This is a genomic window from Salinisphaera sp. G21_0 (assembly GCF_017744115.1).
In the GTDB taxonomy this organism is placed as follows: domain Bacteria; phylum Pseudomonadota; class Gammaproteobacteria; order Pseudomonadales; family Endozoicomonadaceae; genus Endozoicomonas.
This window is the reverse complement of sequence record NZ_JAGHQW010000038.1, coordinates 1-55,555: the sequence shown is the minus strand read 5'-3', so window position 1 is coordinate 55,555 and position 55,555 is coordinate 1. Positions and strand designations below refer to the sequence as shown.

Annotated in this window: 61 protein-coding genes and 7 pseudogenes; 19 read left to right on the top strand and 49 right to left on the bottom strand. The window is 47.2% G+C overall.

The annotated features are described in order from the left end of the window. Window positions 1–57: 57 nt before the first annotated feature. The 3 genes from J7439_RS17170 (at window position 58) to J7439_RS17160 (ending at window position 1,123) form a co-directional block, all read left to right on the top strand. Window positions 58–300 (top strand): type II toxin-antitoxin system Phd/YefM family antitoxin, encoded by a 243-nt coding sequence (locus J7439_RS17170; RefSeq protein WP_209203187.1) that lies wholly within the window; start codon window positions 58–60, stop codon window positions 298–300. Continuing rightward, on the top strand, window positions 297–560 hold the full coding sequence (locus J7439_RS17165; protein WP_209203186.1) for a Txe/YoeB family addiction module toxin: 264 nt from the start codon (window positions 297–299) through the stop codon (window positions 558–560). Before J7439_RS17170 ends, J7439_RS17165 begins: the two co-directional genes overlap by 4 nt. 347 nt (window positions 561–907) lie before the next feature. Beyond that, window positions 908–1,123, top strand: coding sequence for a hypothetical protein (locus J7439_RS17160; protein WP_209203185.1), 216 nt, complete (start codon window positions 908–910; stop codon window positions 1,121–1,123). A 147-nt stretch (window positions 1,124–1,270) separates the two neighbouring features. Here J7439_RS17160 and J7439_RS17155 read toward each other — a convergent pair whose 3' ends face one another. From J7439_RS17155 to J7439_RS17120, 9 genes and pseudogenes are all read right to left on the bottom strand, one after another. Next, the gene (locus J7439_RS17155) at window positions 1,271–1,639 is read right to left on the bottom strand and encodes a hypothetical protein (RefSeq protein ID WP_209203184.1); all 369 of its coding nucleotides are present in this window, start codon (window positions 1,637–1,639) and stop codon (window positions 1,271–1,273) included. 21 nt (window positions 1,640–1,660) lie between these two features. Continuing rightward, a pseudogene (locus tag J7439_RS17150) lies at window positions 1,661–2,793 on the bottom strand (ISAs1 family transposase). A gap of 139 nt (window positions 2,794–2,932) precedes the next feature. Beyond that, window positions 2,933–3,055: a hypothetical protein gene (locus tag J7439_RS26630; RefSeq protein ID WP_286198410.1), complete on the bottom strand. Its 123-nt coding sequence runs from the start codon at window positions 3,053–3,055 to the stop codon at window positions 2,933–2,935. A gap of 65 nt (window positions 3,056–3,120) precedes the next feature. Then, window positions 3,121–3,534 (bottom strand): hypothetical protein, encoded by a 414-nt coding sequence (locus J7439_RS17145; protein WP_209203183.1) that lies wholly within the window; start codon window positions 3,532–3,534, stop codon window positions 3,121–3,123. A gap of 53 nt (window positions 3,535–3,587) precedes the next feature. Continuing rightward, entirely contained in the window at window positions 3,588–4,247 is a 660-nt protein-coding gene (locus J7439_RS17140; RefSeq protein ID WP_209203182.1) for a DUF7986 domain-containing protein, read from the bottom strand. A 52-nt stretch (window positions 4,248–4,299) separates the two neighbouring features. Further along, complete coding sequence (gene galU / locus J7439_RS17135) at window positions 4,300–5,127, bottom strand: UTP--glucose-1-phosphate uridylyltransferase GalU (RefSeq protein WP_209203181.1); 828 nt, start codon at window positions 5,125–5,127, stop codon at window positions 4,300–4,302. Window positions 5,128–5,273: 146 nt separating this feature from the next. Then, entirely contained in the window at window positions 5,274–5,873 is a 600-nt protein-coding gene (locus J7439_RS17130) for a hypothetical protein (RefSeq protein ID WP_209203180.1), read from the bottom strand. A 153-nt stretch (window positions 5,874–6,026) separates the two neighbouring features. Next, complete coding sequence (locus J7439_RS17125; RefSeq protein WP_209203179.1) at window positions 6,027–6,407, bottom strand: CpsB/CapC family capsule biosynthesis tyrosine phosphatase; 381 nt, start codon at window positions 6,405–6,407, stop codon at window positions 6,027–6,029. A 126-nt stretch (window positions 6,408–6,533) separates the two neighbouring features. Further along, window positions 6,534–7,937, bottom strand: a complete 1,404-nt coding sequence (locus tag J7439_RS17120) for an O-antigen ligase family protein (RefSeq protein ID WP_286198409.1) — start codon at window positions 7,935–7,937, stop codon at window positions 6,534–6,536. A 79-nt stretch (window positions 7,938–8,016) separates the two neighbouring features. Between J7439_RS17120 and J7439_RS17115 the strand changes: the two genes are divergently transcribed. Beyond that, window positions 8,017–8,394, top strand: coding sequence for a GxxExxY protein (locus J7439_RS17115; RefSeq protein ID WP_209203195.1), 378 nt, complete (start codon window positions 8,017–8,019; stop codon window positions 8,392–8,394). Window positions 8,395–8,516: 122 nt separating this feature from the next. On the opposite strand, the gene J7439_RS17110 is transcribed toward J7439_RS17115, so the two are convergent. From J7439_RS17110 to J7439_RS17100, 3 genes are all read right to left on the bottom strand, one after another. Next, window positions 8,517–9,887: an undecaprenyl-phosphate glucose phosphotransferase gene (locus J7439_RS17110; RefSeq protein ID WP_209203177.1), complete on the bottom strand. Its 1,371-nt coding sequence runs from the start codon at window positions 9,885–9,887 to the stop codon at window positions 8,517–8,519. Between the two features lie 127 nt (window positions 9,888–10,014). Continuing rightward, a complete protein-coding gene (locus tag J7439_RS17105) occupies window positions 10,015–10,377 on the bottom strand; it encodes a VanZ family protein (RefSeq protein WP_209203176.1) in 363 nt (120 codons plus the stop codon). A gap of 120 nt (window positions 10,378–10,497) precedes the next feature. Next, the gene (locus J7439_RS17100) at window positions 10,498–11,880 is read right to left on the bottom strand and encodes a phosphohexomutase domain-containing protein (protein ID WP_209203175.1); all 1,383 of its coding nucleotides are present in this window, start codon (window positions 11,878–11,880) and stop codon (window positions 10,498–10,500) included. A 120-nt stretch (window positions 11,881–12,000) separates the two neighbouring features. Here J7439_RS17100 and J7439_RS26625 point away from each other — a divergent pair, with 120 nt between their 5' ends. Then, window positions 12,001–12,129, top strand: coding sequence for a type II toxin-antitoxin system RelE/ParE family toxin (locus J7439_RS26625; protein WP_286198408.1), 129 nt, complete (start codon window positions 12,001–12,003; stop codon window positions 12,127–12,129). A 36-nt stretch (window positions 12,130–12,165) separates the two neighbouring features. Beyond that, on the top strand, window positions 12,166–12,516 hold the full coding sequence (locus J7439_RS17095) for a helix-turn-helix domain-containing transcriptional regulator (RefSeq protein WP_209203174.1): 351 nt from the start codon (window positions 12,166–12,168) through the stop codon (window positions 12,514–12,516). Between the two features lie 125 nt (window positions 12,517–12,641). Here J7439_RS17095 and J7439_RS17090 read toward each other — a convergent pair whose 3' ends face one another. The 3 genes and pseudogenes from J7439_RS17090 to J7439_RS27225 all read right to left on the bottom strand — a co-directional run bounded on the left by J7439_RS17090 (window position 12,642) and on the right by J7439_RS27225 (window position 14,827). Continuing rightward, on the bottom strand, window positions 12,642–12,905 hold the full coding sequence (locus J7439_RS17090) for a DUF2442 domain-containing protein (protein WP_209203173.1): 264 nt from the start codon (window positions 12,903–12,905) through the stop codon (window positions 12,642–12,644). Further along, window positions 12,898–13,164: a DUF4160 domain-containing protein gene (locus tag J7439_RS17085; protein WP_209203172.1), complete on the bottom strand. Its 267-nt coding sequence runs from the start codon at window positions 13,162–13,164 to the stop codon at window positions 12,898–12,900. Before J7439_RS17085 ends, J7439_RS17090 begins: the two co-directional genes overlap by 8 nt. Window positions 13,165–13,344: 180 nt before the next feature. After that, window positions 13,345–14,827 (bottom strand): annotated as a pseudogene (locus J7439_RS27225) (mannose-1-phosphate guanylyltransferase/mannose-6-phosphate isomerase). A gap of 221 nt (window positions 14,828–15,048) precedes the next feature. Here J7439_RS27225 and J7439_RS17075 point away from each other — a divergent pair. From J7439_RS17075 to J7439_RS17065, 3 genes are all read left to right on the top strand, one after another. Then, window positions 15,049–15,297 carry an AbrB/MazE/SpoVT family DNA-binding domain-containing protein gene (locus J7439_RS17075; protein ID WP_209203171.1) on the top strand — a complete coding sequence of 83 codons (249 nt, stop codon included), beginning with the start codon at window positions 15,049–15,051 and terminating at the stop codon, window positions 15,295–15,297. Further along, window positions 15,294–15,710: a type II toxin-antitoxin system VapC family toxin gene (locus tag J7439_RS17070; RefSeq protein WP_209203170.1), complete on the top strand. Its 417-nt coding sequence runs from the start codon at window positions 15,294–15,296 to the stop codon at window positions 15,708–15,710. Before J7439_RS17075 ends, J7439_RS17070 begins: the two co-directional genes overlap by 4 nt. Window positions 15,711–15,774: 64 nt before the next feature. Beyond that, window positions 15,775–15,981, top strand: a complete 207-nt coding sequence (locus tag J7439_RS17065; RefSeq protein WP_209203169.1) for a hypothetical protein — start codon at window positions 15,775–15,777, stop codon at window positions 15,979–15,981. A gap of 251 nt (window positions 15,982–16,232) precedes the next feature. Here the strand turns inward: J7439_RS17065 and J7439_RS17060 are convergent, their stop codons facing one another. The 8 genes and pseudogenes from J7439_RS17060 to J7439_RS17025 form a co-directional block, all read right to left on the bottom strand. Then, window positions 16,233–16,670 (bottom strand): Panacea domain-containing protein, encoded by a 438-nt coding sequence (locus J7439_RS17060; RefSeq protein WP_209203168.1) that lies wholly within the window; start codon window positions 16,668–16,670, stop codon window positions 16,233–16,235. A 134-nt stretch (window positions 16,671–16,804) separates the two neighbouring features. Further along, window positions 16,805–17,203 carry a hypothetical protein gene (locus J7439_RS17055; RefSeq protein ID WP_209203167.1) on the bottom strand — a complete coding sequence of 133 codons (399 nt, stop codon included), beginning with the start codon at window positions 17,201–17,203 and terminating at the stop codon, window positions 16,805–16,807. A gap of 43 nt (window positions 17,204–17,246) precedes the next feature. Next, entirely contained in the window at window positions 17,247–18,065 is an 819-nt protein-coding gene (locus J7439_RS17050; RefSeq protein ID WP_209203166.1) for an MATE family efflux transporter, read from the bottom strand. Window positions 18,066–18,464: 399 nt separating this feature from the next. Continuing rightward, the gene (locus J7439_RS17045; protein ID WP_209203165.1) at window positions 18,465–19,028 is read right to left on the bottom strand and encodes a hypothetical protein; all 564 of its coding nucleotides are present in this window, start codon (window positions 19,026–19,028) and stop codon (window positions 18,465–18,467) included. Further along, window positions 19,021–19,557 (bottom strand): hypothetical protein, encoded by a 537-nt coding sequence (locus J7439_RS17040; protein ID WP_209203164.1) that lies wholly within the window; start codon window positions 19,555–19,557, stop codon window positions 19,021–19,023. Before J7439_RS17040 ends, J7439_RS17045 begins: the two co-directional genes overlap by 8 nt. 180 nt (window positions 19,558–19,737) lie before the next feature. After that, window positions 19,738–20,301 (bottom strand): MATE family efflux transporter, encoded by a 564-nt coding sequence (locus tag J7439_RS17035; RefSeq protein ID WP_209203163.1) that lies wholly within the window; start codon window positions 20,299–20,301, stop codon window positions 19,738–19,740. A gap of 9 nt (window positions 20,302–20,310) precedes the next feature. Further along, window positions 20,311–21,051, bottom strand: a complete 741-nt coding sequence (locus tag J7439_RS17030; RefSeq protein WP_209203162.1) for an oligosaccharide flippase family protein — start codon at window positions 21,049–21,051, stop codon at window positions 20,311–20,313. 93 nt (window positions 21,052–21,144) lie between these two features. Beyond that, a pseudogene (locus J7439_RS17025) lies at window positions 21,145–21,758 on the bottom strand (phosphohexomutase domain-containing protein); the annotation flags it as partial. A gap of 42 nt (window positions 21,759–21,800) precedes the next feature. Here J7439_RS17025 and J7439_RS17020 point away from each other — a divergent pair. Next, window positions 21,801–22,229 carry a putative toxin-antitoxin system toxin component, PIN family gene (locus tag J7439_RS17020; protein WP_209203161.1) on the top strand — a complete coding sequence of 143 codons (429 nt, stop codon included), beginning with the start codon at window positions 21,801–21,803 and terminating at the stop codon, window positions 22,227–22,229. Further along, complete coding sequence (locus tag J7439_RS17015) at window positions 22,226–22,441, top strand: toxin-antitoxin system HicB family antitoxin (RefSeq protein WP_209203160.1); 216 nt, start codon at window positions 22,226–22,228, stop codon at window positions 22,439–22,441. The genes J7439_RS17020 and J7439_RS17015 overlap by 4 nt, the downstream gene beginning before the upstream one ends. A gap of 112 nt (window positions 22,442–22,553) precedes the next feature. Here J7439_RS17015 and J7439_RS27220 read toward each other — a convergent pair. The 19 genes and pseudogenes from J7439_RS27220 to J7439_RS16920 form a co-directional block, all read right to left on the bottom strand. Further along, window positions 22,554–23,981, bottom strand: a pseudogene (locus J7439_RS27220) (mannose-1-phosphate guanylyltransferase/mannose-6-phosphate isomerase). A 48-nt stretch (window positions 23,982–24,029) separates the two neighbouring features. Beyond that, window positions 24,030–24,809: a 3'(2'),5'-bisphosphate nucleotidase CysQ gene (gene cysQ / locus J7439_RS17005; protein ID WP_209203159.1), complete on the bottom strand. Its 780-nt coding sequence runs from the start codon at window positions 24,807–24,809 to the stop codon at window positions 24,030–24,032. A 77-nt stretch (window positions 24,810–24,886) separates the two neighbouring features. Continuing rightward, a complete protein-coding gene (gene cysC, locus J7439_RS17000) occupies window positions 24,887–25,492 on the bottom strand; it encodes an adenylyl-sulfate kinase (RefSeq protein ID WP_209203158.1) in 606 nt (201 codons plus the stop codon). Between the two features lie 112 nt (window positions 25,493–25,604). After that, complete coding sequence (locus J7439_RS16995) at window positions 25,605–27,338, bottom strand: SLC13 family permease (RefSeq protein WP_209203157.1); 1,734 nt, start codon at window positions 27,336–27,338, stop codon at window positions 25,605–25,607. 85 nt (window positions 27,339–27,423) lie between these two features. Then, the gene (cysN, locus tag J7439_RS16990; RefSeq protein WP_209203156.1) at window positions 27,424–28,848 is read right to left on the bottom strand and encodes a sulfate adenylyltransferase subunit CysN; all 1,425 of its coding nucleotides are present in this window, start codon (window positions 28,846–28,848) and stop codon (window positions 27,424–27,426) included. Between the two features lie 135 nt (window positions 28,849–28,983). Continuing rightward, a complete protein-coding gene (locus tag J7439_RS16985) occupies window positions 28,984–29,349 on the bottom strand; it encodes a four helix bundle protein (protein ID WP_209203155.1) in 366 nt (121 codons plus the stop codon). A 145-nt stretch (window positions 29,350–29,494) separates the two neighbouring features. Then, window positions 29,495–30,406 carry a sulfate adenylyltransferase subunit CysD gene (cysD, locus tag J7439_RS16980; protein WP_209203154.1) on the bottom strand — a complete coding sequence of 304 codons (912 nt, stop codon included), beginning with the start codon at window positions 30,404–30,406 and terminating at the stop codon, window positions 29,495–29,497. 282 nt (window positions 30,407–30,688) lie between these two features. Then, window positions 30,689–31,408: an SGNH/GDSL hydrolase family protein gene (locus J7439_RS16975; protein ID WP_209203153.1), complete on the bottom strand. Its 720-nt coding sequence runs from the start codon at window positions 31,406–31,408 to the stop codon at window positions 30,689–30,691. Between the two features lie 35 nt (window positions 31,409–31,443). After that, window positions 31,444–32,766, bottom strand: a complete 1,323-nt coding sequence (locus J7439_RS16970; RefSeq protein WP_209203152.1) for an MATE family efflux transporter — start codon at window positions 32,764–32,766, stop codon at window positions 31,444–31,446. 40 nt (window positions 32,767–32,806) lie between these two features. Then, a complete protein-coding gene (locus J7439_RS16965) occupies window positions 32,807–33,760 on the bottom strand; it encodes a KpsF/GutQ family sugar-phosphate isomerase (RefSeq protein WP_209203151.1) in 954 nt (317 codons plus the stop codon). Between the two features lie 23 nt (window positions 33,761–33,783). Further along, a complete protein-coding gene (gene kdsB / locus J7439_RS16960; protein ID WP_209203150.1) occupies window positions 33,784–34,572 on the bottom strand; it encodes a 3-deoxy-manno-octulosonate cytidylyltransferase in 789 nt (262 codons plus the stop codon). Between the two features lie 54 nt (window positions 34,573–34,626). Further along, on the bottom strand, window positions 34,627–35,475 hold the full coding sequence (gene kdsA / locus J7439_RS16955) for a 3-deoxy-8-phosphooctulonate synthase (protein ID WP_209203149.1): 849 nt from the start codon (window positions 35,473–35,475) through the stop codon (window positions 34,627–34,629). 56 nt (window positions 35,476–35,531) lie between these two features. Further along, window positions 35,532–36,554 (bottom strand): NAD-dependent epimerase/dehydratase family protein, encoded by a 1,023-nt coding sequence (locus tag J7439_RS16950; RefSeq protein WP_209203148.1) that lies wholly within the window; start codon window positions 36,552–36,554, stop codon window positions 35,532–35,534. Window positions 36,555–36,570: 16 nt separating this feature from the next. Next, window positions 36,571–37,215, bottom strand: a complete 645-nt coding sequence (locus tag J7439_RS16945) for a haloacid dehalogenase-like hydrolase (protein WP_209203147.1) — start codon at window positions 37,213–37,215, stop codon at window positions 36,571–36,573. After that, a complete protein-coding gene (locus J7439_RS16940; RefSeq protein WP_209203146.1) occupies window positions 37,205–37,792 on the bottom strand; it encodes a hypothetical protein in 588 nt (195 codons plus the stop codon). Before J7439_RS16940 ends, J7439_RS16945 begins: the two co-directional genes overlap by 11 nt. After that, window positions 37,789–38,577: a glycosyltransferase gene (locus tag J7439_RS16935; RefSeq protein ID WP_209203145.1), complete on the bottom strand. Its 789-nt coding sequence runs from the start codon at window positions 38,575–38,577 to the stop codon at window positions 37,789–37,791. The genes J7439_RS16940 and J7439_RS16935 overlap by 4 nt, the downstream gene beginning before the upstream one ends. A gap of 5 nt (window positions 38,578–38,582) precedes the next feature. After that, window positions 38,583–39,755, bottom strand: coding sequence for an O-antigen polymerase (locus tag J7439_RS16930; protein WP_209203144.1), 1,173 nt, complete (start codon window positions 39,753–39,755; stop codon window positions 38,583–38,585). Further along, complete coding sequence (locus tag J7439_RS16925; protein ID WP_209203143.1) at window positions 39,748–40,893, bottom strand: capsular polysaccharide export protein, LipB/KpsS family; 1,146 nt, start codon at window positions 40,891–40,893, stop codon at window positions 39,748–39,750. The genes J7439_RS16930 and J7439_RS16925 overlap by 8 nt, the downstream gene beginning before the upstream one ends. A 13-nt stretch (window positions 40,894–40,906) precedes the next feature. Continuing rightward, entirely contained in the window at window positions 40,907–41,629 is a 723-nt protein-coding gene (locus J7439_RS16920; RefSeq protein WP_209203142.1) for a sulfotransferase family 2 domain-containing protein, read from the bottom strand. Between the two features lie 674 nt (window positions 41,630–42,303). Between J7439_RS16920 and J7439_RS16915 the strand changes: the two genes are divergently transcribed. Continuing rightward, entirely contained in the window at window positions 42,304–43,152 is an 849-nt protein-coding gene (locus tag J7439_RS16915) for a transposase (protein ID WP_209203141.1), read from the top strand. A gap of 396 nt (window positions 43,153–43,548) precedes the next feature. On the opposite strand, the gene J7439_RS16910 is transcribed toward J7439_RS16915, so the two are convergent. The 3 genes from J7439_RS16910 to J7439_RS16900 form a co-directional block, all read right to left on the bottom strand. Continuing rightward, a complete protein-coding gene (locus tag J7439_RS16910; protein ID WP_209203140.1) occupies window positions 43,549–44,601 on the bottom strand; it encodes an IS110 family RNA-guided transposase in 1,053 nt (350 codons plus the stop codon). Window positions 44,602–44,776: 175 nt separating this feature from the next. After that, window positions 44,777–45,142 carry a HepT-like ribonuclease domain-containing protein gene (locus tag J7439_RS16905; protein ID WP_209203139.1) on the bottom strand — a complete coding sequence of 122 codons (366 nt, stop codon included), beginning with the start codon at window positions 45,140–45,142 and terminating at the stop codon, window positions 44,777–44,779. Further along, complete coding sequence (locus J7439_RS16900) at window positions 45,139–45,429, bottom strand: nucleotidyltransferase family protein (RefSeq protein WP_209203138.1); 291 nt, start codon at window positions 45,427–45,429, stop codon at window positions 45,139–45,141. Before J7439_RS16900 ends, J7439_RS16905 begins: the two co-directional genes overlap by 4 nt. Window positions 45,430–45,591: 162 nt before the next feature. Here J7439_RS16900 and J7439_RS16895 point away from each other — a divergent pair. The 5 genes and pseudogenes from J7439_RS16895 to J7439_RS16875 form a co-directional block, all read left to right on the top strand. Next, a pseudogene (locus J7439_RS16895) lies at window positions 45,592–45,888 on the top strand (transposase); the annotation flags it as partial. 177 nt (window positions 45,889–46,065) lie between these two features. After that, a complete protein-coding gene (locus J7439_RS16890) occupies window positions 46,066–46,596 on the top strand; it encodes a helix-turn-helix domain-containing protein (RefSeq protein WP_209203136.1) in 531 nt (176 codons plus the stop codon). Window positions 46,597–47,254: 658 nt separating this feature from the next. Continuing rightward, window positions 47,255–47,575, top strand: a complete 321-nt coding sequence (locus tag J7439_RS16885) for a hypothetical protein (RefSeq protein WP_209203135.1) — start codon at window positions 47,255–47,257, stop codon at window positions 47,573–47,575. Window positions 47,576–47,581: 6 nt separating this feature from the next. Continuing rightward, window positions 47,582–48,016 carry a hypothetical protein gene (locus J7439_RS16880; RefSeq protein WP_209203134.1) on the top strand — a complete coding sequence of 145 codons (435 nt, stop codon included), beginning with the start codon at window positions 47,582–47,584 and terminating at the stop codon, window positions 48,014–48,016. Between the two features lie 302 nt (window positions 48,017–48,318). After that, window positions 48,319–49,191 (top strand): annotated as a pseudogene (locus J7439_RS16875) (IS982 family transposase). 114 nt (window positions 49,192–49,305) lie between these two features. Here the strand turns inward: J7439_RS16875 and J7439_RS16870 are convergent. The 3 genes from J7439_RS16870 to J7439_RS16860 all read right to left on the bottom strand — a co-directional run bounded on the left by J7439_RS16870 (window position 49,306) and on the right by J7439_RS16860 (window position 53,534). Next, entirely contained in the window at window positions 49,306–51,507 is a 2,202-nt protein-coding gene (locus J7439_RS16870; RefSeq protein ID WP_209203133.1) for a GumC family protein, read from the bottom strand. A gap of 61 nt (window positions 51,508–51,568) precedes the next feature. Then, on the bottom strand, window positions 51,569–52,135 hold the full coding sequence (locus J7439_RS16865) for a polysaccharide biosynthesis/export family protein (protein WP_209203132.1): 567 nt from the start codon (window positions 52,133–52,135) through the stop codon (window positions 51,569–51,571). 166 nt (window positions 52,136–52,301) lie between these two features. Then, on the bottom strand, window positions 52,302–53,534 hold the full coding sequence (locus J7439_RS16860; protein ID WP_209203131.1) for an outer membrane beta-barrel protein: 1,233 nt from the start codon (window positions 53,532–53,534) through the stop codon (window positions 52,302–52,304). Window positions 53,535–53,850: 316 nt separating this feature from the next. On the opposite strand from J7439_RS16860, the gene J7439_RS16855 reads away from it, so the two are divergent. Both J7439_RS16855 and uppS read left to right on the top strand, forming a co-directional pair. After that, a complete protein-coding gene (locus tag J7439_RS16855; protein WP_209203130.1) occupies window positions 53,851–54,411 on the top strand; it encodes a hypothetical protein in 561 nt (186 codons plus the stop codon). Between the two features lie 132 nt (window positions 54,412–54,543). Further along, window positions 54,544–55,260, top strand: a complete 717-nt coding sequence (uppS, locus tag J7439_RS16850) for a polyprenyl diphosphate synthase (protein WP_209203129.1) — start codon at window positions 54,544–54,546, stop codon at window positions 55,258–55,260. A gap of 187 nt (window positions 55,261–55,447) precedes the next feature. On the opposite strand, the pseudogene J7439_RS27530 reads toward uppS, so the two are convergent. Further along, window positions 55,448–55,555, bottom strand: a pseudogene (locus J7439_RS27530) (IS982 family transposase); the annotation flags it as partial.

Genomic DNA, 55,555 nt, shown 5'->3' with positions numbered 1-55,555 from the left:
AAGAATACGTACTATATTACGTACGTAAAAAATAGTAAAAGAATCAGGAGACAATCCATGAGCAGATACAGCGCCAGCGAAGCCCGTGCAAACCTGTACCGGCTGATTGATGAAACCGCTCAAAGCCACAAGCCAGTGCTTATTACTGGCAAACGCAACAATGCCGTACTGGTATCTGAAGAAGACTGGAGTGCTATTCAGGAAACACTTCACCTGCTCAATATACCGGGAATGCGGAAATCCATCCGCGACGGATTGGCCAGCGATATTTCAGATTGCAGCGAGGAGCCCGGCTGGTGAGTTGGAAACTGGTATACACCCGGCAGGCGCAAAAAGATGCAAAGAAAATCGCAGCCGCAGACCTGAAATCCAAAGCAGAAGCCCTGCTGAATATACTGGCGATTAATCCGTATCAAACACCACCACCTTACGAAAAGCTGATCGGTGACCTGAGTGGCGCATTATCACGGAGAATTAATATTCAGCACCGGCTGGTTTACCAGGTACTGAAAAAAGAGAAAACCGTTAAAATCATCAGGATGTGGACCCATTACGAATAGTTGGCATAAATAGCCACTCAATGCCCACAAACTATAGGGTACCGGGTAATCATCTTACTCACCGAGGAATAATTCAGGCCAAAATGATCAGCGATGGCTGTTCAGACTAAACTAACATTTCACTCAGCCGGTGCAAGTGAAAATAATACGAACAGCAACTAGGAGGCTGACCGAGAACAGACTGCCCTACTGCGGTGGCAGCAAATTGGTCTAAAAAGTCGGAAATTTTTAGCAAATAGAACCACTATTCACTAAAACTTTCCGACTTTTTATCCTCAATTTTCTGCCATCCTCGCTACGGGCGCTATTCTCGGTCAGCCTCCTGGCAACCTGAAAGGCACTACCCAATGAAAAACAATGAAACAGCGATACAAGAAATGCTGCAGCAGGAGATAGGGAAAATACCCAGCGAACACCTGCCAGCACTATTAAGAATCGTTCACAGCTTCAGGGAGAGTGTTTCTTTTGGTACGGCGGAAGAGTCTTTTGAAAAAGGCTGGGAAGAAACCACCAAAGGGGATTACCAGCCTGTTGAAGAACTGTGGAACGGGCTTGACCATTGAACAAGCTCTATTTCACTCCGGAATTCAAAAGAGCCCTGGGCAAATTATTAAAAATGGACAAATACCTTTCTGGTTCATAGTGGCTCAAACCTGCAGATCTAAAGCAAGGAGACAAGGCCAACTCATGAACACCGCCCAATACACACTTTATTCCTGGCGCGCAATCATCTTGCTCACCGTGGAATAATGCAGGCCAAAATAATCAGCGATGGCTTTCTGGGTGTAACCGCCGGAACCAAAAGCCGCACAAACAGCAGCCTCGATTGAATCACAACTCGCCTGGTAAAACTCAAGGGGCCGTGCAGGTTTGCGTTTCTGCTTATGAGGCACTTCCGAAAGCGCCTTACCTTTCACTGGCTTTTCAATATATTGCTGCTGATCCGAAACAAACCGGTCATCACCCAGGTAGATCTGCTGTTTGAGATGAACCCAGATATTGATACCCACCCCTGCCAGAACAAAAGCAGCAAAACGTTCACAGGCTCGTTCCCGATCTTCCGAAAACTGCAACAGCATGGCATCGGTGGCAGGGAAAAATCATGAAACCCCGCACCCTGCGAGGACTTCAGACAGATATCGAGTGCTCATGGCGGCCTTTTTCTGCTTCCGCTTCAGACCAGCTTTAAAGGTTTTGGTATTGTTCAACATATTAACTGCCATATGTCGAAAACCAGTGAGCATTTCAGCGGTATTGCCCCTTCTGATTCGACAATCATCTTCTCTCATTGCAACATCCATTTTCCAATGGAGTTTATTCTCGATTGCCCAATGCTCTCTTGCAGCATGTGCAAACTTTTCTGCAGTTAATTGCGCAGAGGAAATGTAATAACGCACACTGATGTCGTCAGCATTAAATACACCATCTTCCATTCTTGCAGACAAATAATTCCAAGAGTTTTCATTCCTTTCCAATCAAAAGAAAGATTAACAAACTCATCAAAGATATCACTAACTATGTGAAGACGTGTTTCCATTCTACCATGGCTTTTTTCTTCAGTTCTGAAAGTGTCACCCTTCCATTGATTCATTCTTTCAACAGAAAAATGATTCTCAAATGCTTCATGAAGCTTGCCCTGATTACCTTTTACCGCTAGCAAATAATCAGCACCTTTATCGACAATTTTCTTGGCAATATCCCTCTGACACCCCATGGCGTCTATGGTTACAAGGCATCCTCGAATTTCAAGGAGTTCAAGTAATTCAGGTATGGCGGTAATCTCGTTACTTTTATCATTAATCTTAATTTGGCCAAGGACCAATTCGTTTGCAGTAGCAAACGCACTCACCATGTGAATTGCACCTTTATCCTTGCCTTTGTCGTATGATCCTCTTGCTGTTTTTCCATCAATTGCAATGATCTCACCATTAGTTGCCCGGTGGCAGGCTTGCATCCACTCAATAAAGCATTTCTGGAATTGCTTTGGGTTAATAGCAGCAACTATCCTGGAAATTGTATGATGGGAAGGAATGCCGTATTCAAATTCACCATATTTTTTTAACCAGTCCAGTCGCTCATTGCCGAAGTCTTCAATTTCTTCCCAGCCTTCGCAACCTGCAATGACTGCACAAATGACTAAGAGCAGAATATCAGCAAGTTTATGATCTATTTTCCATTGCTGACGTGCGTCATAAATAACAGATAGCCTATTCATTAAATCAAATGCATTCATTTTCAGAACATCCAAATCTTTTTTATATAAGACACTGGATGTGTATTTTGCTCTATAAGGGGATGTCCTTATAGCCATTGAGCCCAATGGCTTCGCGGGCTTTCATGATTTTTCCCTAGATGATACCCTGAGTCGGGTTTCAGGCATCACCGGCCTCAAGCTGGTGCTGGTCATCATTTACCTGCCGGTTGCTGTGACCATCGTCCGCCGTGCCCGGCAATGGCGCCGGGATAATCTCCTGTGAGCTGACGTTAACGAACAATAATTTCACACCAGGGAGGACGGTGTTTCCGTGAATATTCACCGTCCTCCAGGGGGAAAGGCTCTTTAACGTATCTCCGGCACCAACCGTCCCGCCTCAGGATGCAGATACTTCTTCTCCAACACCTCCACCCCGATCATGATATGAATCACCAGCCCGACCAACAGAACCCTCTGGGGCTCAGGGCAGTTTGCCAGCCCACCGTACTCTGCCAGCACCTTCTTCAATTTTGCCCAGGTGTCTTCCGACATAAACGAGACCCGCTCAAACAGCGACTCCCGGTCCGGATGCATTTCCAGCAGGCTCATCCCACGGTCGGTATGCTCTGCGACAAAGGCCTCCAGCCGTTCACCTTCCGCATAGCGGCCTGTCAGGTTTCTCAGCTCTTCGAGTTTGTCACTGTATTGCACAAACCACTCAATATACTGCCGTTCATTGGTGATGGATGGAGCTTCAGGGATGGTATAGGTTGTGGTCATAAATTTGCCTGCTATACCTTTATCTTTTACAAACGATTCGTGGTCCTGATCTTTCAGGCCACCGTCGCTTCCTCGTCACGGGCCATATCCTTAAAGCCATGCTTGCTGTGCAGTTTATAAAAAGCAGCATAGCGTTTGGACTGAATGGAACCGGCAGGGCTCTTTTTCAGCAAACGCCAATATTCCAGCAGCACCTGTTCCCGGGAATGATTGGGAAACAGCATGGAAGCACCGGAGGTGATGTGCAGGTCGTCCCCATAGGTCAGAATCCGGGTGAACATGATAAAACTGGTGGCACCCGGGGAGGCGCTTAAATTTCGGTCAGTGATGGCAAGCTCACCACCATTTAACAGATCCTTAAGCTGAACGGTTGCGCTGTCCGTATCCCTGCTGAGAATCTGAAAAAGTGAGGTTTGAGAAGTCAGCAGAGCATCAATAATTCGTGCTTCGGTGGCGCTGATGGTTTCATGGTGCCTGCGCTTATAACGCTTGACCAGGTTCTCACCACGGCTGTCCACATAATCGTTGATGCAAAAGTCGGTGTATTGGTCAAACTGCTCATAAGAATCAAACCGCATTTTGCCTTTCTTGATCGTTTCGAGCCGACGGGCGACTATTTTATATTCGTCCTGGGTCAGCTCCTTAAAGAGTGCAGAGTTCAGGTCTTTGCCAACAGCTCGAAGCTGGTCGTAATCAGGATGGATATGGCGCATAAAATCCGGCTAATTCAGATAGATTGCTGATTGAACGGTGCCTGTTAGTTCGTCACCGGGCGTACAGCTTATCGTAGCAGTAGTTGGTCGCTTCGATAAAACCTTCAATACTGCCGCAGTCAAAGCGTCTGCCCTTGAATTTATAAGCGAGTACACAACCACGCTGAGCCTGGGTCATCAGCGCATCGGTAATCTGGATTTCGCCGCCTTTGCCGGGTTGGGTGTCGCGGATCAGGTCGAAAATATCCGGGGTCAGAATATAGCGGCCAATAATGGCCAGGTTGCTGGGGGCATCTTCCCGGGCGGGTTTTTCTACCATGTTTTCCACACGGATCAGGTCCTCGGAAATGGTTTGCCCGGCAATTACGCCGTACTTATGCACTTGATCTTCCGGCACTTCCATCACCGCCACAATAGAGCAACGAAACTGCTTGTAGAGCAGTGCCATTTGCGCCAGCACGCCAGGGCCATCAGGGTTAATGCACAGGTCATCCGCCAGCACCACACCAAAGGGTTGTTCGCCGATCAGCGGTTCACCGGAAAGAATGGCATGGCCCAGGCCTTTCATCTCCCGCTGGCGGGTGTAGGAGAAAGTACACTCATCAATCAGCTGACGTATATTGGTGAGCAGGGATTCTTTATCGGAACCGGCAATCTGGTGTTCCAGCTCGTAGTTGGCATCAAAGTGATCTTCCAGGGCTCGCTTGCCCCGGCCGGTCACCATGCAGATATCAGCCAAGCCAGCTTGCAGGGCTTCTTCTACCCCGTATTCAATGAGGGGTTTGGAAACCACCGGCATCATCTCTTTGGGCATGCTTTTGGTGGCTGGGAGAAAACGGGTGCCGTAGCCGGCTGCGGGGAATAGGCATTTCTTAAGCATGAGGTGTACTTGAGTTGTGGATAGAATTTTTTTGAACCACAAAGACACAAAGGCACAAAGGAAGACTTTTTCTTTTGTTTGCAGCGCGAAGCGCTGTCAAATCCAAAAAAAACTTTGTGTCTTTGTGCCTTTGTGGTTCCAATGCTTTAAGGCAGCGGGTATTGCCGTTCTATTTGCTTAGCCCGATGTGGATAAAGCTTCACCAACCGCTGCTGGCTATCATCGAGAATATTCTGAACCGGTTCGCTTAACCATCCGCGATAATACCTGCCGAGGATGGTGGCGTTTTCCATCACCTGCTGTTCCCAGGGGCCAAGCTGATCAGCCCGTACCAGTGCTTGTTCCAGCTGTTGATCGATTAATGAACGCTGGGAGCGAGCCTGTGCATAACTGCTCCAGCTATAAGGCCAGCCGGGTCTTTGCAGGATGGCCTGTTGCCAGGCATCCAGCTCCATCGGTTCACCTGAATCGTTAACAGCCCAACCGTTTTGTACTCCCCGGTTTAGTACCTGGGCTCGCATCATCTGCAGTTCGGGAGAGCCGGGCATATTGTCCAGGGCATTATCAGCACCGGCCAAAGTGAGTAGCCACTCTTCTTTATCCACAGTAAAGCCAGCCTCTGTTTTTGCTTCTGCTACCCAGTGGTCCAGAAAGTCCTCTGTCTGGGAACGCCAGACCTCCGACTGCACCAGATTCCATGCCGTATTAAAGGCCACTGCCAGCAGGGCAATACCTGGCAGAACCATCAACCATCTCTTGAACACCGTGCGTGATTCCCTTTAAAAGCTTTCACCACAAAGGCACAAAGACACAAAGGAAAAGCCTTTATTGGTAAGAGCTTTGCTCTTACCAGTCTTTTGCTCTTCTTTGTGCCTTTGTGTCTTTGTGGTTCAAAAAAATCAACCACCAAAAAGCGAAAAGGTCAGCAAATCCGGATTAGTCAACGTCAACTGATCCCGAACCCCTTTCCCATCCCACTTACCGATCATCGGGATACGCTTCTGCCGCAGCTGAAACATCAGCTCATCACTAAAACGCACCTCCGCTCCCATGGCCAGCTGAACACCAATACCTGCCTGTTGCACATGGCCAACCAGCACATCAAAGGCGGGCGCAATGGTGTTGATATCGTTATCGTAACGACCGGGATGCATATGGGGCGTACAGACCATCCGCTGAATATCATTGGCTTCGGCTATGCGCAGCAGCTCCAGGGATTGCTCCAGGGTATCGGGGCCATCATCAATGGCGGGAATAATATGGTTATGAATATCTATCATGTTTAAAAGCTTTTCACCACAAAGGCACAAAGACACGAAGAAGAGCAAAAGGTTGGTAAGAGCAAAGCTCTTACAAAAAATGCTTTTCCTTTGTGTCTTTGTGCCTTTGTGGTTCAAAAAAAATCTTTACTGACGCACCTTACCCGCAGGTGTTGGCATATAACGAGCCACCAGAGCCAGCGCCATCAACACCACAAAATAAGCCGCATTGGAAGGAATCTGCAGATTAAAATCCACCGATGAGTGAATCATAATGGCCAGCATGCCCATAAAGGCGGTAAAGCCCATGCCAATCATCAACCGGTTGCGCCGTTGCCTCATGGCCGCAATAGCATGCCAGCCAGCCGCCAGCACCAACAGTGCCAGAATAGCATAGGCGGGTATACCAAACTCCAGGGGAAATTGCAGAAAATCAATATGGGCCAGGTCGTAAAAGCCCCGCCAGCTACCATCATGATAAGCGGGTAACGTCGTATAGAACGAGCCGCCACCGGAGCCGGTCAAACCATAATCACCAATGGCATCCAGCGTTACTTCCGCGACATTGGGCCGGGTTTCCCGTTCCATGGAGGTTTGTTCAAGGCGTTCCACTACCTTCTCCAGGCCAAACCACTGGCTGACAATGGCCGTATCAATCACCAGCAAACTGACAAACAGCACCACCATTCCCCGGCTCAGCTGCTTACGACAGATAACGTACAAAAAGCCGGTAATCATCAGGCTGGAGAAAAACGCCGTATTGCCCATACGGGAGCGGGAGAGCACCAGAGCGATCACCATAATGGCCAGCCCGGTGCGGAGGATTACCTTATTGCTCATCAGGGTTTTCAGGGTGCGGTGCAGCCACTCCTGCCAGTTTTGGGAAGGCCGTTCATTCAGCTGGGCAATCAGCAGGCCCATGCCCGCTGCCAGGGTCATCTCCATACAACCGGCAAAACTGTTGCGGTTGACAAAGGTGCCCGTAGCCACGCCAAAATAAGAGGTCTTATCCCGGAACAACAAGGTTTCCAACCCGGAGAGCGTACTTAACGAACCAAACACCGCCTGAAAAATACCGGAAATCACCAGCACCCAGGCAAAGGCTTTCAACTTCTCAGGTCGGTCGATCAGCAGCAGGCATAAGCAAAACAGCAGATAATAGGCCAGCGCCAGCAACGCAGTCACCTGTGTAGCGAAAGGGTCAAGAGAGAGGGGGAGTAAATCCGGCATGGGCAATCCCAGTGCCAGATAAGCCTGGTAGTGAATATCCCAGGCGTGGGGGGAGAGTGCCTTTACCCACTCAGCAGGTAATGGCAGCTGTTGTATAAACAGCCAGCAGGTAACCAGAATAAACCCAAGGTGAAACCAGCGGGCCTTCTGAAAGGCAAGGGACACCGGCAACCGGTTCAGGGCAAAACCCAGCAACCAGAACAACGCCAGCCCGTAGACCAGCATCATCAAAATCCCCATAGCCCACTCGGGCTTGCTGCCTTCAGGCAAAGGCAACCAGAACATCACCGCTAACAGCGGCCAGAACAGAGCTTTTTTCATTTTTTTTGAACCACAAAGGCACAAAGACACAAAGGTTTTCTATATTTGGTCTTTCGAACTAATAAATATGAGAATTAATATGAAGGAAGAGTCTGATCAACTGTCTTCAGTGATCATTGGTGCCGCCATTGAAGTTCACCGACATTTGGGCCCCGGGTTATTGGAAAACACTTATGAGCGGGCACTTATATTTGAGCTTGAACAAAAAGGTTTGGAGCTAAAAAGTCAGGAGCCAGTTCCCGTTATTTATAAAGGGCGCAGTCTGGGAGCTGATTATAAGCTTGATCTGTTGGTGAATGACCTTGTTATCGTGGAACTGAAAGCTGTAGAAAAAGTACTACCGATCCATAAGGCACAGTTACTCACCTATCTCAAACTGAAAAAACGTTGGCTTGGATTGCTCATTAACTTCAATGAACCTGTTCTAAAACAGGGGGTGGTGCGGGTTGTGAATTAAAAGCCTTTTCACCACAAAGGCACAAAGACACAAAGGTTTTTTGGGTTTGCCAGCGCTACGCGCTGCAAACAAAAGAAAGTCTTCCTTTGTGTCTTTGTGCCTTTGTGGTTCAAAAAAGTCTTTTAATAAGCATTAGGGTTCATAAACCCTTTGAAAACGGTACCAATGATAATCTTGATATCCAGCCACAACGACCAGTTATTAATGTATTCCAGATCACACTCCACCCGCCGTTGCATCTTATCCAGCGTATCAGTCTCACCCCTGAAGCCCCGCACCTGGGCCAGTCCGGTAATGCCCGGCTTCACCTTATGGCGTTGCATATAAGATTCCACCAGGTCTTTGTAATACTCGTTATGAGCCAATGCATGGGGCCGAGGACCAACGATAGACATCCGCCCCTGCAGTACATTAATAAACTGCGGCAACTCATCGAGGCTGGTACGGCGAATAAAGGCTCCGACTCTGGTAACCCGTGGATCACCTTTAGTGGCCTGAGTCACTTTACCTTCGCCTTCCTGATGCACCTTCATACTGCGGAACTTATAAACCTTCACCTGCTGACCAGAAGCCCCATGCCGAAACTGCTTGAAAAACACCGGCCCCGGTGACGAGAGTTTCACAGCAATGGCCACCCCCACCATCACCGGAGAAATCAGCAGCAGAATCAGGCTGCCAATCACAATATCCGACACCCGTTTGATAATGGCGTTAATGCTGTCCATAGGCGAACAGCTGATATCCAGGGAATAAAAATCGCCAATTTTGGTAATGGTATGGTTCAGCAGCGGCAGATCCTGTAGCCCCGGCATATAGCGAATATTGGCGGTACTGTGGCGCAGGGCAAACATCACTGGCTGCAGAATGGAGTTCTTGTTAAAGGGTATGCAGAGCCAGCACTCATCAAAGGCTTCATTTCTGGCCAGATACTGTTTCAGCTCCGCCAGCGCCTGCTCATCATTATCGTGCTCGATAATATGCTGCAGCCGGTAGCCATAACCATTATCTTTTGAGAAGTACTCACGCATGGCCTCAAAGTTACGACCATCACCAATCACCAGTATATGGCGGGTATTGCGCCCACGGCTACGAAACCGCATCAGCATTCGATAAAGAGTGAACCGGATCACCAATACCATGGGGATGGTCAGTCCTATCCAGGTAAACAGCCAGATACGGGAATACCGCTCGGTGGTTTTGGTCATCACCATAAAAGCGATCAGCGCTGTAAACGACAATGCCCAGGCAATGGCGACCTTGGTCAATCGCTCGCTGATCCGTCGCCCACGCCAGGGGGCATACACTTCACACAAAAACGAAAACACCACCACTAGCAGCGCCTGCATAGTCATCACATTCAGATAGTGGGTAGCATGGTCACCAAAACGCACCCATTCCGATAGCTCCGCACAGCCAAAGGCAATGGCCACATCCATAATGACCAGTAAAAAAAGAGGCAGCCGCGACCGGCCCGATAACAACGAGGTAGGCATCTACATTCAAATCCAGCTTTTTTTTCACCACAAAGGCACAAAGACACAAAGGAAGACTTTTTCTTATGTTTGCTGTGCGTAGCGCAGGCAAACCCAAAAAACCTTTGTGCCTTTGTGTCTTTGTGGTTCAAACGCTTTTAACCATCCGCCACTGCGACACCATAAAAGGCAAAGCAGCCAGCAACAACCCGGCACAGGTTACGAGAAAATCCAGCGGGTTAAAATTCCGCAGTGGCAGCACCGCCTGCAAACTTTCATCCAGGGCACAGCCAATCACCAACAGCAGTAACAACCAGCCCCGGTGCCAGAACCCTGGGCTGGCCAAGTGAGCCAGTCCTGAAAGAATAAAGGCCATGACAAAATGCATCTGCAAATTGCCGCCCAGAAAACGCTCAATACTGCCCCAGGCCCAGTGACCATAACCGAGGCTTTTACTGGCCGAAAGAATCACCAGAAAGGCCAACCAGCCAACCGCTAAAATCCGTACCAATTTTTAATTTCTCTTTTTGAACCACAAAGACACGAAGACACAAAGAAAGACTTTTTTTTACTGCGCATAGCGCAGAAACCAAAAAACTTTGTGCCTTTGTGTCTTTGTGGTTCCAATAAATCACTGCCGAATCAAACTCAACAATTCAGAAGTTTTCTCATCCATCAGCGCCACATCGCCCCGACTCTCCACATTCAACCGAATCACCGGCTCTGTATTAGAAAGTCGCAGGTTAAACCGCCACTCCCCCATATCCAGTGAGATCCCATCGGTATGATCCACAGCCACCGCATCCTTTTCATAAATCGCCAGAATCCGGTCGATTGCCGCCTGTGGATTATCCAGTGTGCTGTTAATCTCACCAGAGGATGGGAACAAAGCAATGCGTTCGGCCACCAGTTCAGAAAGCTTTTTACCTTTATGGGACATTAACTCAGTTACCAGCAGCCACGGAATCATCCCGGAATCGCAGTAAGCAAAGTCACGGAAATAATGGTGGGCACTCATCTCACCGCCATAGACGGCATCCTCTTCCCGCATCCGCTCCTTGATAAAGGCATGACCGGTTTTACACAGCACCGGCACACCTCCTGCAGTCGAAACCTGGTCAATAGTATTCCAGGTCAACCGAGGGTCATGAATAATCTTTGCACCAGGATAATGAGCCAGAAACGCCTCACCCAACAGCCCGACAATATAATACCCCTCAATAAACTGCCCTTTCTCATCAAACAAAAAGCAGCGGTCAAAATCCCCATCCCAGGCAATGCCCATATCTGCATTATGTTCCAGCACCGCATCCACAGTTGCCTGCCGACAGTCGTGTAACAACGGGTTAGGAATCCCATGGGGAAAGTTCCCATCCGGCTCATGGTGAATCTTCACAAACTCCACCGGCACACCGGTCTCTTTAAACCGTGCTTCAATAGCATCAATCACATGCCCGGCAGCCCCATTACCGGCATTCACCACCAGTTTCAGCGGCTTCAACTCATCCGGTTTGATATACCCAAGAATATGATCCACATAAGCCGCAAGGTTGCTGATCTGCCGATAAGAACCAAAAGAAACCTTTGTGTCTTTGTGCCTTTGTGGTTCAACAAAAACCTCTTCAGCCAACCGCTGAATCTCCCGCAACCCGGTATCGCCAGAAATCGGCTTGCTCGACTCCCGAACCAGCTTCATCCCGTTATAGTCTTTCGGATTATGGCTGGCGGTCACCATAATGCCCCCATCCGCCTTCAGATGCGAAGTGGCAAAATAAACCTCTTCAGTGCCACACAGGCCAATATCAATCACATCCACACCACCGGCCCGCAACCCATCGCTCAGGGCTTCTTTGAGTTCAGGGGTAGACAGGCGAATATCCCCACCAATAACTATGGTTTTGGGCTGCAGGTATTCAGCCGTTGCCCGGCCAATCCGCCAGGCAATATCTTCATTCAATTCATCAGGCATGCGGCCACGGATATCGTAGGCCTTAAAACAAGAGAGTGCGGTCATTTTAAACCCCGAAAATAAAACCCCGGCAACCAGCTGACTTATTGACTAAGTTGACATCACAATAAATGCAGCCTGCCAAAAGTAACATATAAGTTACCATAAATATGAAGATGACCGTGCTTGAATACCTGCAACAAGACGGTAAAAGCCCTTACCAGCAGTGGTGATAAATCAACACAACGCAGAGATATCGCCCGGGCAAAAGAGCATTGGCCCGATTATCGGGCCAGAAAAACAAACCGGGTTTAATGCAGGTATAAGCCAAAAACCAGGAAGAACATCGTTATGCCATTGACACGGGATTTCAAACAGACCATACAGGCCAGGGCAGAACGTGACCCGGATTTTGCCTGTGCCCTGCTGGACGAAGCCGCAACCCTGTTCCTTAACGGTGAGCCCGATGCAGCCCGAATGATATTAAGGGATCTTGTAAATGCCACTGTCGGTTTCGAACAGCTGGCGAATACTACCCAAAAATCCAGCAAAAGCCTGCATCGAATGTTATCGGGCAAGGGAAACCCCAGCATGGATAATCTGGCAGGCATATTTTCAGCACTGCGTGAAAACCTGAAGGTTTCACTACAGGTTCAGATTGTGCCTGAGCCAGAAGCTCCGGGCAGGGAAATCAGACAATGAGTGGAACGCTGCCCGCCCCCCCCGCTACCCGCTCCCCGTAAAAGATAAGAGCTGTGCTTTTTCGGGCAGCGGGAAGTGGGAAGCGGCCTTTTACAGCCTGAGTAAAATGAGGCCCAGGACAAACCCTAAGCAGCAGGCTTAACCAGCTTACCGGACTCTTCCAGACTTTTATAAAGGCTACCTGCACTGAACTCCAGGCCATTAGGCCAGCAAAGCGCCCCTAGCTCGATAAAAAAACGTTGGAAAAAAGCGGCATCATCCAAAGCCCGGGTAAGGCTGGTTTTATGTGACAGTATTTCACTAAAATCCATAACACCAAAGCTGCCATCAGAAAAATGAAGCTTTATTTCCACCCCTGCCTGATAAACAGCCTGAACGATTTTAATCATTGTCAGCTCCTGCTATACGCTCAAGTGGTTGAAGGTCCATAGCCCTTTGCCAGTTGTCTGCCAGCTCAGCTTGATGCGACAAACACCAGTCGCCCACAAGCTTTGCTGCTTTTTTGGGTAAACCACCTTCCAGAATATGGCCTGTGGATATTTCTACCAGCGCCTCATGCCCCTGATACTCGGCATGAATATGCGGTGGGGCATGATCAGCGTGGTACATCCTGATATAAATCCCAAAAAAGCTTGATATGACTGGCATCACGGAATTCTTGTTGAGTGAATTATTATAAGGTCAATACCGCAGGTACAGTTTATACCATTAGTTATGGGTGAATAGTTAATGTTAAGGAACGCTGCCCGCCGCCCGCTTCCCGCTCCCCGTAAAAGATAAGAGCTGTGCTTTTTCGGGCAGCGGGAGCCGGGCAGCGGGCGGCGTCAATCACGCCCTACCGTAGGTATCCTCAAACCGGACAATATCATCCTCACCCAGATACCCGCCGCTCTGTACTTCAATCAGTTCAAGGTCGAACTTGCCCGGGTTTTCCAGCCGATGCACCACGCCAATGGGGATATAGGTGGACTGGTTTTCGGTCAGCAGAATTTCCTGATCACCATTGGTGACCAAAGCGGTACCTTTGACCACAATCCAGTGTTCGGCACGGTGATGGTGCATCTGCAAAGAGAGCTGTGCCCCCGGCTTAACGGTAATGCGCTTAACCTGGAACCGGTCGCCCATATCAATGGAGTCATAAGCCCCCCAGGGGCGGTAAACTTTCCGATGAAGTTTTGCCTCAATCTGGTTTTTTGCCTTCAGTCGGTCAACGATCTTTTTAACATCCTGCACCCGATCCTTATGGGCCACCAGAATGGCATCATCGCTTTCGGTGATGATCAGATCCTCGACACCCACGGTAGCAATCAACTTTTTTTCACTGCGCACATAGGTGTTGCGGGTCTCCTGCAACAGAACGTCACTCTGAAAAGCGTTACCGGACTCATCTTTTTCACAGATATCTGCCAACGTTGTCCAGGAGCCTACATCGGTCCAACCCGCATCAAGAGGAACGACAACGGAGTCAGTGGTTTTTTCCATCACGGCATAATCGATAGATTCATCCGGGCAAGTATGAAATGCGGCTTCATCCAATCGAACAAAATCCAGATCAGTGCTCTCAACTGCCATCGCCTTTTCACAGGCTTGCAGAATATCGGGGCGGAACTTGTTCAGCTCTTCCAGGTAGCGGGAGGCCTTAAACAGGAACATGCCGGAGTTCCAATAATAGTCACCTGAGGCCAGATAACCCTGAGCGGTTTCCAGATCGGGCTTTTCAACAAATTGCTCAACAGGCATACAAGACGATTGTTGGCCACGGAGACACGGAGTTATCTTTTAAAAGCTTTTCTTTTCTCCGTGTCTCCGTGTCTCCGTGGCTAGAAGAGGCTTTTATATAGCCGTAGCCCGTTTCCGGATGCGTAGGCACAATCCCAAACGTCACCAGCTTGCCATCTCTCGCCGCCGGTAATGCAGCTGCAACCGCTTGATGAAATGCCTGGACATTCTGAATCACATGGTCCGCAGCCAATACCAGAAGTAAGGTGTCTTTTTGTTCAGAGATGGAATGAGCTTTCAAGGCTGCCAGAGCCACCGCCGGTGCCGTGTTTTTTCCGACAGGTTCAAGAATAATGGCTGCAGCCTGCCGACCCATCTGGCGGATTTGCTCTGCCACAAGAAACCGGTGCTCTTCATTTGCAATCACCAGAGGGGCAGAAACCGAATCCAGGCCATCTAATCGGGAGACGGTGTTCTGCAACATGGTTTGCTCATTAACCAGCGGCAGAAACTGCTTTGGGTATAAAGAGCGTGACTGAGGCCAGAGACGACTGCCAGAGCCGCCGGACATAATGACAGGTATTAAATTCATGGCGTTTTCTTTTTCACCACAAAGGCACAAAGACACAAAGGAAGACGAAAGCTTTTTTAATAACGGATCATAGGATTTTTTTAAGTGAGAGTAAAAGATGCTGAAAGCTTGAGGCTGGAAGCAGAGCGAGCAGGCTTCCAGCTAAAAAACTTGCCGTTAGCACGGTCTCCGCCTATCTTTGGTATTACAATCAGGTAAAAGTAATACTCGGGCAAAATAACATGCACAAATTAACAGCAAAGCGGCAAGTGACCATTCCACAGAGTATCTGCAATAAGCTTGGGCTGGAGCCCGGCGACTTCATACAGGTATACGAACGGGATGGTGTTGCTCATCTGGTAAAAATTTCATCGGACGACCTGGCGGGTTTTATCTCCCCAGCCAACCAGGAAGGGTACCCTATCACAACGCAGGCGATTAAATCAGCGATAAAGCGCAAAGCCGCCAATAAATTCCGGGGTAAAGCATGATTGCTGTTGATACCAATGTATTACTGCGCTACCTGCTAGAGCCCACCGATGCCCGGAACCCGGCATGGCAGGCAACCGCTGCCGTTGAAACCATTCACTCTGCAGACTCCGTTTTCCTGTCAGACATCGTTCTGGCCGAAACGGAGTGGGTACTGGAAACAGCCTTCGAGTTGAACAAAACAGAAATACACCATGCACTCAAACAACTCGCCTGTAACACCCGCTTTCATTTTGAAGACTGGAATGCCTTGCTATGTGCACTCATGGACTACAACGAATATCCCAATGTGGATTTTTCTGACTGCCTGATTGCCCGCCGTGCCAATAGTAAAGGAGCCAAAACGCTCTACAGCTTTGAGAGCAGAAAGAAGCTGGGAGCTCTGCCGGTTGTGACGACGCTGGAGAAGCCATAGCTTTAAGGCTTTACAGCTTTACAGCTTTACAGCTTTACAGCTTTACAGCCCTAAAAAAGCTTCAATGCTTATAAAGACAAAAAGCCCGATCCAGCCAAAGTACAAAAAAAGTGGCTTCTCGGCGGAATCCAACCATGGGAGCCAAACCGCAGAACCGAAACGAGATGATTTCTACATCGTCAGTGGCAACCGTTGGAACCGGCGATTTCAACGAATGCCGTTTGATTTTTTCAAAACCCGGTTTATGACGATCCTGGTTCTTGATCTGTGACCAGGTCAGCTGGCTACGTTTATGAATTGCATCCGCGAAACTGGCTTTTTCTTCCTGTGTACACAGGCTCAGGCAGAAATCTGACTGAAGGTGTTCCAGAGAAAACCGAGGGCGAAACTGGTCGTAATTTATGCCTCGTTCACCCGGTGATTTGATAGAATTTCCAGCGTGGGGAGCTGGTTTTTTAATTCTCTTTGCAGCCATGCACAAACTCTGTATGCAAAGTTAAATTCAAGATTTAGTCTGAAAGCTTACTGAAGCTGCGTTTTGAAATAATCCGCCATGCTTTGCTGGCTGATCAATTCACCGTTTTTGGCAGCATCTTTCCAGGGCGGCTCATCATGAGTCATATTCCGTAACTTCCAGGCAGAGAACTGCCCATAAACATCGTACACTTCATCAAGCAAGCCCTGTTCATCTGCACTCAGGCTCTCAGGGTTAAACTCATCCGGTGTCTCGATCGCGCCACTGCCAAAGCTTTTGAAGCGATGGTAAAGTTCCGGAACCACCGGCCCATGTTGCCAAGCCTCAATCGTATTGGTAAACAAAGCATGGTCAAAAATGGCCAGCGAAAACCCCTGAGCATAATAAACCAGTTTCTGCAGTTTAAGATTGGAAATCAGGTCACCCGCATCATCGCTGTTCGCTTTATTCAAAAAATAAGCGGCGACTTGGAACACATCGGCCATAACTATCCCCGTGTAAGAAAGCTCAACCATTATAGCCATCGGCTGGCGAAGCTGTAAGTTTTAAGCTGCAAGCCACAAGCAAAAAAGCTTTTAATTTACAGCTTACAGCTCTTTACTTTACAACCCAAAAAAACTCACCCCTCAACCAACCCTATGTTCTCCAAAATATCAGCTGATAAAAGGTAAATACCGAGATAGTCATACTTGTGTATATGGGGAGAACGGTTAGGTTGCCAGTACCGGCCATGGGCAAGCCAGTTCCGGTAATCCAGAGCCTTTTGGAAGTGATCCAGACGAGTTTTATGTTCTGGGTTCGAGACTCTCCAACCCACCAGAATGTCATCCGACAAAGACACTCTATTAGTCTTCTGCTGGTGAATTTCCCGGAATTTTCTGGACAGTGAATCTTTGTGCTTATTTTGGCATCGAACCAGGTAATCAATTCTGAACCTGGCTTCCAGAGTGGCTAACAGCTCCAGAGAGCACATACGGTCCAGCATGGCCTTTTTCTCTTTTAATTCGTCCTCAAGCATCGCTAAAGAATAACCAATAAAACGATCTTCAGGTCATAAGTAGCTAGCCATATGGAATCGAATATTTCTGGCTACTTATGGGCAGTGCAAACAGTACCATCAGTTTGGTGGCTTTCAGGGCAATGTGTTCCAGTTGTTCGCTTTTGCCTTGTTTATAGAGGGCGGCGAATTTTGGCGCGACCACCAGGTTGACCGCCATTAGTACAAAGCTGGTGAGCATGGCGGTTCGCTGGGCTACGGCCAGAATGGCCAGTTCTTCTGGTGGAACATAGGCACCGGAGACCAACTGACCTGCCCACTGAACGCCTAAGCCCATCAGTGCTACCCACCAGAGGGGGAGGCAGCTTTGCCAGAGTGTGGCTGTCGGGAACTGTTTCACACCACGCCACTTTATGTCCGGTTTGCGTAGCCACCAGATCAGGGAGATAAGCATGGTCAGCAGACAGGCCAGGGAATAGAAGGCGGCTGTTGTTTGAGCGGTGGTGGCCAAACCTAACAGCAGGGCTGCTGATAATAATAGTTGCGCCAGTATGTTAAGGGTACTGACGGATTTTATTACATCACCTACAGCCTGAAGCGCATGGGCATTCAGGGTCAGTAATGCAAACAAAACCACTGAAGGTGACATAGCTTGCAGGGCTGTGGTTGCACCTGGTTTATCCAGAATGTGTTCTGCGAGCCAGGGGCTGGTGAAGTAAAGTAACACTCCAAGGCTGGTAGAAAAGAGGAAGGCCCAGAGAGTACCGGTTTTATGGGCCGCACTGGCTTCGTTCCAGTATTTTTCGGCTTTGCTGCTGCCGATGAAGCGAAGGAGGCTGTTGGGCAAACCGAGTTGTCCGGTGGCTGCCAGAACCTGTATCACGGTAAATGCCAGGAAGTAGTAGCCTGCCTGTTGGGGGGCAGAGTTCTGGCGATGATCAGGTTTAGGAGGAAGCCTGAAGCTGCGCCGAAAGCGCGGACGGTGAATGCCAAGGCGGATTGGAATAGGAGGCTTTTGCGGTTGTTGGTTAGTTTAGTTTGGATGGTTGTTAACACGATTACTCTGAAAACTTATTGACTTTATGCACGATGAAAGACCTGACCCTGGTTTTTGACCCTGGTTTTGCTGGTTTTGTGACCCTGGTTTTCTTATATGGATACTTTCCGCCTCAAGTTGTTTGAGGTGGGTTAGGTGTTTTTTTTCAGTCATAGGATTTATTTAAGAGAGAGTAAAAGATGCTGGAAGCTTGAGGCTGGAAGCAGAACGAGTAGGCTTCCAGCTTCAACTTTCCAACAACATCATATTTGCCAAAATATTATCGGTTAGAAGATAGATTGTAAGGTAGTCTGCACTATTTATATGGGGTGTTCGCTTTGGCAGCCAATATCGGCCGTGGGCAAGCCAATTCCGGTAATCGATAGCTTTCTGGAAATCATCTAACCGGGTCTTATGCTCCGGGAATAATGATCTCCATGCCGTTAAAATATCATCTGTTAAAGAAGCTCTATTGGCTTTCTGCTGATGAATTTCCCGAAACTTCCGGGAAAGAACGTCTTTATGCTTGTTCTGGCAACGAATCAGATAATCGATTCTGAACCGGGCTTCCAAAGCCGCTAACAACTCAAGGGAGCAAGTACGATCAAGGATGGCTTTTTTTTCTTTTAGTTCTTTCTCCAGTTCACTTTTTGAGTAACCAATAAAACGATCTTCCGGGCATAAGGTCAGGTAAAATGCTTCAAGCCCTGATTCACAATCTTCATAATATTTGCCAATCTCATCAATGGTGGAATGAGAAAAAGAGAAAGACACCTTGCCTTTAGCCTTGTTATAAGGAGACTCAGGCATTCACTACTTCCATCAAGGCATCAAAAAAATTGTCTTCATCAAACTCAGCAAACGAAATTCTATTTGAAACCTTAAGTACAATCTTCCAGCCCCATTCTTTTTCGGCTTTTTTGGTCTCCTCACTTAATGCACCAGAGTATGAAGTCATAACACCAGGGCCATGGCTGTTTTTATCGGCGAGGACAAACTGAATACGCCCACGGGCACCTTCCATATCAATCCGACCTTTGGTACCAATGAGCAAAGTGCCAACAGGTGTAATTTTAAGGTTCTGCTGAGCAAACTGAACCAGCATTTGTTGAGTCTGATAGGAACCGATATTGTCTTCAGTCAGTTCAATTACTTTATATTGATAATCAAGAGAGTTGTTATCTTTGTAGGGTTTGAACCATTGCTCAAGGGTGTCATAAAACTGGGCGATGAAGCCTAACCACTCATCGCGCTGCTTATCCCAATCTATACGCTCGTTACCCTGATCATCTGGGCCATTATGACTTTTCAATAGTTCTTCAAATGCTTTCCTGCCCATCTCTTACTCCATCATTCATAACCATTTACAGACGATTATAGCTCTGGAAGAGCTAAAAGCTGTAAGTTTTGAGCTGTAAGGCTGTAAGGCTTTAAAGTTTAAAAGGCATCAAACATACAGCTTACAGCTCTTAACTTTAGAACTTTAGAGCTATAGAGCTATAGAGCTTTACAGCCAAAATCAAGAAGGTTTCCGCCAAACCGCTAGCGTATTAAAGCCTAATCGACGCTTAACCATCCCAACCGCAAGAAGGTTCTGGCTGGCCAAGGCAATGGCTGTCGCCACCGCCGCACCAGTCACCCCATATAAAGGTGTTAAGACGAGAGCAAGGATGATGGCCATAGGGCCACTGATAAAGACAACATTGCGCAAGTCGCGCTCATGGCCACTCATGGATAGCAAGTAACCTACAGAGCCAGTCATCACATTCACAAACTGCCCTAGTGCCAGTATGCGCAGCAGGTTGGCACCGCTTTTATACTGCTCGCCAAACAGCCACATTAGCCATTCTGGGAAAATCAGCATAAAGCCCACAATGGGCAGGGCGAACAGCACCATCAGTTTGGTGGCTTTCAGGGCGATGCGTTGCAGTTGTTCGCTTTTGCCCTGTTTATAGAGGCCGGCGAATTTTGGGGCGACCACCAGGTTAACCGCCATTAGTACAAAGCTGGTAAGCATGGCGGTACGCTGGGCTACGGCCAGAATGGCCAGTTCTTCCGGTGGAACATAGGCACCGGAGACCAACTGGCCTGCTCACTGTACGCCTAAGCCCATCAGTGCCACCCACCAGAGAGGCAGGCAGCTTTGCCAGAGTGTGGCTGCCGGGAATTGCTTAACAGCACACCACTTTATGCCGGGTTTGCGTAGCCACCAGATTAGGGAGATAAGCATGGTCAACAGACAGGCCAGGGAGTAGAAGGCGGCTGTTGTCTGGGCTGTGGTGGCCAGGCCCATTAGCAGGGCTGCGGCCAGTAACAGTTGCACCAGGATATTCAGGGTGCTGACCGATTTTATAACATCGCCTAGGGCTTGCAGGGCGTGGGCGTTCAGGGTAAGCAGGGCGAACAAAACCACTGAAGGTGACATGGCCTGCAAAGCAGGGGTTGCATCTGGTTTTTCCAGAATATGTTCTGCCAGCCAGGGGCTGGTGACGTAAAGTAATACTCCTAAGCTGGTGGCGAGCAGGTATGCCCAGAGGGTGCCGGTTTTATGGGCGGCGCTGGCTTCGTTCCAGTTTTTTTCGGCTTTGCTGCTGCCGATGAAGCGGAGCAGGCTGGTCTGCAAGCCTAAAAGACCCGTTATGGCCAATACCTGGATAACCGTGAATGCCAGGAAGTAGTAGCCTGCCTGTTGGGGTGGCAGGGTTCGGGCGATGATTAGGTTTAGAAGGAAGCCTGAAGCTGCGCCGAAAGCGCGGATGGTGAAGGCCAGCGCGGATTGGAATAGGAGGCCTTTGCGGTTATTGGTTAGTTTAGTTTGGATGGTTGTTAACACGGTTAATTTGAAAACTCTGGAAACTTATTGACTTTATGCACGATGAAAGACCTGACCCCGGTTTTTGTGACCCCGGTTTTTGACCCCGGTTTTCCCGGTCTCTTTAAACCGTGCTTCAATAGCATCAATGACATGCCCGGCCGCCCCATTACCGGCATTCACCACCAGTTTCAGCCGCTTCAACTCATCCGGTTTGATATACCCAAGAATATGATCCACATAAGCCGACAGATTAGAAACTTCCCGATAAGCCCCCCATAAAGCCTTATCTTTTCCTCCGTGCCTCCGTGCCTCCGTGCCTCCGTGGCAAAAAAATCACCAGCCAAAGACATCTCCCTCAATCCGGTATCGCCAGAAATCGGTTTACTCTCCTCCCGAACCAGCTTCATCCCGTTATAGTCTTTCGGATTATGGCTGGCGGTCACCATAATGCCCCCATCCGCCTTCAGGTGCGAAGTGGCAAAATAAACCTCTTCAGTGCCACACAGGCCAATATCAATCACATCCACACCACCGGCCCGCAACCCATCACTCAGAGCGGTTTTCAGTTCCGGAGTAGAAAGACGAATATCACCCCCCACCACCATCGTCTTGGGCTTAAGGTATTCAGCCGTCGCCCGGCCAATCCGCCAGGCAATATCTTCATTCAATTCATCAGGCATACGGCCACGGATATCGTAGGCTTTGAAGCAAGAGAGCGTAGACATTAATCAGAACCTTTCGATAGCATATGTGCTATCATTTAATCCATGAAAACCATTGTATTTGATACCAGCTGCTTTATTTCGGCGCTTCTCGGTAGCGGAGGAGCAAGCCGTGAAATTCTCAGGCTATGCCTGAACCGGCAATTAAACCCGCTAATGGGCAATGCACTTTATACCGAGTATGAGTCACTGTTAAACAGACCTTCGCTCTGGCATAAGAGTCGAACCACGGCAGAAGAACGGGAACAGGTGCTTAATGCATTGCTAAGTATGACCCGTTGGGTAGAGATCTATTATCTGTGGCGACCCAATCTGCCAGACGAAGCCGATAATCACCTTATTGAGCTGGCCATGGCTGGCGGTGCCAGCCATATCATCACTAAAAATATAAAAGATGTCGGGAGGGGTGAACTACGGTTTGACCACCTGACCATCTGTAAACCAGAAGACTTTATCAGGGAGATCAGACAATGAGCGTACTCACCATTCGACTGACCGAAGAAAAACACGAGCGCCTGAAGCAACTGGCCAAATCCAGGAATATCAGCCTCAACAAGCTGATGGATGAATTATCAACCATTGCCCTGGCAGAGTTTGATACCTATAACCGTTACCTGGCCAGAGCAGAATCAGGCAATCCAAAGGAAGCCCTGAAAATACTGGACCGGCTGGATGACCGATTATGAGTGAATCGGAATAGGTTTAAGGAACGCTGCCCGCCCCCCGCTACCCGCTTCCCGTAAAAGAAAAGTTCCGTGCTTTTTCGGGCAGCGGGAGGCGGGCAGCGGGCGGCGTCAATCAAGTTCTTCCGTAAGTATCCTCAAACCGCACAATATCATCCTCACCCAGATACCCGCCGCTCTGTACTTCAATCAGTTCAAAGTCGAACTTGCCCGGGTTTTCCAGCCGATGCACCACGCCAATGGGGATATAGGTGGACTGGTTTTCGGTCAGCAGAATTTCCTGATCGCCATTGGTGACCACGGCAGTACCTTTAACGGCAATCCAGTGTTCGGCACGGTGATGGTGCATCTGCAAAGAGAGCTGTGCCCCCGGCTTAACGGTAATGCGCTTAACCTGGAAGCGGTCGCCCATATCGATGGAATCATAAGCCCCCCAGGGGCGGTAAACTTTCCGATGCAGTTTTGCCTCAGTGCGGTTTTCTGCCTTCAGTCGGTCAACAATCTTTTTAACATCCTGCACCCGATCCTTATGGGCCACCAGAATGGCATCATCGCTTTCGGTGATTATCAGATCCTCAACACCCACGGTAGCAATCAACTTTTTTTCACTGCGCACATAGGTGTTGTGGGTATCCTGCAACAGAACGTCACCCTGAAAAGCGTTACCGGACTCATCTTTTTCACAGATATCTGCCAAAGATGTCTAGGAGCCTACATCGGTCCAACCCGCATCAAGAGGAACGACAACGGAGTCGGTGGTTTTTTCCATCACGGCATAATCGATAGATTCATCCGGGCAAGTATGAAATGCGGCTTCATCCAATCGAACAAAATCCAGATCAGTGCTCTCAACTGCCATCGCCTTTTCACAGGCTTGCAGAATATCGGGGCGGAACTTGTTCAGCTCTTCCAGGTAGCGGGAGGCCTTAAATAGGAACATACCGGAGTTCCAGTAATAGTCTCCGGAAGCGAGATAACCCTGGGCCGTTTCAAGGCCAGGCTTTTCAACAAAATTTTCTACCAGAGCAACCTGTTTACTATTGCCTATTAACTCTTTACTGGCCTTGATATATCCATAACCTGTTTCCGGATGAGTAGGCACAATCCCGAAAGTGACCAGCTTGCCATCACGAGCTGCAGGCAATGCGGCCTCAACTGCCTGATGGAAAGCCTTAACATCTTTAATTACATGATCCGCAGCCAGCACCAATAACAGTGGCTCTTTTTCTTCAGAAACGGCTTTAGCTTTTAAAGCTGCCAGTGCTACCGCAGGCGCAGTGTTCCGACCTGCTGGCTCCAGAATTATGGCCGAAGCCTGCTTTCCCATCTGCCGAAACTGTTCAGCCACCAGGAAACGGTGCTCTTCATTGGCAATCACCAGCGGGGCAGAAACAGAATCCAGGCCATCCAATCGTGATACGGTGTTCTGCAACATGGTCTGATCATTCACCAGCGGCAGAAACTGCTTCGGATATAAAGCACGAGATTGGGGCCAGAGACGGCTACCGGAGCCACCAGACATAATTACAGGGATCAAAGTCATAAGTTTTTGCGCTATCGAAGGGATTCGTAGATCGTGCTTTAAGTAGCTTTACTTGTTAGCCAAAATTTTTAGAGTTTCGTGTTCACCATACACAATAAAAAAACTGTTTAGTAAACTCTCTTTGGTGTTGTACCGCAGGGGCTCAAACTCAGGAGACACCACACTGCCCCCGGCACGTTCCACCACACACTGCGCTGCTGCTGTATCCCACTCACTGGTCAGGGCAAAGCGGGGATAAACATCGGCAGCACCTTCGGCAACCAGGCATAGTTTGAGAGAGCTACCCATAGAAACCAACTCGCATTCACCCAGCTTTTCAATAAATGCTTTGGTCTCATCGCTCATATGAGAACGACTGGCCACCACATTCCAGGGGCGATCATCGCCATGAGTCGCAACGGATAGCTGCGCTGGTTCAGACCCCTGATCCTGCCGGTAAGCTCCATTCTCATCAGCAAAATAGAATCGTCTCAACACGGGCGCATAGACCACACCCTTAACCGCTTTGTGATCTTCAATCAGGGCAATATTGACCGTAAATTCGCCGTTACGCTTAATAAACTCCTTAGTGCCATCCAGCGGATCAACCAGCCAGTATTTCGACCACTGCTGCCGCTCATCCCAGGGAATGGTTGAAGACTCTTCCGACAGTACCGGCACATCCGGCGTCAAAGCCTTAAGCCCTGCAACAATCACCTCATGAGCGGCCAAGTCTGCCTCTGTCAGTGGACTCTGGTCATTCTTCTCATAGGTGGCAAAATCACGTTCGTAAATATTGAGAATCGCATCGCCAGCCTGATGGGCGATGTTCAGAATATCCTGAATCATTTTTTCTCCTTAAAAAAGCTGTAAGTTGACAGCTGTAAGCTTTAAGTTAAAAGCGCTTGGAACTTACGGCTTAAAGCTTATGGCTTACAGCTTTTTTCAATAATCCCTCTCTCCCCCAGGTACTCAACAACCTTCCGGGCACATTCACTCAGTGACAGTTCAGAAGTGTTAATAACCAGCTCCGGGTTTTCCGGCTTTTCATAGTCGGAGTCGATACCAGTGAAGTTTTTGATTTCACCTTTACGGGCTTTTTTATACAGTCCTTTCGGGTCTCGCTGTTCACAGACTTCCAGCGGGGTATCAATAAAGATTTCAATAAACTCGCCATCGGGCAGCATTTCCCGAACCATTCTTCGCTCTGAAGTAAAGGGGGAAATAAAGGCACTCAATACAATCAGGCCCGAATCAACAAACAGGTTTGAAACTTCACCAATACGACGAATGTTTTCTACCCGGTCTTCATCACTAAAGCCAAGATCCTGGTTTAAACGATGCCGAACATTATCTCCATCCAGAACATAGGTATGGTGACCAGTTTCAAACAAAAGCTCATCTACAGCATTAGCGACAGTGGATTTTCCGGAGCCACTCAGCCCGGTAAACCATAACAGGCATGGCTTCTGATTTTTCTGGGAGGAACGCATTTCCCGCGTCACTTTATGGTGATGCCAAACGATATTCATTAACAAAGCTCTTGGATAGCCGTAAGTGGTAAGCTTTAAGTCGTAAGCTTTAAGCTGTAAGTTAAGAGCTTTTACTTACAGCTTACGGCTTAAAGCTTACGGCTTTCTTTTCTTAAAAAGGGAAAAACAAAGGAATAAGTGCCAAAACACAAACGCTATAAACAACAGAAAGCGGCAACCCCACCCGTACAAAATCCTGCACTCGGTAATTGCCGGCACTGTAAACCATCAGGTTGGTCTGGTAGCCGAACGGGGAAATAAAGCTGGCACTGGCTCCAAAAATCAGGGCGATAATAAATGGCAGTGGCTCTGCTTCCCAGCGGTTGGCCATCTCCATAGCAATAGGGAAAACCAGTGCAGCCGCAGCATTGTTGTTAATTACTTCGGTAAATAACAGGGCCAGCAGATACACGCCAATCAAAGCACCATATACACCCCACTGGCCAAAGACCGAGTTGATCGCACCAGCGATAGACCCAGCCACACCCGTGGTAATAATGACTTGGGCAATACCAAGGGTGGCGGCCACAATGGCCAGCATTTCAAACGGGAACCGGCGGCGAATCTCTTCCAGGGTCAGTACTTTGGTAACAATCAAGCCTCCCAGTAGAAACACCAGCCCTTCCATCAGCGGCAGCACACCACTGACAGATAACCCAAGAGTCAACAGAAAACCTGCCAGTACCAGCACGCTTTGGATGGGCGAAAGGGCGTGCTCGACCTCAATACCATTAATCAGGTAAAAGTTACGCTCCAGGTTGGTATGCTGGCTAAAGTCCTCACCCACCGCCAGCACCAAACTGTCGCCTGTGCGCAGGGTGATATTACCCAATGAACCTTCAAGTCGTTCATTGCCACGACGAATAGCCACCACTGCCGCATCAAACTGAGTACGAAAATTAATTTCCCGGACAGTTTTACCCACCAGTACCGACTGATGGCTGATATAAGCCTCCGCCAGATTGTTCAGCAGTGGGTCACTGTCTGATTCATGGGAGCCATGGAACAGTTTTAAACCAGGGAACTTCTGTAACAGCGGTACGGCACTGACATCACCGGAGAACACCAGCACATCACCATCCCTGAGCCGCTCACAAGGTGCCACCGGGCTGATCAGTTCGCCATTGCGAACGACTTCTACCAGAAACAAACGCCCCAAGTGCCGCAGGCCATTTTCCATAATGCTTTTGCCAATCAGGGGAGAGTCATCGGCAACCCGAGCCTCAACAAAATAGTTCTGCAGATCCCGGTCTGCCATTTTGCGCTCCGGCAGAAACCGATAACCCAGCAACGCAGTCATCAAACAGCCCACACTGACCATCACCAGTCCAAGGGGTGTAATGGTAAAAAAGCCCAGCGCCCCAAAACCCTCCTGAATAGCCAGGGAGTTCACAATCATATTGGTGCTGGACCCAATCAGGGTTAACCCACCACCAAAAATCGAAGCGTAGGAGAGAGGAAGCAACACCCTTGAGGCCACAAACTGTCGGTTACGGCTGATGGTACTGATTAACGAAGCGACCACAGCCGTATTATTCACCACCGCCGAGGCAGAACAGACCACCCCAAACAACTGACAAACCCCTCGGCCATAACTACCTCGCAACAACCGATCTCCAAGCCCTGAAACAAAAGGCGTTTTCTGCAAAGCCAGAGAAATCAGAATCAACAGCACCAGCGTAACCAGCGAGGGATTAATCACATTGGCCAGAGCACTTTCCAACTCAATCAACCCCAGGGCAACAAACACCCCAAGCGCCCCCATAAACGCCAGCACCGGCCGCACCCGACCGGACACCAACGCCCCGATCAATAGGCCGAGCGTAGTAAAAACAATGATTTTCATTTTTTGCGAAGAAAAAAAAGCTGTAAGTTATTAGCTGTAAGCTTTAAGTTGAAAAGCTCTTTACTTACAGCTTAAAGCTTACAACTTACAGCTTCTTCACCTCCCAATGCGGAAAGTATTCCCGAACCAGCGCATTCATCTTCAGCTCGAACTCTCGCATCCGCTCCGGCGTCATCTCGCTTTCAGCTTCCAGCTTCAAGCCTCCAGCTTCGGCTTTGCCGATTACCATCCCGGCACCCACGGTAATATTGGTCATCCGATCAATAACGATAAAACTACCGCAGGCAGGGTTCTTTTCGTAAGGCTCAAAGACAATAGGCTGACTGGTGCAGAGCTGGCAGGTACCAATCTCATTCAGGGCCAGCTGATGGGCTTCTTCCTGTTCGAGAGTGTTAACGTTGGTGCGATGGTAGATGGTTTCTACACGTCCATAGACGTTTTTAGCGGCAAACTTTAAGGCGTATTCACGACCGGGCACCATGGCCTGTTCACTCATCCATACCATGTTGACATCCAGCACATCGCTCACTTCCGGAAGCTGATCGCTGCGCACCAGCATATCGCCCCGGGAGATATCGATCTCATCATCCAGCGTCAGGGTTATGGCCTGGTCAACAAAGGCATCGGGTTGTTCGCCATCAGGGGTATAAACCGCTTTTACCGTGGTCTGTTTACCCGCAGGCAGAACGGTTACGGCATCACCCTTATGAATTTCACCGGAGGCGATGGTTCCACAGAACCCACGGAAATCCAGATTAGGACGATTGACATACTGAACAGGAAAACGGAAAGCGCCGTAATCCTTGTCATCCGTTACCGTTACGGTTTCGAGAAGCTTCATCAGAGTAGCGCCGGGGTACCAGGACATCTGCTCACTGGTCTCTACCACGTTATCGCCACGCAGGGCAGAGATAGGCACAAAGCGGATATCGCCAATATTCAGCTGGTCAGCAAACGCCTTATAGTCTGCTTTAATTTCCCGGAATTTATCCTGAGAATACTCCACCAGATCCATCTTGTTCACCGCCACAATCACATGGCGAATACCCAGCAGATTGACAATAAAACTATGCCGTTTCGTCTGGGTCTGCACCCCATGGCGGGCATCAATCAGAATAATAGCCAGGTCACAGTTAGAAGCCCCGGTAGCCATATTACGGGTGTACTGCTCATGCCCGGGGCAGTCGGCAATAATAAATTTGCGCTTATCGGTGGAAAAATAGCGGTAAGCAACATCAATGGTAATGCCCTGTTCCCGCTCGGACTGAAGGCCATCAACCAGCAACGCCAGGTCAAACTCTTCATCGGTAGTATTAAACTTTTTAGAATCCTGCTTAATCGCCCCTAACTGATCTTCAAAGATCATCTTGGAATCATGCAGCAAACGCCCGATCAGGGTTGACTTCCCATCATCCACATTACCGCAGGTAAGAAAGCGCAGCATATCTTTCGATTCATGCTGCTTCAGATAGGCGAGGATGTCTTTTTCAATTAATTCGGATTGGTTCATTTTTTCAGCGAAGCTGGAAAAAAGCTGTAAGTTTGGAGCTGTAAGTTTGAAGCTGTAAGTTTGAAGCTGTAAGCTGTAAGTTTTTTTCCGCTTTTAACTTACAGCTTATGGCTTACCACTTAAAACTTCCCTCGCTTAAAACTTCCCTCGCTTAAAACTTTCCCCGCTTATAGATTTGGATAAACTGAACAGCATGGAGGATATTTCGCGGGTATCTTGCAGCCAGCTTTTACCGGTCTGGCTTTCGATATAACCAATCTCCATGCCAATGTATATTTGGGTTCGCAGCTCTGCGCAGGAACCGTTGGCAATAGAAAGGAAGTGAACTTTTTCTTTACTGCTGTTGCGTGCCATTCCTTCTGCGATATTACTGGGTACAGATAGACCAGACCGTGTTATCTGGTCTCGGAACCCATAATCCCGAAGGCGTTTCAACTCTTTATACAACTGGGCTGAGAGCCGTGCAGACCGTTTCCAAACCTCTAACTTCTCAAAATTCATAAGTTGCTCTTTTTTTATCACCAAAAGAGCACAAAGATAGCAGAGGTTTTTAAAGCTATAAGGTTTATAGCTGTAAGTTTGAAGCTGTAAGCTTTAAGTTGAAAAGCTTTTTCTTACAGCTTAAAGCTATTAACTTACAGCTTCTTTAAAAATAGCCTTCGATTTTTTTCTTCTCCATCGACCCCGCCGAGTCATGGTCAATAACCCGCCCCTGGCGTTCAGAGGTCTTGGTCAACAACATTTCCTGGATAATCTCTGGCAGCGTTGTAGCTTTCGATTCCACAGCGCCGGTCAGCGGGTAGCAGCCCAAGGTACGGAAGCGCACCCACTTCATCTCCGGAGTTTCACCTTCATGTAATGGCATACGTTCGTCGTCTACCATGATCAGCGTTCCGTCACGGTTAACCACCGGACGTTCTGCTGCGTAATACAGCGGCACAATTTCGATATTTTCCAGGAAGATATACTGCCAGATATCCAGCTCGGTCCAGTTGGAGAGTGGGAATACCCGAATGCTTTCGCCTTTTTCCACTTTGCCGTTGTAAGTATTCCACAGCTCAGGCCGCTGGTTTTTTGGATCCCAACGGTGGTTTTTATCACGGAAAGAGTAAACCCGCTCTTTAGCACGGCTCTTCTCTTCATCCCGGCGTGCACCACCAAAGGCAGCATCGAATTTGTATTTATTCAATGCTTGCTTCAGAGCTTCAGTTTTCATTACGTCTGTGTATTTGGCACTGCCATGATCAAACGGATTAATATTGGCTGCCTTACCTTCTGGGTTGGTATGGACAATCAACTCCATTCCGTACTTCTTCGCCATCTGGTTACGGAACTCAATCATTGCCCGAAACTTCCAGGTGGTGTCCACATGCATTAACGGGAACGGTGGCGTACCGGGGGCAAACGCCTTAGCTGCCAGATGCAGCATTACCGCTGAATCTTTACCAATGGAATAAAGCATCACCGGGTTTTCAAACTCGGCAACTACTTCTCGGATAATATGGATACTTTCCGCCTCAAGTTGTTTGAGGTGGGTTAGGTGTTTTTTTTCGATCATGGGTTATCAGGTTCTGGGGTGACAGGAATTCGGTAATTAATCATTAGGTAACCCCCCGGCTATTCCGGGGTGCCTCGCATAGGCTTGGCTGAGGCTACGCAAGGCTCTTTCAAGTGATTTTCTTGATCGCCTATTGTGATGTTTCAGTCAGGCTGTTGATAATTGATATGCGCTCAATGTGGGGCGCACAGGAAGGCGTAATCGGCGCCTCCTAATAAGCTTCCGGCATGCCGGAAGTCATTTAATCTGGCAAATTAACCATGCTATAGTTGCGGATGATTGTTAAATGTATTGCTTCATGTATTTGACAATAAGTTTAGTGTATTCTGATTTGTCATAATGATGGTCGTTTGGATCAGGATGCATTAAGTGTTCACTGACTACACCATTTTTCCCTAGAGATTCTTTATCTAGTGATATAAAAGCGACATTTTGGGACTGGCAAAGCTCTTCAATTCTTTTATTAAACTCTAATGTTAAGTTGGTTCTTTGAATCTGTGTTGCTTTTATGCTCTTCCTTTGATTCGCAATCTCTCCCCAGTCTTGATTGTCCTTTATTGTTGGTAATGGAGTACTAATACAAATCAGCTTAGATCGTGTAACTATTTTATTGATCAGTGTTGCATAGTTTTCAACAGCTTTATCCAGCATTTTATCGGCAGGTAGACTGTATTTCTCGGCTCGATACCAAATAACAAAACCCGTATCAACTTCACCAATCAGGAGAATGGTATACACTGCTTTAGAAGATGTAAGCCATCTTTGAAATATAGGTAATGCTTGAGTTTTGGAGTTAGGGTTATTCAATCCTGAAACAGTAGCACCTCCAATAGACACAACAGTAAAGAAGTATTCAGGGAAGCAGCTTTGAAGCTTAGTGACATTAAATATCTCCGCATGAGAATCACCAATAACTAGAATTTCTTTTCGGGAAAACCGTTTTAGAGATGCAATGATTTTCTTTATAAAATAACTAGAGTTAGCTTTTATATTGGTCAGCATTATAAAAAAATCGTTTCTATAACACGCCTTCTAATTCACTTGAACTTAACGAAGGCTGATAATGGACTGAAGCCTAAGCGCCTATGAAGTAGGCGAGCAGCGAATAAATTCTGAATAGCGAATGGAATTGCAGTTGAAAGAGCTGCTCCATATAAACCGAGCAATGGTATGAAAATGATAGCCAAAACAATAGCCATAGGGCCTGTAATCAGTAAAGCATTTCGCAAATCTTTTTCATGACCACACATGGCAAGTAGCATGCCAACAGACCCTGTGAGTACATTGATAATTTGACCAGCAGCCAATATTCGCAAAACATGGCCCCCTTCCTCATAACCTTTTCCAAAAAAAGATAAAATCCAGCTGGGAAATACCATTAATAAAAAGAGCAGAGGAATTGATGCAACCAACAGTAGTCGTGTAGAGGTGAAAGTAATCTGCTTTAGTTCGTCAATTTTGCCTAGTTTGTAAAGCCCAGCAAATTTAGGCGCAACAACTAAATTAATCGCCATAAGAATGAAGCTTGTCAACATAGCTGTACGCTGTGTGACTGCCAAAATCGCTAACTCTTCCGGTGGTAGATATGCAGCTGAAATCAGCTGGCCACCCCACTGTACAGATAAACCCATTAGCGTAACCCACCAAAGGGGGAGGCAGCTTTGCCAAAGAGTGGTTGCTGGAAATTGCCCAACACCGCGCCAGTGGATTCTTGGTTTGCGTAGCCACCAGAACAGGGAAATAAACATAGTGAGCAGGCAGGCCAGGGAGTAGAAGGCGGCTGTTGTCTGGGCTGTGGTGGCCAGGTCCATTAGCAGGGCTGCGGCCAGTAAGAGTTGCACCAGGATATTCAGGGTGCTGACCGATTTTATAACATCGCCTACGGCTTGCAGGGCGTGGGCGTTAAGGGTAAGCAGGGCGAACAAAACCACTGAAGGTGACATGGCCTGCAAAGCAGGGGTTGCATCTGGTTTTTCCAGAATATGTTCTGCCAGCCAGGGGCTGGTGACGTAAAGTAATACTCCTAAGCTGGTGGCGAGCAGGAATGCCCAGAGGGTGCCGGTTTTATGGGCGGCGCTGGCTTCGTTCCAGTTTTTTTCGGCTTTGCTGCTGCCAATGAAGCGGAGCAGGCTGGTCTGCAAGCCTAAAAGACCCGTTATGGCCAATACCTGGATAACCGTGAATGCCAGGAAGTAGTAGCCTGCCTGTTGGGGTGGCAGGGTTCGGGCAATAATCAGGTTTAGAAGAAAGCCGCTACCGGCGCCGAAGGCTCGAACGGAGAAAGCAAGGGCTGACTGAAACAACAACCCACCTTTCCTCCGCTCAAATGCATCGTGGAGTTTTGACATTACCGGGTTCACATAGCCCCCGGAAAATTTTTATGGTTCAAAGGCATCAAAATTACACAGCCCATTCCAGCAAGCCGACTACCTTTTCGTCTTTATTGAGAGCAACTAACCACTTAATGTGTTTATCCTTCATCAGGCTTTCTGCCTCAACCAGCATGGCATCGGCATTGATACAAACAGGGTGTTCGCTCATCAGGTCTTTGGCAAATACGTCCTCTAATGATTTATGGTCGAGGAGATAGCGTCTTAAATCCCCATCGGTAATCACACCCCGGAGTAAATCACCTTCAGTCACCAGTGCCAAACCGGTTCGGCTTTCTGTCATTGCTACAATCACCGAACTCATGGAAGAATCAGGCTGAACAAAGGGCAGGTTATCGGAAACCATCATATCCTTGACCCGGGTCAGCAAACGCCTGCCCAGGCTGCCTCCGGGGTGATAGTTAGCAAATTCTTCCGGCTGAAAATCCCGCAATTTCATCAGTGCCACTGCCAGTGCATCACCAATAACAAGAGCCGCAGTGGTGGATGTGGTTGGTGCCAGATTATGGGGGCAGATCTCGCTGGCCACAGAAGCATCCAACACCACGTCGGCATTTCTGGCAAGGGTTGAATCCAGCCCACCGGTAATAGCGATAATCTTATTACCAAACCGCTTCAGAGGTGGAATCAGTTTCAATACTTCATCGGTTTCACCACTGTAGGAAATCAGCACCAGCAGGTCGGCATACTGGTCATAACGCACCATCCCCAAGTCACCGTGGTAGGCTTCTGCCGGATGCATAAAAAAGCTGCGGGTGCCAGTGGAAGCCAGGGTAGCCGCAATTTTTTTTCCAATCAGGCCGGATTTACCCATACCGGAAATAATCACACGACCCTTGCAGGCAAACATAAGTTCAGCGGCATTAGCGTAGTCGTCATTCACACGGTCGCTGAGACTCACCAGAGCATTAGCCTGTTCCGCAATGGCAGCCTTAATGGTGCTTTTCAATATTATGAGTTCCATAAATTACCTCTTCCCTAACTGTTTCAGTATTCAGGTTGGGTGGCCTGGCTAAGTTGTGCTCTTACCCGTTCCAGATCAGCGTCGGTATCCACACCATGGCCCGGTGTTTCACTAACCATGGCAACGTGAATAGGGATACCCAGCCAGAGTGCCCGGAGTTGTTCGAGGGCTTCAAACTGTTCCATTGCAGGTGGTTGGGTGGTTACCAGTTTTTGGAGGGTTTCTACACGGTAAGCGTAAAGCCCCAGGTGACGCAGAGCGTTAGAATTTTCAACGGTGAGTTGATTGATGGTGTTACCGGAGTAATTATCCCTTCCCCATGGAATGGGAGCCCGGCTAAAGTACATGGCAAGCTGTTCCGCATTCACCACCACTTTCACCACATTGGGGTCAAAAATATCTTCTGCTGTCGTGATGGGGGTAGCTAGCGTGGCAATGCCCGCTGAAGCCCTTGCCAGATTATCCGCAACGGCCCGAATATAGGCTGGTTGCATTAAGGGTTCATCCCCTTGCAAATTAACGACAATGGTCTGTTCCGGCCAGTTCAGTAATTGTGCAACTTCAGCCAGTCTAACCGTACCGCTGGCATGATCAATGGCAGTCATCACCGTAACCGCACCAAAACGACGGCCAGCGTCAAGAATATCCTGATGATCCGTAGCAATAACAATTTCTGTTTCCGGATTAAAACCGGCTTCAACAGCACGCTCAAAGACATGCTGCACCATTGGCTTACCGGCAATATCCAACAAAGGCTTGCCCGGCAGGCGTGAAGAGCCGTACCGGGCAGGTATCACAATTTTACAGGTCATGGGAGTAATAATCTTTACAGCTTAAGGCTTACAGCTTTACAGCTTTACAGCTTTTCAGTGAGTATCCAGAGGCGGGAAGCTTTTCACCAGATCATCAATAGCCTGCATCTGTCGCAAAAATGGTCCCAGCTTAACCAGTGGCAGGGCACTTGGGCCATCGCATTTTGCCTGGTCAGGGTCAGGGTGGGCTTCCAGGAACAGTCCGGCAATGCCCACTGCCATACCCGCTCTGGCCAGTTCGCTGACCTGTGAACGACGACCACCAGAAGCGGCCCCCATTGGGTCACGACACTGCAGGGCATGGGTTACGTCAAAAATGACTGGACAACCACCGCTGATCTGTTTCATAACATTAAAGCCCAGCATATCCACTACCAGGTTGTCATAGCCCATGCAGGTTCCACGGTCACAGAGGATTAGCTGGTCGTTACCGGCTTCACGGAATTTATCGACGATATTGCCCATTTGGTGCGGGCTTAGGAACTGAGGCTTTTTGATATTGATGGGCTTGCCGGTTTCTGCCAGCGCCACTACAAGGTCGGTCTGTCTTGCCAGGAAGGCGGGTAGTTGCAATACGTCTACCACTTCTGCCACCGGTTTAGCTTGGGCTGTTTCATGTACGTCTGTGATTACCGGTACTTCCAGCTGTTGTTTTACCGCTTCGAAGATTCGCAAGCCTTCTTCCAGGCCGGGGCCACGGTAAGAGTGAATTGAGGACCGATTGGCTTTGTCGAAGCTGGCTTTGAAGACGAAGGGGATGTTGAGTTTGTCGGTGACGGTTTTGTAGTGTTCGCAGGCTCTTAATGTGAAGTCCAGGTCTTCGAGGACGTTGATGCCGCCGAAGAGGGTGAAGGGGGAGGTGTTGGATAGGGTGCCGCTGGGCAAAGTGACAGTATGATTCATGATTCAGACTTTCAAAAAAATGGAATGGTGGAATATTTGAAAAAATAGTGTGGTGGTTACCACTCACTGGGCATTTGCTCTTTCCAGTCTTCCAAGGCCGACTTCAGGGTATAACGGTAGGGGTAACCCTGCTTCTCAAGGTATTCTGGCAAAATATGGTTTGATTTAACCAGTTTGCGGATACGTACAGGGCTGATTGGCTGGTTTATTTTCAGCAGACGTGCAAGTGCATCAACCACAAATGATGCTGGATAAAGCAGTGCGTAAGGTACCGAAGGTACAAAGCGTTTTATACCTGCCACTTCACAGATGGTGTTTACATACTCCTCCACTGAAGGGCCGGGATTCATGCTCATATTGAACAGGCGCACATTATTTTTGTCCTCTGTTGAGTCATGAACCCAGAGCATTGCCCTGCATAGCTCTTTAACGTAGGTACCTGCTTTACGAGTGTTTTTATTCGCCATGTAGAAGAAGTAACGACCTAATACGGCTTTAATTAGCCGTGATACGTTACCCCCTTCACCGGCACCAAAGACAACACCGGGTCTGACGATAGTTAAACGCTTATTGGCCTTGTCTTCATGCTGCCAGGTGATGTGGATTTTCTCGGCGGCAAGTTTAGAGCCCCCATAAGCGGAGATCGGTACAGGTATAGAGTTTTCCGTTTTCGGGGTTTCTGATGGGCCGTATGGGGCAATGCTGCTGGTGAAGATGATATCTTTGCAGCTGACGTTGTTTGCCCATTCGCAGACATTTTCTGCGCCCAGCAGGTTGGTTTCGTAATACTCTTCGGGTTCGTGGCCAGGTTCTCGGTGGATGGCGGCAAAATTGGCAATCAGGTTTAGGTTGGATTCTTTGTTATCAATTTGTTCAGTGATGGGTTTTCTGACATCACAATACTGGTAAATGATTTTCCCGTTATCAAGAAAAGGTTTTAACAATGGCAGAAAACGTTTTTCACAGACGGGGGCGATATCGAACAGGTAAACTTTTGAGTAGTTTTTAGACTGGAGCAATTCCAGTGCGAAATAGGTGCCGATGAAGCCGGTTCCGCCGAAGATGGCTGCTACATTCATTGGTGAAATATATGCCTCAATTATTTACTTTAATAAAATTAACATTGTTGATATGGTGCTGATGTAAAGCATCTTTGATAACGGGCAATTTTGCACTCTTATCTAGAATGAAGTTAACCTCATCTGCTATTTTCATTAGAGGCAAATCATCAAGCGAATCTGTATATAAAAAGTCAATATTTTTTATATTCTCTTGATACAAACTGGCAACCTTGTTTTCTTTATAGTTGTCAAGGTAGACATGATTATCAATTGAACTCCCTATTATTTTATCGACTTGAGTACTTAAGCGTGATTTTATAATAGGGAGTAAATACTTTGTAGGTGCTGCTGATGTCACTAAAACATAGTTGCTATTTTTTTTGTGTTCGAGCAACTCATTGACTATCTCTTCATTCCATTGTTTATCATTTAGATAGTCTGAAAAATCAAAATCCCAACTCGATGGGTATTTTAATGCGCACAATTGTTCTTTGAAACTCGTGTGGGTAATAGTCTTTAACAGCTTTCTTTCAGAAAATAAAAAAAACAACTTAAAGACTAGTGTGAGCTTAAATTCCCTGATCGATTTCGTAAGTAGCCACTTACACCACAAGGGGAAAGAATTGACAGAAATTAAAGTTTCATCAAAATCAAATACGGCAATTTTTCTATTTTGCATCACTTGACCAAGGGAATCGGATTAATACATCTTTTATGTAATAAAAGTCTGGTTCAAAAACAGGTTTGTTTTGTGTAATAACAAATGCAGCAGTAAACAGATTTTTTGTCTTAACGTTTTCAGTTATGTAATTAAAGACAGATTTAAATGAATAACCACTGTCAATAGCATCATCAATAACAATTATGGCGTCGAATTGTTCTCTGGGCATCTTACCATTGAAGACTATCTCGCGAGCTATATCAGACACCCTACGTTTCGATAAAATATTATGTTCTATAACTCTCAGGTAATTCAAAATAAAAGTAGGCAATATTTTTAAAATGGAATGAAATAACTTTGACGTAATAGGGTTGTTTTTTTTAAGCTTGGTAGTTGGTCTTCTACAAATAATTTCCTGTGATATTGTGTTGACACCTTTGCTATTTAAGAAATGACTTAGGCCTTCCATTAAGGGAAGACCACCACTGGCTATGCCTATAACAAGTACTTTTGCAGAGATGTTTTTGCAAACACTTTGGTAAATAGTGTTATAAAATTCAGAAAAATGTTCATTTGTCGCATTAACTACTTTCATTTATAAATCTTACTTTTTAATAAGGTGAGGAGGTTCCTTGGGAGATAGCAAATGGCAATATTTCTGGCCAAGCCAACTATTGAGTGCAAATTAGGTTCAAAGTTATCCCAAAGTAACTTTACTTTACTTTTAGCCTGTTCCCGCCTTCTGGTTGTAGAAATACTGGTGGAGGATACTTCGTACTTAAGAAGCACTTCTGGCAATATTCCAACTTTATACTTTTTAGAAACTTCGAGAAATAGAGCCCAGTCTTCAAGTGCTGGATAGTTATCAGGATAACCACCAAGTTCCAATATTTTATCAAGGTCAAATAATACGGATGGGTGAATGAATGGGTTATATTGTTTTAAAGCTTTACAAAGGTCTTTGTGGTTGGTTGGTGGGGTGAAGTTGTAGAGGTGGTTTCCTTGTTCATCTATGAACTCTACATATGTTCCGCAGAGAACTAGATTATTATCATTCATATAACCTAGCTGTTTCTTGATTTTTTGTTTTAAAAAAATATCACCGGCATCAAGTCTAAATAAATGTTTATATCCCTTTCCACTAAGAAATTTCAATCCATAATTTAAGGCTTTAGTGATACCAATATTAACATCAAACCTCTGCACATGAAGTTTCTGGTTATGAGATATGCAATTCTCCAACTCTTTGGCTTTTAATGCTACTTTTGAACCATCATCAATAATGCAAATATCAACATCACCACCTTTAAGTGATTCTAAACTTTTTATTAACGCATCATGAGAGTTGTGACAGGGTAGTAATACAACAGGCTTATTCATATGTTTTACTTAAATTTAAATCTGTGGCTAATCACAAAGTACCAAAAAAGTTGAGATATTACAGGAAGGTAGAAAAAGTGATTTACAAAAACAGAAAGAGCTAGGCACTGTAAAATAACAGCGGCTAAAAACAAAAATGACTTTTTTGTGTAGTGCCATACGAATGAAGAAACTGCCCCAATAAATAAAGAAAAAATAACAATCCCTTTAAAACCTACGTCATTGAAGGGGTTGATAAATGCTGATGACACAGTAAATGATCTTGCATATAACCATTCTCGCTCAAATGCTACTTGCACACCATAAATAGCTCTTCTTAAAAAGCTTGGTAAAAGCTGGGATATAGTTGTATTAAAAAAACTATAGTCAGAAGGTTCAAAATAGATTGTAGCGTTAATAAGGTTGTTTATAGGTGTAACCAAATACATATAGACCCATAGAAAACCTGATGGCAACCAGTCTGGATAATGGAAGCTTAGTGAAGATATTGCAATAATAACTTCTCTACCATTTCGGAAGTCGCCAACCCAACCAAAAATAAGTATGGAAAGTATGGTGAGGAAAAAAATTTTCAACAAACTCTTTAGTACAATTTTTTTGGGTTGATACAAGCAGTAAACAAACAAAATCTCAAGTAAATATACGACGACAAGCTGTCTTGCTATAACAAATATTCCCCAGAATATTATAAAGAAGACGAAGAAAAGATACTCTTTTTTCTGAGTCGTTAAATAGGAGATATAGGCATTCAGCGAAATTGTTAATAGTAAGGCATTCATCAAGCCATGAAGACCAGGGATGCCGAAGTCGAAGTATGTTTTTGATATACCCGTTAGATACCAAAGCATAGGTACGCCACCGGATAATATTATTTCACAAACTGTAACTACAACCCAAAAATAAAACCAATTCTTAAGTTTACTTATATCAGATTCTATGACCTGATAATTTCGCAGGCTACTTCCTTTTAAAAAAATAAAAGATAATATATAACCAAGTAAAAAAAAAGCCGCAATTGAGCCTAAAACTTTAAAAACTTCAATAGAGGTGAATATTAGTTGGTTAGAAAGTCTAAAGGAGTATAGTATAAAAACTAGCAACCAAACTGACAAGAAAACAACAGGTGGTGACAACCAACTTCTTTTTGTTTTTTGGCTTAAGCTATCTATCTCATTCATTATTTAAAACATCACCTATCAGGAATTGTTTTTTTGAGAAATAATCTACATCGATGAAAATATCTAAAATCAAATTGGCCATTTCTGCTTCGCTAATGTTTTTATAGATACTTTCCCCTAGGAAATACACCTCTTTTTCTAGTAGTAGAGCCTCAAGTCCTACTGTTGAATTAATAGTGATAATTTTTTTTGCTGACTTTATTAAATCAATTGTGTTTGAATTAGAAATAATAAAATTATGCCTACTTTTTTTATCCAGCAATATCTTCAGAAGAGCAAGGTCTGTTTCAGCGGGGTGAGGTTTGATAACCAGAGTGAGTTTGTGAGTTTTTGCGATAACTAAAGCTTCATCCAATGCTGAAAAAAGGTCTCCATGATAATTAATCAAAACTTGGCTGTCTGATGAAACCTGTAGAGGAAAAAAAATATAACCTTCTGGTATTCCTTCATTTGGTATCATTTGCTTTTTGTAGTTTATCTTTTTTATAAGCTTTTTAAAAAAAGAGTTTTTCTCTACTTCTAAGCAACCTAACAGCAAAACGCCAATATAATCCAATAAATAATATAAATTGATTTTTTTTAGTAGTGTTACTTGGCCTACTATTTTTTTATCAGCAGTGTCTTGAAAATTCCTTTTCCAATCTATCCAGTCCTGTTTATTTGATCGTCCCTCACAATTAATCAATCTTGATAGGAAGGAAGATTGGGCATTAACACCTTTATCATCAACCTGAATTTTTCCGGGTAAATTCGTTATTTCAAAAAACTTAATTTTAACTCCTTCTGAAATTACTGCATCAGCAAATGCTCTTTGGAATATTCTTTGGCCATTCCAGACAAAAGCAAAATCATATCTTGTATTTTCCGTTAAGGTTTTTGTGATATTAAAAATAGATGAGTAGATTTCATTCAAACTTTTGCTCGCTAATCCACCATCTAGGTCATCAACAGTGTTTTGAACTCGCTTTAAAGTATTTGCTTTGTTTGTTCTTACAAGAACGCAGTTCTGATTTTTGATTTTTGTGAGGATGTATACAGATAGAAGGTGGGTAACGTATGTTATATTGTTGCCTTTGTCTTTTATCCGATTAAAAAAACGATATCGCTCCAGTGCGTCAATGTAAATTAATATGTTCACTTATAATGCTTCCTTAAATCTTTTTCTCATATCCTAATAACTCAAAATCATTCTTGTAAATAGTGTTTACTATTTCTTTCATGTTTTTGGTATAGAGCACACTTTTTTTCTGTTTTGTTCTGTTTTCAAAGCAAAGGCTGCGCTTTATGTTTAATTTTTCACAAACCTCAATGAAGTCAATTTCAATATTTTCAAGTTTTCCAATGAAATCTACGTCGATTAAACCATCATGATTGATTAAAAAATCACATTGAGGAATGAAATGAATCCAATTTTTAATAGAGTCTTCCTGCAATCCATTAGTAATGAAGTCTTCAAAAGACTTATATTTAGAGATGAATTTTCTTGAAAACTCCTTATCTCTATCGCTTTTACCTCCCTCTTTTAGATAAAAAAACGCAGACTCCAGTCTTGAATATGGGTTTCTTACAAAAGTAAACTTGTAATATTTGTTGAATTTTTTTTCATTCTCCCATTCAAAATCTTTTATTGGATAATGACCTGGTTTGTCAGTACCAAATAGAGCCATTCCAACACTGGACCCTGCTGCTTTTGGTATATGTATGTATATACATTCGAGCTTATCATAGTAATCATGATACACACTCTTACCTCTAACCTTTTGTATATACTCCCTGAATTGTTCGGGTACGAGGTACCTTATTTTCTTTCTATTTAAGCTCATACTTTTTTTCACAAGGAAAACCGCACAAGGAAAACCGGAAACCGGGGTCATATATGGTCCGCCCCGCATTGCAAGGAAAAGTTGTCACAACGGCTTTTAAAGAGTAATGCTTCCATATATCCGGCCTTCGGGTGAGGACTCAATGCCTCTGGCCCTGATGGAATCCGCTCACTCCCGCCTCATCAGGTCTTCGGCCTCTACGGGCCCTGACCCCGAGCAGGTTCAAGGGAGTGCAGGTCTTACCTTTTATGCCATCATTTGAACTTTATCCACGCAACTCGTTGCAGGCTTCTTACACTGATTAACCGCTTTTGCTTTTCTTGTTTAACGTCAATTGTTTAATAGTTTAGCACCCAGAAACTGGGGTCAAGAAACTGGGGTCAGGTCTTTCATTGTGCATCATTGATTAATTGGTCTACTTTTCCAGTTCCATTAAAAAAACCGGGGTCAGGCTATGTTTCCCTTAAGGGTTGATAAAACCGGGGTCAAGTCTTGATGGCGACAGGCGAAGCCTGAGAATGTGGGAGGTTTTATAAACTGAAATCATTCGTTGAAATCCAGTGGGTTCGACTCCTACCCGGTAAAGATTAACCATCAGCCGGAAGCGAGTTTTGCATAGCCATGGGTAACCATGGTTGGAAAACCGGGGTCAGGTCTTTCATTGTGCATAATTGATTTATTGGTCTACTTTCCCAGTTCCATTAATAAAAATGAAGTGTATGGAAATGAGCAGACCACTACGAATTGAGTACGCTGGTGCTTTGATGCATGTAACTTCTCGCGGCAATGAGCGCAAAGCCATCTACCGTGAGGATTCCGATTTTCAATTGTTTCTCGATACCCTGGCAGAAGTGTGTGAACGGTTTAACTGGGTAGTTCATTCGTTCTGCCTGATGACCAATCATTACCACCTGGTGGTGGAAACACCGGATGCTAATTTATCCGCAGGTATGCGACAGCTCAATGGCGTTTACACGGTTCGGTTCAATCGTAAGTACGGTCGAGTAGGTCATCTTTTCCAGGGGCGCTATAAATCCATTCTTGTGGACAAAGATGCTTACCTTATGGAGCTGAGCCGCTACGTCGTGTTAAACCCGGTCAGAGCCAAAATGGTCAAGTCGCCGGATGAGTGGCCGTGGAGCAGTTACTGCTATACCACTGGCCTGTTTGATTCTCCACCCTGGCTGGCCACTGATGCCACGCTGGGCTATTTTGGCAGTGATCGTGATGAAGCCATTGTCAGCTTTGCCCGGTTTGTTGCCGAGGGCGTTGGCGTAAATATCTGGGAGCACCTTAAACAGCAGATCTATCTGGGCGACGATAATTTCATCAACGAACAGTTGGCCTATAAGCCCAAAGGGAAAACAGCTCTTTCTGAAGTGCCCCATAAGCAGCGCCGAAAAACCGCTCCACCACTCAGCCACTTTCTGGAAGCAGCCAGTTATCGTGATGAGGCTATTATTTCTGCCTATCACTCCGGCGGTTATAGTCTTACCGAGATTGCTGATTATGTTGGCCTGCACTATACAACAGTCAGCCGGATATTGCGCAAATCCGACAGTGGTTCTGTATAGATAATGGCTGTAACAGTGTCTTGGCTCGGGTTTATAACCTCGCAGGTCGGGTAGCCGGGTGACATTACTGTCACAAAAACCGAGGTCATATATGGTCCGCCCCGCTTTGCAAGGATAAGTTTTCCATCATGACTAAAGAGTAATGCTTCCATATATCCGGCCTTTGGGGGGAGGTCTCAATGCCTCTGGCCCTGATGGAATCCGCTCACTCCCACCTCATCAGGTCTTCGGCCTCTACGGGCCCTGACCCCGGTCAGGTTCAAGGGAGTGCAGGTCTTACCTTTTATGCCATCATTTGAACTTTATCCGCGCAACTCGTTGCAGGCTTCTTACACTGATTAACCGCTTTTGCTTTTCTTGTCTAACGACAAATGTCTAATAGTTTAATGGCCATGTTCATGCAGCTGCCTTGTACGGCTCTTTCTTGGTTAACACAGCCCAGGCAATGCGAGCGTTTTTATTGGCAACAGCCACTGCTGATATATTCTTGCCCCTGCGCTGATCAAGCTCTTTAATCCAGTTATTACAGCGATGGTCGTGTTTGTCGGCTACCCTGACAACGGTTCTGCCACCGTGTATCAACAGGGTTCGCAGGTAAGTATCGCCCCGTTTACTGATCCCCAGCAACGTGGGCACGCCACCGGTCGATTGTTGCTTTGGCACCAAGCCCAGCCAGGCAGCCATTTCCCTGCCATTTTTAAATGCTGATATATCACCAATCGCAGCAAACAGTGCCGTAGCACTGAGCAACCCAATGCCGGGTATGGTTAGCAATAGTTTGCAAGCTACATTATTGGCTGCAATGGTTTCGAGCTTTTGTTCAAGCTTTTCTACTCGCTCGTCCAGGTGTTTCATCTCTTCGTACAGTTCACTGAGCAGTTCACGGAACAACACTGTTAAACCGTTTTCAGCATCTTCCAGAACCAGGGGGATCTGTTTACGGATGAAGGCTATGCCCTTGGGAATAATGACCCCGTATTCCATTAACAAACCTCTGATCTGGTTACCCAATGCAGTCCTTCTGGCCACGGCCTGGCTGCGTATTCTGTGCAGGCTCTGAATATCCTGCTGCTCAATTGTTTTGGTTGGTACAAAGCGCATGCTGGGCCGTTGCATTGCTTCACAGATAGCCTCAGCATCAGCAGCATCATTCTTGTTCGACTTTACGTATGGTTTTACGAACTGGGGAGCCATAATACGAACGTCATAACCCAGTTCAGTAAATTTACGACACCAGTAGTGTGAACCTCCACAAGCTTCCATGCCAATAGCGCATTGAGGCAGATTGGCAATAAAGGGCAAGAGTGCTTTGCGATTAAGTTTCTTTTTGATAACCACATGACCTTTGGCATCAACACCATGTAGCTGGAAACTCTTTTTGCTCAGATCAATTCCGAGAAAAGCAACCTGGCCTTTTTGATTAGCTCCTGATTTGTTAACCTTGCCCATGGATGGTTCGCTCCGTTTCTTATTTTGAATGATGTCCTACCAAACTCATTCTATTTTGGCTCATTTGAAGCCGTTTTGGGAGCGGGGCGGACCATTCCATTAGGTCTTTCATTGTGCACATTTACGTCGTGTATTATCAAAAATGAGCTATTGCACAACAGATACTCAGGCTCATCTATTCAATTGATTCAATTAATTTCTGAACACTGCTTGCTAATGCAGGCAAATCATTCTCAATGGTTTGCCAGACAATGGGAAGGTCAACTTTAAAGTAGCCATGAGCAAGGGCATTTCTCATTTCATAGGCATAAATAAAAGGTACATCTTTGTGATCTTTCACAAACTGAGGAAAGTGTTTATCAACGTTGTTGCTGGCTTCACCAATAATTTCAAGGTTTCGGATGACTGCATCCTGAACGAGCGTGTTTTCGTAAAATTCTTGTTCACTCTTCAAATCAGCGATGTACGCTTGTATTCGCCCCACTGCCTCAACTATGTGAGAAAGATACTCCACTAGCCTCAGTGCATTTTTCCCTTTCATATGGGCTTTGCCTGCAAAAGGACTTCATCTCTGATCGTGTCTGAAAGTGAGCCAGGAGTCAGGATGTCGACTTCTACACCAGTTAACTGCTTGAGTTTGTGACGAATCGCTCCAATATCAAACAGGGTCATGTCCTGACCCGGGTCAATCAGTATGTCAAGGTCACTGGTTTCGGTGTCGGTTCCATTCAATACAGAGCCAAATACCCGGGCATTAGCTGCTTTATGTTCTTTTATAACGGCTTTGATCTTTGCCCGGTATTTTTTTAATGCTGCCGATGGTCTCATGGGGTGCCTCAGCCAGTAGTCGTTTCTACATTTACTTTAACATATCTATTTTTGTGAAGAACAGGGTCAAAAACCGGAAACCGGGGGCAGGTCTTTCATTGTGCATCATTGATTAATTGGTCTACTTTTCCAGTTCTATCAATAAAAATGAAGTCTATGGAAATGAGCAGGCCTCTACGAATTGAGTACGCTGGTGCTTTGATGCATGTAACTTCTCGTGGCAATGAACGCAAACCTATCTACCGTGAGGATTCCGATTTTCAATTGTTTCTCGATACTCTGGCAAGTGTGTGGTTTAACTGGGTAGTTCATTCGTTCTGCCTGATGACCAATCATTACCATTTGGTGGTAGAAACGCCGGATGCTAATTTATCCGCAGGTATGCGACAGCTCAATGGCGTTTACACGGTTCGGTTCAATCGTAAGTACGGACGGGTAGGTGATCTTTTCCAGGGGCGCTAAGTAGTTAACCATATGAAATCGTATTTTCTGACTAAGTGGACAGTCACTCTGCGGCGTTACAACTCCGGTCACATAGCTAAGGCTATGCTCCCTTCGGTGTGCCTTGCATAGTGACTGCCCACTTAGCCAGAAATATACGATTCCATTTGGCCAACTACTTATAAATCCATTCTTGTGGATAAAGATGCTTACCTTATGGAGCTGAGCCGGTACGTCGTGTTAAACCCGGTCAGAGCCAAAATGGTCAAGTCGCCGGATGAGTGGCCGTGGAGTAGTTACTGCTATACCACTGGGCTGTTTGATTCTCCATCCTGGCTGGCCACTGATGCCACGCTGCTCTATTTTGGCAGTGATCGTGATGAAGCCATTGTCAGCTTTGCCCGGTTTGTTGCCGAGGGCGTTGGCGTAAATATCTGGGAGCACCTTAAACAGCAGTTCTATCTGGGCGACGATAATTTCATCAACAAACAGTTGGCCTATAAACCCAAAGGGAAAGCAGTTCTTTCTGAAGTGCCCCATAAGCAGCGGCGGAAAACTGCTCCACCTCTTAGCCACTTTCTGGAAGCAGCCAGTTATCGTGATGAGGCTATTATTTCTGCTTATCACTCCGGCGGTGATAGCCTTACCGAGATTGCTGATTATGTGGGCCTGCACTATACAACCGTCAGCCGGATAGTGCGGAAATTCGCCAGTAGTTCTGCATAGATGATGGTCGTAGAAAGTGTGCTGGCCCGGGTTTATAACCTCGCAGAGACGCTACCGCCCATCGAATTAGGGGTATTTATCGAAACAACCAGGGTTAAATTGTGTGATCGGGGGTATTTTTTTGCGGCAAGTCGCGCGTTCAATGCTGTAAGCCGCACTATCTGGCTAATAAGGAAAACACCCAGTGGCTAAGCCATTGGATTGTTCAGGCAGATAGGAAACGTTACGATCTGGCCATTTTCAGGCCTGTAATGACAGTGGCAAATTTTACGTTGATCCATAAGTAAATCAATAGACGACAATAGTATATTCTATTCGTGGATGTACTCCCTGGTTGTGTATTTGCCACAATGGTGTCTCAAGCTGCTGCCCCTAAGGTACCTATGATTTGAAGGGTTCTGAAAATTATCCGGAGTCGTTTTTGTGCTTGAAATGGACTGAATTATGGGATTTTTTTGTATTAGATGATGTTTGTCTATTGAATAAGTCAGTTGTGACGGTGGGTTATTAAAGACCGCTACCCGCCTCCCGCTGCCCGCTTCCCGAAAAAGATAAGCGTGGTGCTTTTTCGGGCAGCGGGCAGCGTTTTTTCCTCCGACAAAACTCATAAAATTCATGTAAACTCTGCCACTTTTTTAAATCTCCCCTGGCAGTGGTAATGGGTGGTATAGATTTTCTCTGGCAGCAGGTTACCGACCAGATGGCGGTTGAAATGCAGCTTGTGGATAGCCGCGAAAGTGACGATGCCATCAGCTGTTATTGCTGTGGCAGGCCATCGGGTGAATGGGTGGTGCCTTATTATCAGCCGCGTATCGATACCTATCTGAGAACGGATGTTCCCATCTGCGCTCCCTGTAATGCCCTGTTTCATGGTTCCTACCAGTATATGGGTATTGAGAAGGTCACGGCTGAAAAGCCACTGGTCCCCGGTAAGCTGGGTATGCTGGTTGGTTGTGGTTTGATGGTGACGCAACAGTAGAACCTTTTGTTAACCAATCCCGGGTGGGATAAGCGACTCAGGGTAGCGACCCGGCCGCTGTTTGAGTTGCACCAGGTGAGTGGTAAAGGTGCCATGGAGTATGCCTGCCACTTGATTGCTGAACTCAGTGAGGAGGCGTTTCCACTGTTGTACATTTCGGATATTGGCCGGAAGAAAGCAGAGTTGGTGGCGAACCTGAAACTGACCCTGAGCAAGGCGCAGATTCAGGTCTGTTCCGGTGAGTTGGTGTTTCGGATTAATACGGAGCTGTTACAGGCCATACGTGAAATGCAGCAGGCCGATAAAAGTGGCTGGAAAAAGCTGCAGGGTTTTATCGTCAACAGTTGCCATGGTCGTTTCCCAAAAAAATTCCCAAAAAAAAGCGGCCAAAAAAATAGCCTCTTAATAGCACTTTGGTTCATGATTATTGCTCGACAATAGTCGCATAAAAAAAAGGCCTGAGATGGTCTTTTTTTGTACCTTCGTTTTCTTCATCTCGTTCCTTTGACTTCCTGTGTTTTACGGATGTAAACCTTCTTGGCTAGGGTTTTGTGTCCGGATACCAGTCCTTCATGATCCGATACTACTTTTGCTTTCAGGTCATGGAAGTGCCACTTTTCTGCAATCAGCTTTTCTTTGATGGCGCTATTAATCAACGTGAGTTCGACGCAAAAAAGACAAGGAGCCCCTGATCAATAGCTATCTTTCGGATACCAGACCATAGACAGCTAACCGGAGGCTCCATGTCTATGACGAGTGTATTCTGTGATATTGATGATTTCTGCCTGATTTTCGAACCAGAGTGGCATAAGCAGCTTATCTGTAATGCCAATAAGCCCCCTTCTATATCGAAGCTCTCACTCAGTGAAATAATGACCATCATCGTTTATTTCCACCAGAGCGCTTTCCAAGATTTTAAGCACTATTACCTCAACCTCATTGTGAAGCATAAATCTGACTGCTTCCCCAATCTTGTTTCTTACAATCGATTCGTAGAGCTTATGAAGCAGGCATTGATACCATTGACTGTTTATCAAGACTCAGTGCATGGGGCAGCCAACCGGGTTGTCATTTATTGATTCCACGCCAATAGTCGTTTGTGATAATCACCGGATTAAAAGCCACAAGGTGTTCTCGGAAGAGGCGAAGCGAGGAAAAACATCTACAGGCTGGAAGTTTGGCTTCAAGCTTCATCTTGTCATTAACCATCTGGGGGATATTCTGTCGTTTTGTTTGACGCCAGCGAATACCGATGATCGTAAGCCAGTACCCGATCTCGTTGGAGAGCTGGCAGGCTGGCTTTATGGCGATAAAGGCTATATCTCAGAGAAGTTAGTTGCCTGGCTAAAAGAAAAAGGGCTGAACCTGGTAACGAAGGTCCGGAAGAATATGAAGCCAAAGGAGCTAAAAGCCTTTGATAAAGCGATGCTGCGAAAACGAGCAGTGATTGAAAGTGTGAATGATCAATTGAAAAATATTTCTCAGATAGAGCACACTCGGCACCATTCAACTTTGCGGTAAATCTGATAGCAGGGCTGATTGCTTATACCCGTCAACCCAAGAAGCCCCATATTGATATAACAGTGCTGACTGAAGGGGTTTCTATGGCTTTATGAGCGACGAACTCACGTTGAAAAGGTCGCGACCCACTTCCCGCCGCCCGCTACCCGTAAAAGCACAAGCAAATCTTTTTCGGGGAGCGGGGAGCGGGCAGCGCCTTAAGGTAGGCCTTAAGAAGCTCCTGAATAATAACCGGTGGAGTCGTAATACCCCTGGTTGTATCCGTAAGTATCTTTGGCTTTCGGGTTGATCTTGTTCAACACCGCGCCAGTAACAGGTGCCCGGGCCTGCAGCAGTCGGCCAACGGCAGTGCTGACGGCGCTGGATTGCATACGACCGGCTTCCACCACATAGACCAGTCCGTCGCAGTGGCGGGAGACCATCAGCACATCGCTGACGTTCTGTACCGGTGGGCAGTCCAGCACCACATAGTCATAATGCTCCCGCAGTTTTTTCAGCAGGGCAGAGAACCGTTCGGACGACAGCAGCTCCTGTGGGTTGGGTGGCACCAGGCCACAGGGGATTACATCAATGCCTTCCAGCTTATGCACGGCATCATTGACGTTTGCAGTACCGGCCAGCAGGTTGGCCAGCCCAACAGAGCCTCCTTTAATGTGGAAGTTCTTACCCACCACCGGGCGGCGCAGGTCACAGTCCACCAGCAGGGTTTTGCCCAGCTGCCCCAGTGCCAGCGCCAGGTTCGATGCAGTCGAAGATTTGCCCTCGCCGGGTACCGTGGAGGTAACCGCAAACAGCCGGTGCTGCTGATCCATGGCGGTCAGGTTAATGCTGGTCCGGATGGTGCGTACCGCTTCTCCAAAGGCGTGCTGGCTTTTGTCGTTAAACAGGCTAAAGACATGGTCATGCAGGCTTTTATCCGTGAGCTTCGGCAGTACACCAAGTACCGGCAGGTTGAGCTTCTCTTCCACATCTTTGGTGGTGCGGATGGTGTTGTTGAGCATTTCCAGCAGGAAGGCGATACCGCAGGAGATCATCAACCCAAGCAGCGCTGCGATGGCAATAATCAGCTTCTTCTTGGGCTTGACCGGAATCTCTGGAACAAACGCTTTATCCACAATACGGGCATTGGCGGTTTGCAGGTCACTGGTGGCCGAGGTTTCCTGGATACGTTTAAAGAAAGCATCGTACAGGTCTTTGTTGGTCTGTACTTCACGCTCTAAAGCCCGCAGACGGAATTGCTTGCGGTTGATCTCCTGCACTTTGGCTTTCACCACGTTCACGGCAGCCTGCAGGCTCTTTTCGTTGGCCTTGTCGATTTCGTACTCCCGCTCAACCCCTTCCACAATATTGCGGATTTGCATATTGAGGTTTTCACCAATACTTTCCAGCTCGGAGCGGGCAGAGATCATCTTTGGGTGTTTCGGTCCGTAGCGGCGGGACAGTTCCAATACCTGTCGTTCGAGTTTGGACTCATCGCTTTTCAGATCCTGAATCAGCGGGTGCTGTAACACGGCCTGCAAGGTCTGGTTGTCGCCTTTTCGCAGATGACCGGAGCGGATTTGCTTATAGATGTTTTCAGAGACAGTGAGCTTGTTGCGCACCTGCACCAGGGACTCGGTCAGGGCTTTCAGTTCGTTGCTGGAGACGGTAAGCACCCCTTCAATATCGATCAGCTGCTCTTCTTCCCGATAGTCCTGAAGTTCTTGCTCGGCTACTTTCAGTTTTTCAGACAGTTCGCCCAGTCGACCCTGCATCCAGTCGGTGGCGTTCAGCGTCAACGACAGTTTCGACTCCATATAGGATTCGATATAAGCATTGGCAATGGCGTTGGCGATTTTTGCAGCCAGTTGCGGGTTTTCTGATTCCGCGTGAATTTTCACGATCTGGGTTTTACGCACCGGCTCAATGCTGACGTGGCTGCTCAACACATTGATGGTGTCCCGCATAATAATCGCCGCATCATCCCCTTCCTGCGGTGTTTCCAGACCAAACCAGCCCCGCCAGTTCAATAGCCCGGCGTACCATGGCGCTTCTCGCAGCGTGGTGTTGAATTCCGGGTTGTTCAGCAGGTTCAGTTTGTTGACCACTTTTTCCAGCACACCACGGGATTTCAGCACCTCAAACTGGGTGTTCAGATAGCTGTCGTTACCCCCTTCGATGCCATAGATCTCTTCAATGGAGACCACCTTGGCCTGTTCCTGCTCAATCTGCAGGGTGGCCGTAGCCTGGTAGATGGGCGTCATGGAGAACACCACCAGTATGGCCACCAGAGTGACAGCAGCGGTAAAACCGGCAATGGCCCAGCGATGGCTGTTCAGTACATGAAAGATCTGTCGCAGATCGATGATGTCGTCACCCGGCAAGGCAGGAGCCCGAGTGGGTGGCGATATGGGTTTGGTTTCTGTATTCATGGGGTTGTATAACCATTTAAAGCGGCTGTTCAGGAGCAGCACTAAAAACCAGGGTGATAAATCAGAAGAAGCTCTCGCTGATCACGATAATATCGCCGGGGAAGACGGAGTCGTTCAGAGACAGTTCCCGCTCCTTTGGCTGGCCATTTTCTTCACGGGTGACCGTAATGCCGCGCTTAGAGGCACGCTGGGTAAAGCCTCCCGCCAGCGCCACCGCCTTTTCCAGGGTAAGGCCAGGCTCAAACTGGAAACCGCCGGGAGATTTAACCTCTCCGCTGACGAAAAATTTTCGATACTCGACGATGCCAACACTGACTCTCGGGTCAATAAAATAGCCTTGCTTCAGCCGTTTGGTGATCATCTGCTCCAGCTGGCCTACTGTTAAGCCTTTGGCTTTAAACTCACCCAGAAACGGATAGGAGACGGTACCGGCATCGCTGAGGATCAGTTGCTTGTCCATATCCTCCTCGCCGTAGACCGAGATATTGATTTTATCACCGGACCCCAGCTCGTAGCGGGAGAGGCTCATGGGTTCGGCGGCGGACAAATAGCCACTGAAGATAAGCAGCGCAAGCAGCAGGCCTTTCTTCAGGCTTGAAAATGGGTTGAGCAAAACGGATTTCATCATTAAGACCTGGTTGATGTTGCGTCTCGGAGTAATCTTCAATGGCCCTGAACGTCTTCTACTCGCAGGGGTTTCCGGAAATGGATAAAAAAACAGGCCGGATTTTACACCAGCCTGTGGAAGATAAAAAACCTTTGACGTCTTTTATGCCTGTGGGTTTGCAACCCTGTTAGAGTGCAATAGTGCCAGTCAGCATGTACGCACCGCGCTTATAGCTGTCGGCACCACCGTTAACCACTTTGTTGCTTTCGTCACGATCCGTGTGGTCGTAAGCCAGAGAAACAGTGGCGTTTCGCATCACGTTCCAGTCAACAGACAGGCCAAACCGGTTGATGGTACGGTCTTTCTGTACCACACCGGAAGCGTTTTCAATGTCTTCTTTAGTGAAGCTGTAGTTGGCATTCGTGGCAATTTTAGCGGTCCACTTGTGATTCCAGTTCAGGGAATAAGTCGAGCCGTCGGTAAACAGTGGATTGGTTGCACTTGGGTCTTCAGAGTCAAAACCGTAGTCGCGGCTGGTGCTCAGCTGGAATACTGAGTGCTCTAATGGCATATAGCTCACACCCACTTCCCAGCCGGTTGAGCTGTCTTTATCGACATTGGCGGCTTTGCTGTCGCGCTCACGTCGACCCAGTTTGGCATATCCGGTGGTTTTGCCGGTGGCTTCCCAGTTCAGACCGACCAGGTAGCTGATGACATCATAGCCATCCTGACCGGTTGCCGTGTAATCCAGTTCACGATTTTTGATTTCAATCAGGGCGTCGGTCTTTGGCATGAAACGGTAGTAAGCCGTGGCACCGTATTCAGTGGTTTTACGGTTGTTGCCTTCGGCGGAGCCATTGGTTTCCTGGTACTTCTGCTTGTTGTAATTACCAAACAGATCCACACGGAACATCGCTTCCATACTGCCGAAACCGTATTTCAGGCCACCTTTAGTGCGGGTGTATTCTGGTGCTTCTTTATCAATTGCCCCATTGATGGTGGAGCCAGCATCGTGATAACGACCAAAATCGAAGTCTGCATCTAAACGGTTGCGGCTGTTGATGTCTTCGTGAATCTTTCCAGTCAGGCCGTAGTCGATGTAGTTGGCATCAGACTCGCTGGAGAACGAGGTGTTTTTGGCGGCCAGCGTGGCCTCATAGGTGCTCATGCCTTTTTGCGCTTTGAAAGCAGCAGAGGCATCCAGCTTATAGACCGCAGAGCCCTTGTTGGCCAGTTCACCGTTGCCTTCACGGTATACGTTGTCATCGTAGCCCAGACCAAGGGTTGCCATCGGGGTCATTTCGACGGGGCCGAGGTTAATGTGACCAGCGTCTTCTACCCCGGTTCCTGCTGTGGCACTTACCGCATAACCAGCCAATGCTACCGCTAATGCCAGTCGATTAAAATTCAAGCCCTTCATTAATTCTATTACCCTGTAGTCCAGTGATGACTGCCGATAGTGGCATATATAATGTCTGGTAAGGTCACACAGTGTGGCACCAACGGCCAAACCGTACTTTTACTAAGGAACAGGTTATATAGCGAACCCTGCCCACTATGCGACACGGATTGTATTATAAAGATCATGTTAATATAATTTCCAGCTGGTATTGTACGACGTTACAAGTTTTTGAAAACTCGTCAAACCAGCATCATTTATAGAAAGGCAATACTGGCAATTAGGTAACCCCTTGGTATGGCCTGCTCCTGGCTCGATTGAAATCGGAAGGACCTTCATGAAAAAACAATTTATTGCAGCCGCCGTTCTGGCAATGTCTGCAATGACAGGGGTGGCCCAGGCGGACCTGGCCACCGATCTCACCCTTATGCCTGCCAGCGAGGCACTGGCCAAGGCGGTTCAGACTCAGGGTGTATCTGTCGAATCCCTGATTGCTGATGCAGCAGCACAGCTGGCCAATAACCCTCAACTGCTGAATGCCCTGGTGAGCGAAGCCGTTAGAGCCTACCCGGACCAGGCACCTCAGATCGTCTATGCTGCGGTACAGGCGGCACCGGCTCAGAAAGCTACCATTACCCGCGCTGCTACGGCACAGCTGGCTAATGATCCGGTTGCGCAGCAGGCCGTTCAGCAGGCAGCAGACGTTGCCGAACAGCAGGTTGTCCAGGGTGGCGATACTGGCAGTAGTACAGAGACTGTCGCCGAACAGGGCGAGTTTGAAGCGGAAAATACCGAAGTTGAGGCTCCGGCTCCTGAGGCATCAACACCTCCACCGCCTCCCCCACCAGCATCTGGTGGTTCTAACGATAAACCGACCTCTCCAGTCAGCCCGAGCTGATCAGTGGCAGGCTTCCGGCCTTCATCGGAAGCCTTCTGCAACTCCCCCTCTTTTATTACTTCTCGTCAATTTTGATTCCTGTTCAGATAACGCCTTTACTCTTCAAACTGTCTTCCGTTGTCTTTTATTGTTATGACTGATACCGAACCGAAACTGCCTGAGCACGTTGCCATTATTATGGACGGCAATAACCGGTGGGCGCGGCGCAAGTTGTTGCCAAGCCTTTCCGGCCATCGGGCTGCACTGAAAACGGTCAGGGCGGTGATCAAACGTTGTCGTGAACGGGGCATTTCCCACCTGACACTGTTCGCCTTCTCCAGTGAAAACTGGCGACGGCCTGCCGATGAAGTAAGCGGCCTGATGCAGCTGTTTCTGCACGCCCTGGAAAGGGAAGCCAATAAGCTGGCGGAGCATGACATCCGGCTGAAGATCATTGGGGATGTTTCGGCATTGAGCCCGCCGATTCAGAACGCCATCAACCAGTGTGAAACGGCCACCGCTAATTGCCGGGCCATGACGCTGTTGGTGGCGGTCAACTATGGCGGCCAGTGGGACATTACCCAGGCATTCCGGCATCTTGCAACCATCGTCAAGTCACAGGACCTTGACCCTTTGTCAATTCAGGCGGAACAGATAGAAGAGTGCCTCGCCACAGCATCGACCCCACCGGTGGACCTGCTGATCCGCACCAGCGGTGAACAGCGGATCAGTAACTTTCTGTTGTGGCAGTGCGCATATGCGGAGTTCTATTTCTGCGATACACTCTGGCCTGATTTTACCCCGGCTGATCTCGATCTTGCGATTGCGGATTATCAGCAACGTCATCGCCGGTTTGGCCGCAGTGAATAAACCCATTTTTTCGCTGCCCGCCGCCCGCTTCCCGCTACCCGTAAAAGATAGAACGCATTCTTTTGCTTAAAGCGGGAAGCGGGAGACAGCTTGCACTGATATGGCAGTTATACACCGTGCTAAATCCTTTAAAAGCTTTTTTGCCACGGAGGTACGGAGGAAAAGCTTTTTAACGTGAGTTCGACGCTCAGAAAGCCATGGGTACACCTTCTGTTAGTACAGAAACATCAATATGAGGCTTTCTGGGTTGTCTGGTATAGGCTATGAGGCCAGCTATCAGATTTACAGCAAAGTT

Excerpts from the sequence above, each read along its gene's own strand:
- J7439_RS17060 (WP_209203168.1), bottom strand. The coding sequence starts at position 16,670 with ATGGCCGATGTGTTCCAAGTCGCCGCTTATTTTTTGAATAAAGCGAAC.
- J7439_RS17130 (WP_209203180.1), bottom strand. The coding sequence starts at position 5,873 with ATGGTTCTGCCAGGTATTGCCCTGCTGGCAGTGGCCTTTAATACGGCA.
- J7439_RS16900 (WP_209203138.1), bottom strand. The coding sequence starts at position 45,429 with ATGAGACCATCGGCAGCATTAAAAAAATACCGGGCAAAGATCAAAGCC.
- J7439_RS16855 (WP_209203130.1), top strand. The coding sequence starts at position 53,851 with ATGAAAAAACAATTTATTGCAGCCGCCGTTCTGGCAATGTCTGCAATG.
- J7439_RS17015 (WP_209203160.1), top strand. The coding sequence starts at position 22,226 with ATGAGCGTACTCACCATTCGACTGACCGAAGAAAAACACGAGCGCCTG.
- J7439_RS17110 (WP_209203177.1), bottom strand. The coding sequence starts at position 9,887 with ATGCCTACCTCGTTGTTATCGGGCCGGTCGCGGCTGCCTCTTTTTTTA.
- kdsB (WP_209203150.1), bottom strand. The coding sequence starts at position 34,572 with ATGACCTGTAAAATTGTGATACCTGCCCGGTACGGCTCTTCACGCCTG.
- J7439_RS17155 (WP_209203184.1), bottom strand. The coding sequence starts at position 1,639 with ATGCTGTTGCAGTTTTCGGAAGATCGGGAACGAGCCTGTGAACGTTTT.
- J7439_RS16940 (WP_209203146.1), bottom strand. The coding sequence starts at position 37,792 with ATGAAAGTAGTTAATGCGACAAATGAACATTTTTCTGAATTTTATAAC.
- J7439_RS16935 (WP_209203145.1), bottom strand. The coding sequence starts at position 38,577 with ATGAATAAGCCTGTTGTATTACTACCCTGTCACAACTCTCATGATGCG.
- J7439_RS17065 (WP_209203169.1), top strand. The coding sequence starts at position 15,775 with ATGCTTATAAAGACAAAAAGCCCGATCCAGCCAAAGTACAAAAAAAGT.
- J7439_RS16865 (WP_209203132.1), bottom strand. The coding sequence starts at position 52,135 with ATGATGAAATCCGTTTTGCTCAACCCATTTTCAAGCCTGAAGAAAGGC.
- cysD (WP_209203154.1), bottom strand. The coding sequence starts at position 30,406 with ATGATCGAAAAAAAACACCTAACCCACCTCAAACAACTTGAGGCGGAA.
- cysN (WP_209203156.1), bottom strand. The coding sequence starts at position 28,848 with ATGAACCAATCCGAATTAATTGAAAAAGACATCCTCGCCTATCTGAAG.
- J7439_RS16930 (WP_209203144.1), bottom strand. The coding sequence starts at position 39,755 with ATGAATGAGATAGATAGCTTAAGCCAAAAAACAAAAAGAAGTTGGTTG.
- J7439_RS16860 (WP_209203131.1), bottom strand. The coding sequence starts at position 53,534 with ATGAAGGGCTTGAATTTTAATCGACTGGCATTAGCGGTAGCATTGGCT.
- J7439_RS17075 (WP_209203171.1), top strand. The coding sequence starts at position 15,049 with ATGCACAAATTAACAGCAAAGCGGCAAGTGACCATTCCACAGAGTATC.
- J7439_RS17160 (WP_209203185.1), top strand. The coding sequence starts at position 908 with ATGAAAAACAATGAAACAGCGATACAAGAAATGCTGCAGCAGGAGATA.
- J7439_RS16905 (WP_209203139.1), bottom strand. The coding sequence starts at position 45,142 with ATGAAAGGGAAAAATGCACTGAGGCTAGTGGAGTATCTTTCTCACATA.
- cysC (WP_209203158.1), bottom strand. The coding sequence starts at position 25,492 with ATGAATATCGTTTGGCATCACCATAAAGTGACGCGGGAAATGCGTTCC.
- J7439_RS17020 (WP_209203161.1), top strand. The coding sequence starts at position 21,801 with ATGAAAACCATTGTATTTGATACCAGCTGCTTTATTTCGGCGCTTCTC.
- J7439_RS17070 (WP_209203170.1), top strand. The coding sequence starts at position 15,294 with ATGATTGCTGTTGATACCAATGTATTACTGCGCTACCTGCTAGAGCCC.
- J7439_RS16965 (WP_209203151.1), bottom strand. The coding sequence starts at position 33,760 with ATGGAACTCATAATATTGAAAAGCACCATTAAGGCTGCCATTGCGGAA.
- J7439_RS17115 (WP_209203195.1), top strand. The coding sequence starts at position 8,017 with ATGAAGGAAGAGTCTGATCAACTGTCTTCAGTGATCATTGGTGCCGCC.
- J7439_RS16975 (WP_209203153.1), bottom strand. The coding sequence starts at position 31,408 with ATGCTGACCAATATAAAAGCTAACTCTAGTTATTTTATAAAGAAAATC.
- J7439_RS17145 (WP_209203183.1), bottom strand. The coding sequence starts at position 3,534 with ATGACCACAACCTATACCATCCCTGAAGCTCCATCCATCACCAATGAA.
- galU (WP_209203181.1), bottom strand. The coding sequence starts at position 5,127 with ATGCTTAAGAAATGCCTATTCCCCGCAGCCGGCTACGGCACCCGTTTT.
- kdsA (WP_209203149.1), bottom strand. The coding sequence starts at position 35,475 with ATGAATCATACTGTCACTTTGCCCAGCGGCACCCTATCCAACACCTCC.
- J7439_RS16950 (WP_209203148.1), bottom strand. The coding sequence starts at position 36,554 with ATGAATGTAGCAGCCATCTTCGGCGGAACCGGCTTCATCGGCACCTAT.
- J7439_RS17055 (WP_209203167.1), bottom strand. The coding sequence starts at position 17,203 with ATGCTTGAGGACGAATTAAAAGAGAAAAAGGCCATGCTGGACCGTATG.
- J7439_RS16910 (WP_209203140.1), bottom strand. The coding sequence starts at position 44,601 with ATGGGCAAGGTTAACAAATCAGGAGCTAATCAAAAAGGCCAGGTTGCT.
- J7439_RS17040 (WP_209203164.1), bottom strand. The coding sequence starts at position 19,557 with ATGGGCAGGAAAGCATTTGAAGAACTATTGAAAAGTCATAATGGCCCA.
- J7439_RS17095 (WP_209203174.1), top strand. The coding sequence starts at position 12,166 with ATGCCATTGACACGGGATTTCAAACAGACCATACAGGCCAGGGCAGAA.
- J7439_RS16870 (WP_209203133.1), bottom strand. The coding sequence starts at position 51,507 with ATGAATACAGAAACCAAACCCATATCGCCACCCACTCGGGCTCCTGCC.
- J7439_RS16915 (WP_209203141.1), top strand. The coding sequence starts at position 42,304 with ATGAGCAGACCACTACGAATTGAGTACGCTGGTGCTTTGATGCATGTA.
- J7439_RS16985 (WP_209203155.1), bottom strand. The coding sequence starts at position 29,349 with ATGAATTTTGAGAAGTTAGAGGTTTGGAAACGGTCTGCACGGCTCTCA.
- J7439_RS17125 (WP_209203179.1), bottom strand. The coding sequence starts at position 6,407 with ATGATAGATATTCATAACCATATTATTCCCGCCATTGATGATGGCCCC.
- J7439_RS16995 (WP_209203157.1), bottom strand. The coding sequence starts at position 27,338 with ATGAAAATCATTGTTTTTACTACGCTCGGCCTATTGATCGGGGCGTTG.
- J7439_RS17170 (WP_209203187.1), top strand. The coding sequence starts at position 58 with ATGAGCAGATACAGCGCCAGCGAAGCCCGTGCAAACCTGTACCGGCTG.
- J7439_RS16920 (WP_209203142.1), bottom strand. The coding sequence starts at position 41,629 with ATGACCCCGGTTTCCGGTTTTCCTTGTGCGGTTTTCCTTGTGAAAAAA.
- J7439_RS16885 (WP_209203135.1), top strand. The coding sequence starts at position 47,255 with ATGGGTGGTATAGATTTTCTCTGGCAGCAGGTTACCGACCAGATGGCG.
- J7439_RS17140 (WP_209203182.1), bottom strand. The coding sequence starts at position 4,247 with ATGCGCCATATCCATCCTGATTACGACCAGCTTCGAGCTGTTGGCAAA.
- uppS (WP_209203129.1), top strand. The coding sequence starts at position 54,544 with ATGACTGATACCGAACCGAAACTGCCTGAGCACGTTGCCATTATTATG.
- J7439_RS17120 (WP_286198409.1), bottom strand. The coding sequence starts at position 7,937 with ATGAAAAAAGCTCTGTTCTGGCCGCTGTTAGCGGTGATGTTCTGGTTG.
- J7439_RS17090 (WP_209203173.1), bottom strand. The coding sequence starts at position 12,905 with ATGATTAAAATCGTTCAGGCTGTTTATCAGGCAGGGGTGGAAATAAAG.
- J7439_RS17100 (WP_209203175.1), bottom strand. The coding sequence starts at position 11,880 with ATGACCGCACTCTCTTGTTTTAAGGCCTACGATATCCGTGGCCGCATG.
- J7439_RS17085 (WP_209203172.1), bottom strand. The coding sequence starts at position 13,164 with ATGCCAGTCATATCAAGCTTTTTTGGGATTTATATCAGGATGTACCAC.
- J7439_RS17045 (WP_209203165.1), bottom strand. The coding sequence starts at position 19,028 with ATGCCTGAGTCTCCTTATAACAAGGCTAAAGGCAAGGTGTCTTTCTCT.
- cysQ (WP_209203159.1), bottom strand. The coding sequence starts at position 24,809 with ATGATTCAGGATATTCTGAACATCGCCCATCAGGCTGGCGATGCGATT.
- J7439_RS16945 (WP_209203147.1), bottom strand. The coding sequence starts at position 37,215 with ATGCAAAATAGAAAAATTGCCGTATTTGATTTTGATGAAACTTTAATT.